Source organism: Streptomyces sp. PA03-6a, from assembly GCF_033792765.1.
Taxonomy (GTDB): Bacteria; Actinomycetota; Actinomycetes; order Streptomycetales; family Streptomycetaceae; genus Actinacidiphila.
This window is the reverse complement of record NZ_JARAVK010000062.1, coordinates 1-41,547: the sequence shown is the minus strand read 5'-3', so window position 1 is coordinate 41,547 and position 41,547 is coordinate 1. Positions and strand designations below refer to the sequence as shown.

Annotated in this window: 35 protein-coding genes and 1 pseudogene; 17 read left to right on the top strand and 19 right to left on the bottom strand. The window is 73.9% G+C overall.

The annotated features are described in order from the left end of the window. Positions 1 to 2,917 (bottom strand): ATP-dependent helicase (locus PV350_RS17280; RefSeq protein ID WP_500334662.1); only part of this gene is annotated, 2,917 nt, incomplete at its 3' end. A 117-nt stretch (positions 2,918 to 3,034) separates the two neighbouring features. On the opposite strand from PV350_RS17280, the gene PV350_RS17275 reads away from it, so the two are divergent. Together PV350_RS17275 and PV350_RS17270 are read left to right on the top strand one after the other, a co-directional pair. Beyond that, entirely contained in the window at positions 3,035 to 3,313 is a 279-nt protein-coding gene (locus tag PV350_RS17275) for a type II toxin-antitoxin system Phd/YefM family antitoxin (protein ID WP_499513831.1), read from the top strand. Continuing rightward, positions 3,310 to 3,717 (top strand): type II toxin-antitoxin system VapC family toxin, encoded by a 408-nt coding sequence (locus PV350_RS17270; RefSeq protein ID WP_500334660.1) that lies wholly within the window; start codon positions 3,310 to 3,312, stop codon positions 3,715 to 3,717. Before PV350_RS17275 ends, PV350_RS17270 begins: the two co-directional genes overlap by 4 nt. Before the next feature lie 10 nt (positions 3,718 to 3,727). Here the strand turns inward: PV350_RS17270 and PV350_RS17265 are convergent, their stop codons facing one another. Beyond that, positions 3,728 to 7,015: an ATP-dependent helicase gene (locus tag PV350_RS17265; RefSeq protein WP_499513829.1), complete on the bottom strand. Its 3,288-nt coding sequence runs from the start codon at positions 7,013 to 7,015 to the stop codon at positions 3,728 to 3,730. 234 nt (positions 7,016 to 7,249) lie between these two features. Beyond that, a complete protein-coding gene (locus PV350_RS17260) occupies positions 7,250 to 7,651 on the bottom strand; it encodes an MGMT family protein (protein ID WP_499513828.1) in 402 nt (133 codons plus the stop codon). Between the two features lie 341 nt (positions 7,652 to 7,992). On the opposite strand from PV350_RS17260, the gene PV350_RS17255 reads away from it, so the two are divergent. Together PV350_RS17255 and PV350_RS17250 are read left to right on the top strand one after the other, a co-directional pair. Beyond that, the gene (locus tag PV350_RS17255) at positions 7,993 to 10,743 is read left to right on the top strand and encodes a lysylphosphatidylglycerol synthase transmembrane domain-containing protein (RefSeq protein ID WP_500334664.1); all 2,751 of its coding nucleotides are present in this window, start codon (positions 7,993 to 7,995) and stop codon (positions 10,741 to 10,743) included. 52 nt (positions 10,744 to 10,795) lie between these two features. Then, a complete protein-coding gene (locus PV350_RS17250; RefSeq protein WP_500334658.1) occupies positions 10,796 to 11,422 on the top strand; it encodes an NIPSNAP family protein in 627 nt (208 codons plus the stop codon). Here PV350_RS17250 and PV350_RS17245 read toward each other — a convergent pair. Then, positions 11,395 to 12,474, bottom strand: coding sequence for an ATP-dependent DNA ligase (locus tag PV350_RS17245; protein ID WP_499513826.1), 1,080 nt, complete (start codon positions 12,472 to 12,474; stop codon positions 11,395 to 11,397). The genes PV350_RS17250 and PV350_RS17245 overlap by 28 nt on opposite strands. Before the next feature lie 76 nt (positions 12,475 to 12,550). Here PV350_RS17245 and ligD point away from each other — a divergent pair, with 76 nt between their 5' ends. From ligD to PV350_RS17220, 5 genes are all read left to right on the top strand, one after another. Further along, entirely contained in the window at positions 12,551 to 13,582 is a 1,032-nt protein-coding gene (gene ligD, locus PV350_RS17240; protein ID WP_500334656.1) for a non-homologous end-joining DNA ligase, read from the top strand. Between the two features lie 66 nt (positions 13,583 to 13,648). After that, positions 13,649 to 14,740, top strand: coding sequence for an Rv3169 family protein (locus tag PV350_RS17235; protein ID WP_500334654.1), 1,092 nt, complete (start codon positions 13,649 to 13,651; stop codon positions 14,738 to 14,740). Then, the gene (locus PV350_RS17230) at positions 14,737 to 15,804 is read left to right on the top strand and encodes a phosphotransferase family protein (protein WP_499513823.1); all 1,068 of its coding nucleotides are present in this window, start codon (positions 14,737 to 14,739) and stop codon (positions 15,802 to 15,804) included. Before PV350_RS17235 ends, PV350_RS17230 begins: the two co-directional genes overlap by 4 nt. 282 nt (positions 15,805 to 16,086) lie before the next feature. Further along, a complete protein-coding gene (locus PV350_RS17225; RefSeq protein WP_500334652.1) occupies positions 16,087 to 16,956 on the top strand; it encodes a glycerophosphodiester phosphodiesterase in 870 nt (289 codons plus the stop codon). 111 nt (positions 16,957 to 17,067) lie between these two features. Next, a complete protein-coding gene (locus PV350_RS17220; protein WP_500334650.1) occupies positions 17,068 to 18,255 on the top strand; it encodes an acyltransferase family protein in 1,188 nt (395 codons plus the stop codon). 92 nt (positions 18,256 to 18,347) lie between these two features. Here the strand turns inward: PV350_RS17220 and moeZ are convergent, their stop codons facing one another. The 5 genes from moeZ to pelF form a co-directional block, all read right to left on the bottom strand. Continuing rightward, on the bottom strand, positions 18,348 to 19,526 hold the full coding sequence (moeZ, locus tag PV350_RS17215; RefSeq protein WP_499513820.1) for an adenylyltransferase/sulfurtransferase MoeZ: 1,179 nt from the start codon (positions 19,524 to 19,526) through the stop codon (positions 18,348 to 18,350). 105 nt (positions 19,527 to 19,631) lie between these two features. Next, positions 19,632 to 20,393, bottom strand: a complete 762-nt coding sequence (locus tag PV350_RS17210; RefSeq protein WP_499513819.1) for a spherulation-specific family 4 protein — start codon at positions 20,391 to 20,393, stop codon at positions 19,632 to 19,634. Beyond that, on the bottom strand, positions 20,381 to 21,301 hold the full coding sequence (locus PV350_RS17205) for an NAD-dependent epimerase/dehydratase family protein (protein WP_499513818.1): 921 nt from the start codon (positions 21,299 to 21,301) through the stop codon (positions 20,381 to 20,383). The genes PV350_RS17210 and PV350_RS17205 overlap by 13 nt, the downstream gene beginning before the upstream one ends. A 118-nt stretch (positions 21,302 to 21,419) precedes the next feature. Next, positions 21,420 to 22,181 (bottom strand): hypothetical protein, encoded by a 762-nt coding sequence (locus PV350_RS17200; protein ID WP_500334647.1) that lies wholly within the window; start codon positions 22,179 to 22,181, stop codon positions 21,420 to 21,422. After that, entirely contained in the window at positions 22,178 to 23,842 is a 1,665-nt protein-coding gene (gene pelF, locus PV350_RS17195; protein WP_499513816.1) for a GT4 family glycosyltransferase PelF, read from the bottom strand. The genes PV350_RS17200 and pelF overlap by 4 nt, the downstream gene beginning before the upstream one ends. Before the next feature lie 306 nt (positions 23,843 to 24,148). Here pelF and thrS point away from each other — a divergent pair, with 306 nt between their 5' ends. Then, positions 24,149 to 25,435 carry a threonine--tRNA ligase gene (gene thrS / locus PV350_RS17190; protein WP_500334645.1) on the top strand — a complete coding sequence of 429 codons (1,287 nt, stop codon included), beginning with the start codon at positions 24,149 to 24,151 and terminating at the stop codon, positions 25,433 to 25,435. Between the two features lie 63 nt (positions 25,436 to 25,498). Here thrS and PV350_RS17185 read toward each other — a convergent pair whose 3' ends face one another. The 7 genes and pseudogenes from PV350_RS17185 to PV350_RS17155 form a co-directional block, all read right to left on the bottom strand. After that, the gene (locus tag PV350_RS17185; RefSeq protein WP_500334643.1) at positions 25,499 to 27,118 is read right to left on the bottom strand and encodes a dipeptide ABC transporter ATP-binding protein; all 1,620 of its coding nucleotides are present in this window, start codon (positions 27,116 to 27,118) and stop codon (positions 25,499 to 25,501) included. Continuing rightward, positions 27,115 to 28,113, bottom strand: coding sequence for an ABC transporter permease (locus PV350_RS17180; RefSeq protein WP_499513813.1), 999 nt, complete (start codon positions 28,111 to 28,113; stop codon positions 27,115 to 27,117). The genes PV350_RS17185 and PV350_RS17180 overlap by 4 nt, the downstream gene beginning before the upstream one ends. After that, positions 28,110 to 29,036: pseudogene (locus PV350_RS17175) on the bottom strand (ABC transporter permease); the annotation flags it as partial. The pseudogene PV350_RS17175 and the gene PV350_RS17180, both read right to left, overlap by 4 nt. 22 nt (positions 29,037 to 29,058) lie before the next feature. After that, positions 29,059 to 30,771 carry an ABC transporter substrate-binding protein gene (locus PV350_RS17170; RefSeq protein ID WP_499513812.1) on the bottom strand — a complete coding sequence of 571 codons (1,713 nt, stop codon included), beginning with the start codon at positions 30,769 to 30,771 and terminating at the stop codon, positions 29,059 to 29,061. Between the two features lie 160 nt (positions 30,772 to 30,931). Further along, on the bottom strand, positions 30,932 to 31,048 hold the full coding sequence (locus PV350_RS17165; protein WP_499513811.1) for an Ms4533A family Cys-rich leader peptide: 117 nt from the start codon (positions 31,046 to 31,048) through the stop codon (positions 30,932 to 30,934). 40 nt (positions 31,049 to 31,088) lie between these two features. After that, a complete protein-coding gene (locus PV350_RS17160; protein ID WP_500334641.1) occupies positions 31,089 to 32,480 on the bottom strand; it encodes a DUF3152 domain-containing protein in 1,392 nt (463 codons plus the stop codon). 4 nt (positions 32,481 to 32,484) lie between these two features. Continuing rightward, a complete protein-coding gene (locus tag PV350_RS17155; protein ID WP_499513809.1) occupies positions 32,485 to 33,453 on the bottom strand; it encodes an alpha/beta fold hydrolase in 969 nt (322 codons plus the stop codon). A gap of 186 nt (positions 33,454 to 33,639) precedes the next feature. On the opposite strand from PV350_RS17155, the gene PV350_RS17150 reads away from it, so the two are divergent. From PV350_RS17150 to PV350_RS17135, 4 genes are all read left to right on the top strand, one after another. Further along, entirely contained in the window at positions 33,640 to 33,858 is a 219-nt protein-coding gene (locus PV350_RS17150; RefSeq protein ID WP_499513808.1) for a hypothetical protein, read from the top strand. A 100-nt stretch (positions 33,859 to 33,958) separates the two neighbouring features. Then, positions 33,959 to 34,594, top strand: coding sequence for a TetR/AcrR family transcriptional regulator (locus PV350_RS17145; protein ID WP_499513807.1), 636 nt, complete (start codon positions 33,959 to 33,961; stop codon positions 34,592 to 34,594). A 135-nt stretch (positions 34,595 to 34,729) separates the two neighbouring features. Further along, the gene (locus PV350_RS17140; RefSeq protein WP_499513806.1) at positions 34,730 to 34,960 is read left to right on the top strand and encodes a DUF3107 domain-containing protein; all 231 of its coding nucleotides are present in this window, start codon (positions 34,730 to 34,732) and stop codon (positions 34,958 to 34,960) included. Positions 34,961 to 35,275: 315 nt separating this feature from the next. Then, positions 35,276 to 35,551 (top strand): hypothetical protein, encoded by a 276-nt coding sequence (locus tag PV350_RS17135; protein WP_499513805.1) that lies wholly within the window; start codon positions 35,276 to 35,278, stop codon positions 35,549 to 35,551. Positions 35,552 to 35,604: 53 nt separating this feature from the next. Here PV350_RS17135 and PV350_RS17130 read toward each other — a convergent pair whose 3' ends face one another. Beyond that, complete coding sequence (locus tag PV350_RS17130; protein WP_499513804.1) at positions 35,605 to 36,339, bottom strand: ferritin-like fold-containing protein; 735 nt, start codon at positions 36,337 to 36,339, stop codon at positions 35,605 to 35,607. A 485-nt stretch (positions 36,340 to 36,824) separates the two neighbouring features. On the opposite strand from PV350_RS17130, the gene PV350_RS17125 reads away from it, so the two are divergent. Next, on the top strand, positions 36,825 to 38,510 hold the full coding sequence (locus tag PV350_RS17125; protein WP_500334638.1) for a DEAD/DEAH box helicase: 1,686 nt from the start codon (positions 36,825 to 36,827) through the stop codon (positions 38,508 to 38,510). Between the two features lie 127 nt (positions 38,511 to 38,637). Beyond that, the gene (locus tag PV350_RS17120; RefSeq protein WP_500334636.1) at positions 38,638 to 39,519 is read left to right on the top strand and encodes an alpha/beta fold hydrolase; all 882 of its coding nucleotides are present in this window, start codon (positions 38,638 to 38,640) and stop codon (positions 39,517 to 39,519) included. Here the strand turns inward: PV350_RS17120 and PV350_RS17115 are convergent. After that, positions 39,516 to 40,424 carry an NYN domain-containing protein gene (locus PV350_RS17115; RefSeq protein ID WP_431960347.1) on the bottom strand — a complete coding sequence of 303 codons (909 nt, stop codon included), beginning with the start codon at positions 40,422 to 40,424 and terminating at the stop codon, positions 39,516 to 39,518. The two genes, PV350_RS17120 and PV350_RS17115, sit on opposite strands and share 4 nt — an antisense overlap. 231 nt (positions 40,425 to 40,655) lie before the next feature. Here PV350_RS17115 and PV350_RS17110 point away from each other — a divergent pair, with 231 nt between their 5' ends. After that, the gene (locus PV350_RS17110; RefSeq protein ID WP_086020735.1) at positions 40,656 to 40,796 is read left to right on the top strand and encodes a DUF8834 family protein; all 141 of its coding nucleotides are present in this window, start codon (positions 40,656 to 40,658) and stop codon (positions 40,794 to 40,796) included. A 107-nt stretch (positions 40,797 to 40,903) separates the two neighbouring features. Here the strand turns inward: PV350_RS17110 and PV350_RS17105 are convergent, their stop codons facing one another. Further along, positions 40,904 to 41,518, bottom strand: a complete 615-nt coding sequence (locus PV350_RS17105) for a MarC family protein (RefSeq protein ID WP_499513801.1) — start codon at positions 41,516 to 41,518, stop codon at positions 40,904 to 40,906. Positions 41,519 to 41,547: the final 29 nt, after the last annotated feature.

Here is a 41,547-nt window from a genome sequence, read left to right as displayed (position 1 = left end):
GTGGTGGGCGGGGCATGGGGCGGGCCAGTTCGCGGGCGAAGCCGTCGGGGTCGGCGGCCAGCCGCAGCAGCGCGGAGGCGGTGAGCGTGGTGGGCAGGGGGACGTCGCGGACGGCCGCGCGCGAGCGGAGCAGCTCCTCGGTGAGCGCGTCGAGGTCCCGGTCCCAGGAGGCGACGGCACGGGCCTCCTCGGGGAGCAGCGCCTCACCGCCGCCGAACCCGGACGCGGCCGCGGGTACCGAGGCGGTCCCGGGTACGGAGGCCCGCACGGGCCCGTGCGGGCCGGGCTGCCCGGGGATGGCGGGCGGCCGGTCGTCGGACCAGTCCTCCCAGTCGCCGGCGTCCTCCTCGCCGTACGGGTCGTCGTACGCGTCGTACGGCGGCTCCTCATCGTCCTCGGGGGGCGGCGGCCAGTCGGGGTCGGGAGGGGCGGCCACCGGGTACGCGGCCGGCGTCCGCAGGTGATCCAGCACCTTGCGCGCGGCCTCGCGACGGCGGGCCAGGGCGGCCGGGTCCAGGGGCAGCGGCCACGGCGTCTCGGCCGTACGGGCCAGGGCCGGGTTGACGGCGTCGGGCGCGGGCTCCTCCGCCCAGTGCTCGACCTCGCCGTGGCCGGCCTCGCAGTGCGCGCGCAGGGCGTCGAGGAAGGCGGACGGGCCGAAGGGCCGCTTCTGGCTGGGCCCCCACCAGTGGCCGGAGCCGAGCAGCAGGGAGCGCGTCCGGGTGAAGGTGACGTAGCCGAGCCGGAGCTCCTCGACCCGGTTGTGTTCGGCCATGGCCGCCTTGAAGGCGGCCAGGCCCGCCCGGGACCACTCCTCGACGTCGGGGAGGGTGGCGGCGTCACCGCGCAGCGCGTGCGGCAGCGCCTTGGCGTTGAAGTGCCACAGCTCGCGGCCCCGCTCGCTCGGGAAGCCCTTGCGCACCAGCCCGGGGACGGCGACGACGTCCCACTCCAGCCCCTTGGACTTGTGCGCGGTGAGCACCTTCACCGTGTTCTCGCCGCCGGGCAGCGAGCTGTCCAGGCCCTTCTCGTACTGGGCGGCGGTGCGCAGGAAGCCCAGGAAGGCCAGCAGCGTGGCCTCGCCGTCCAGCGAGGCGAAGCCGGCCGCCACGTCCAGGAAGGCGTGCAGGGTCTCCCGGCGGCGGGCGGCCAGCGCGTGCGGGGACGCGGAGAGCTCGACCTCCAGGCCGGTGACGGCGAGCACCCGGTGCAGTACGTCCATGAGCGGGTCGGCCAGCGACCGGCGCAGCTCGCGTATCTCGGTGGCCAGGCGCGCGAAGCGCACCCGCGCCTCGGCCGAGAAGGGCAGGTGGTCGTCGGGCTCTCCGTCGACGAAGGTCTCCAGGGCGTCGGCGAGCGAGATCACCTCGGCCGGGTCGACGCCTTCCACGGCGGCCGCCAGGCGGTCCGCGGTGTCGCCGCGGCCCGGTACGAGCAGCCGGGCCCGCCGTCCCAGCAGCGCCAGGTCGCGCGGCCCGATCCGCCAGCGCGGCCCGGTCAGCAGCCGGACGAGGGCGGCGTTGGCCGTCGGGTCCTGCAGCACCTCGCAGACGGCGACCAGGTCGGCGACCTCCGGCAGGTGCAGCAGCCCGGACAGGCCGACCACCTCCACCGGCACGTCCCGGGCGACGAGCGCCGCGTGGATGTCGGCGAAGTGAGCGGCGGCCCGGCACAGCACCGCGATCTCGCCGGGCGCGGTGCCCGTGCGGACCAGGTGCGCGATGGAGTCGGCGATCCAGGCGATCTCCGCTTCCTGGGTGGGCAGCAGCGCGCAGCGCACGACACCGTCCCGTTCGGCACCGGGCGCGGGCCGCAGGGCCTCGACACCCTCGTGACGCTCGCGCAGCTCGGCGGCGAGGTCGTTGGCGAGGTCGAGCAGCCGGCCGCCGCTGCGCCGGTTCTCCGAGAGGGACTGGCGCCGGGCGGGCGTCCCGTCGGCGTGCGCGAAGTGGAGCGGGAAGTCGTCGAGGTTGGCCACCGAGGCGCCGCGCCAGCCGTAGATGGCCTGGCAGGGGTCGCCGACCGCGGTCACCGGATGCCCCGTGCCGTCGCCGAACAGGGCGGAGAGCAGCAGGCCCTGGGCGACGGAGGTGTCCTGGTACTCGTCGAGCAGCACCACGGCGTACTGCTCGCGCAGGATGCGGCCGACCTCGGGGCGGGTGCGGGCGAGCGTCGCCGACAGGGCGATCTGGTCGCCGAAGTCGAGCAGGTCGCGCTGCTTCTTCTCGGCGCGGTACGCGGCGGCGAGCCCGGTCAGGTCGATGCGGGCGCGCGCCGTCTCGGGGAGCCTGCGCAGATCCGCGTTGGTGAGCCGGACGCCGTCGAGGGCGGCGAGCCACTCCCGGTCGCGGGCGAGCAGCCGCTCGGGCGGCACCAGGTGCTCCGCGAGCTCGCCCTCCAGCGCCAGCAGATCGCTGACCAGGGTCGGGATGCCCTTGGTGAGCGCCGGGAAGGGACCGGGCGCGGCCCGCAGGACGCGCGCCGCCAGCTGGTAGCGCGTCGCGTCGGCGAGCAGCCGCGCGGTCGGCTCCAGCCCGATGCGCAGCCCGTGCTCCTTCAGGAGCTGTCCGGCGAAGGCGTGGTACGTGGAGATCTGCGGCTCGCCCGGCGCGTGGTCGGGGTCCGCCGGGTCCGGGTCGGTGACCCCGGCCCGGACGAGGGCCTTGCGCACGCGCTCCGAGAGCTCGCCGGCGGCCTTGTTGGTGAACGTCAGCCCCAGCACCTGCTCGGGGGCGACCTGCCCGGTGCCGACCAGCCACACCACGCGGGCCGCCATGACCGTGGTCTTCCCGGAACCGGCACCGGCCACGATCACCTGCGGGGCGAGCGGCGCGGTGATGCACGCCAGCTGCTCCGGGGTGAACGGGATGCCCAGCAGCTCCTTGAGCTGCTCGGGACCGGTGATGAGGGAGGACACGAAGGGGAGGTTATCGGGCACCACCGACAGCGGCCGCCGCCGCCCGTTCCCGCCGGATGCCACCCGGGCGCATTCCGCTCCACCGATGTAGAACATCGCGTTCTACGAGCTGGAAGCATGGAGCGCATCCCGGTACGCGAGCTGAACCAGAACACCAGTGCCGTGCTCGCGCGCGTCCAGCACGGCGAAGCGTTGGAGGTGACCGTGAGCGGAACCCCGGTGGCCCGTCTCGTGCCCATCTCGGGCAGCCAGTCCGTACTGGACCGCATGGTCGCCGAGGGACGCGCCACCCCACCCGCGGCCTCGGGGCCGGTCCCGGTGCTGCCTGCGCTCGGCGATCCGGGGATCGACACGGCGGCCGCGCTCGTCGACATGCGCGACGAGGAGCGCTGGTGATCTACCTGGACTCGGCGGCGATCGTGAAGCTGGTCCGCCGGGAGCAGGGCACCCGGGAGTTGGTCGCCTGGCTGAACGACCGCCCCAACGAGCCTTTGGTGTCGTCGTCGCTCGTCGAGATGGAGGTCCCACGTGCTCTGCGCCGGTCGGCCCCGCAGGCACTCGCCGGCGTCCCCGGTGTGATCACCCGGCTCTACCGGTTCGAGATCGACGTAGCCGTCCGTGCCACGGCCTGCGCCTACGGTGATCCACTGCTCCGCCCGCTCGACTCGATCCACCTCGCGCCGGCGCAGCTGCTCGCCGGCCAGGCAGGCGCGGATCCACTCGTGTTCGTCACGTACGACCAGCGCCTGCTGAAGGCCGCCCAGGACATCGGGCTGCGGGCCGAGGCCCCCGGCTGCTGAGACCCCCGCCTCACTCCACCACGTGCCGTCCCTCGGGGCGGCCGCTGCAGGAGGCCCGGAAGGCGCAGTTCTCGCAGTGCTGGCCGGTGGAGGGGGTGAAGCGCTCGTCGAGGACGCGGGCGGCCGCGCCGGCGAGCAGGGTGTCGGCCCAGTCGCCGCTCAGCGCCTCCTGGTGCTGGACGGTGGGCTGGGTGTCGCCGCCGTCGCGGCGGGCGGCGCCGAGGCGGAGCTGGACGAGCTCGGCGCCGCCGGGGGCGGGCCGGGTGCCGTGGAAGAGCTCGTCGACGGCGCCCTCGCGGACCGCGAGCTGGTAGACGGCGAGCTGCGGGTGGCCCTCGACCTCGGCGGCGGTGGGCTTGGCCTTGCCGGTCTTGAAGTCGACGACGTAGGCGTTGCCTTCGGCGTCGGTCTCGACGCGGTCCATGCTGCCGCGGATGCGGACGGCCACGTCCCCCGTCTCCAGGGTGACGTCGAAGCCGTGCTCGGAGGCGACGGCCTGGCGGCCGCGTTCCATGACGTGCCAGCGCAGGAAGCGCTCCAGGGCGGCCCGGGCGTTCTCCTTCTCCTGCTGGGACTTCCAGGGGGCGTCGAAGGCCAGGGCGTTCCACACCGAGTCCAGCCGCTCCATGAGCACGTCCAGGTCGGCCGGGGTGCTGCCGGAGGCGACCTCGTCGGCGAGGACGTGCAGGACGTTGCCGAAGCCCTGCGCCGCCGTGGAGGGCGGCTCGGCCTTCACCTCGCGGCCGAGGAACCACTGCAGGGCACAGGTGTTGGCCAGCTGGTCCAGCGCGCTGCCGGAGAGGGTGACCGGCTGGTCGCGGTCCCGCAGCGGGACCTCGGAGCGGGTCTGCTCGTACAGGCCCCACCAGCGTTCGGGGTGGGCGGCGGGCACCAGCGGCTGGCCCGCGTCCTCCAGGGCCGCCAGGCGCGCCAGGCGCCGGGCGGCGGCCTCGCGCAGGGCGGGGGAGGCGGCCGGGTCGACGGTCGTGGCGCGCAGCTCGGCGACGAGGGCCGCGACCGACAGCGGGCGGCGGGCCCGGTGGGTGACGTCGACGGGCTCGACGCCGAGTTCGGTGAGGAAGCGGGAGGGCTGGTCGCCGTCGTCGGCGGCGGCCTTCACGGCGGTCACGACGAGCCGCTCACGGGCACGGGTGGCCGCGACGTAGAACAACCGGCGCTCCTCGGCGAGCAGGGCGCCCGGGGTGAGCGGCTCCGCGAGGCCGTCGCGGCCGATGCGGTCGGCCTCCAGCAGCGAGCCGCGGCGGCGCAGGTCGGGCCAGAGCCCCTCCTGGACGCCGGCGACGACGACGAGCCGCCACTCCAGGCCCTTGGAGCGGTGCGCGGTCATCAGCCGTACGGCGTCGGGCCGGACGGCGCGCCGGGTCAGCACGTCGGCGGCGATGTCCTGGGCGGACAGCTCCTCCAGGAAGTTCAGCGCGCCACGGCCGCCGGTGCGCTCCTCGGCGCGGGCGGCGGTGTCGAAGAGCACGCACACCGCGTCCAGGTCCCGGTCGGCGTTGCGTCCGGCCGCGCCGCCGCGCGCCGCGGCCCGCTCCAGCCGGCCGGGCCAGGGGGTGCCGTCCCACAGCTCCCACAGCGCCTCCTCGGCGGTGCCGCCGCCGGCCAGCAGCTCGCGCCCCTTGCGCAGCAGCCCGCCGAGCCGCTGGGCGCCCCGTGCGTACGACGGGTCGTGCGCCACCAGCCGCTCGGGCTCCGCGAGCGCCTCGGCGATCAGCTCGTCCGACGGCCGCGGTACGACGACCCCGGCGGCCCGCTCCTCCTCGCGCAGGGCGCGGCCCAGGCGGCGCAGGTCGGCGGCGTCCATGCCGCCGAGCGGGGAGACCAGCAGGGTGAGCGCGTCCTCGACGCGCAGGCCCGGCTCCGCGGCGTCGGGCAGGGCGGCGTGCGCGCAGACCCGCAGGGCGAGCAGGAGGGGGGCGACGGCGGGCTCGTCGCGCAGCGGGAGGTCGTCCCCGTCGATCTCGACCGGCACCCCGGCGGAGGTCAGGGCCCGCCGCAGCACGGGCAGCGAGCGGGAACCCGCGCGCACCAGGACGGCCATGTCGGACCAGGGGACGCCGTCCTCGAGGTGGGCGCGGCGCAGCACGTCGGCGATGCCGTCGAGTTCGGCACCGGGCGTGGGGTAGGTGCGGACGGCGGCCGAGCCGCCGTCGCGGACCGGCGCGAGCTCGCGGTGGGCGCGGACGGCGGCGGCCGGGAGCCGGGTCAGCGGCATCCGCCGCGTCAGGAGCCGGGTGGCGGCCAGCAGGGCGGCACCGGAACGGCGGGAGGTGGTGAGGACGCGGACGCCGGCTGGGCGGCCGTCGGCGTGCCGGAAGGCCTCGGGGAAGCCGAGGATGCCGTTCACGTCGGCACCGCGGAAGGCGTAGATGGACTGGTCGGGGTCGCCGAAGGCCACCAGGTGGCGGCCGCCGCCCGCGAGCGCCTGCAGCAGCCGCACCTGCGCCGGGTCGGTGTCCTGGTACTCGTCGACGAAGACGGCCTCGTAGGCCCCGGCGAGGTGGCGGGCCACCTCGGGACGCCCGGCCAGGAGCACCGCGCGGTGCACCAGTTCGGCGTAGTCGATGACGCCCTGGAGGTCGAGGACGTCCAGGTACTCGGCGAGGAAGCCGGCCGCCGCCGACCAGTCGGGGCGGCCGGTGCGGCCGGCGGACGCGGCCAGGGCGCGCGGGCCGAGGCCGAGCTCGCGGGTGCGGGCCAGCACGGCCCGTACCTCGTCGGCGAAGCCGCGGGTCGTCAGCGCCGCGCGCAGCTCGTCCGGCCAGCGCACCCGGGTCCGTCCCCGCCGCTCCAGTTCGGCCTCGCCCGCCAGGAGCTCGCGCACCGCCAGGTCCTGTTCGGGGCCGGACAGCAGCCGCAGCGGGTCGGCGAACAGCTCGGGGTCCTGGTGGGCGCGGACCAGGGCGTAGCAGAACGAGTGGAAGGTGGTCGCCTGCGGTGCGGCCGCGCCGCCCATCCGGGCGGCCATGCGGTCCCGCAGTTCGCCCGCGGCCCTGCGGCTGAAGGTGAGGACGAGGATCCGTTCCGGATCGGTGCCGCGCCGCACGCGTTCGGCGACGGCCTCGACCAGGGTGGTGGTCTTCCCGGTGCCCGGACCGGCGAGCACCAGGAGCGGACCGCCCGCGTGCTCAACCACCGCGCGCTGTGCGGCGTCCAGTTCAGGGGGCGTCACCGGTTCCGGAGCGGTCCGTAGCAGTCGGTAGCCGCCGGAAGGCCCGACCGTCCCCCCGGAGCGCCGTGCGACGGCGTCCGTCTGGCGGGTGGAGGAGGAGGTCACGTGGTTCGCCGGTTCCGTGTGCGTGCGGGTGCGTGTGCGGCGGCCTGTGCCGCCGGTGGCCGGGGGAGGCCGGGTGCCGACGGTACGCCACCGGCCGACGGGACCGCCGCGCGTCCCGTCCTTCCCGTACGGATGCGGGAGCGGCCGGGCGCGGGGCGCCGTACTCCGTCCGGACGGCCGATGGCATCAACCGGTCGCCGATGGCGGAAGCTGGATGGTGTGAGCGTCCGGTCGTCAGTCGTCCCCGCCGGGGCCGGGCACGGGGTCCGTGCCGTCCCAGCGGGCCCTGCGCATGTCGAGGCGGGGTATGTGGCCCTTCGCGGCCCGCGGGGCCTGGCGCAGCGGGGTGCCCTCCGCGCGGTAGTGCTCCAGGGCGCGCAGTTCGTGGCCCGGCAGCAGCCCGCCGTCCGCGCGCACCACGCGCCACCACGGCACGGCCCCGCCGTACAGCGCCATGACGTGGCCCACCTGCCGGGGACCGCCCTCCTCCAGCCACTCGGCGACGTCGCCGTAGGTCATGACCCGTCCGGGCGGGATCCGCTCGGCGACGTCCAGCACGCGCTCCGCGTACGCGGGCAGCTCCTGGACGTCGTCGTCCGGACCGTCGTCCGGGTCGTGTGCGGTGTCCTTGCTCATCCGTCACATGGTGCCCCACGGCACCGACAGTCGCGGCCGGCGCCCGCGCGTGCGGGGGCGCCCGGGACGGCGAATTGCCCCCTCCTGCGCCCATGCGCGCGCCGCTCGTGCCACCATCATCCGGGCGGTGACTGGTGATACGAGATCAAAAAGAGACAGCAGGAGAGCACGACGTGAGCGGGAACGGAGCCGCTCGCGCGGTCCCCGCTGCCTCCGAGGGCCCCGGGGACGGCGCTCCGGCGGCTCCGGACGAGCGCGCCGAGCAGGCCGTGTCCGCGTCCGGTGACGCCCCGCGCGGTGAGACCCGCGCCACATCGAAGGCCCCGGCCGGACAGCCGGCGGTGACGCCCGCGCGGTCCGGGGACGACGCCCAGGACGACACCCCCGGCACCGCCGAGGCCCCGGACACCGAGACCCCGGACGCCGAGACCCCGGACACCGAGACCCCGGACGCCGAGGCCCCCGGCACCGCCGACGGCCCCGGCGCCGAAGAGTCCGTCACCGGCACCACCCCGCACACCGACCCGGTGGCGCGGGACGAGCCGCTGCTGCCCGCGCGCGTGCACCGGCCCGTCGACCTCATGCGCTTCCTCTTCGGGCTCCTCGGCATCGCGATCGTGCTGATGATCGCGGGCTTCGCGCACGCGACGACCTCCGGCGTGGAGCAGGACATCGCCGAGGGCGCGACGCACGCGCCCGAGCCGCTGATCACGATCGCCGGGCTGCTGGCGACCGTGGCGGTGCTGATCGTGCCCGTGGCGTTCGCCGTGGAGCGGCTGATCAAGCGGGACGGGCTGCGCATCGCGGACGGCGTGCTGGCCGCGGTCCTGGCCCACGGGGTGTCGCTCGCCACCGACCTGTGGGTGTCGGACGCGGCGCCGGTGGCGATCCGGGACGCGCTGACCCGTGACGCGCCCGGCGGCGGGATCACCGACCCGGTCCACGGCTACCTGGCCCCGGTGATCGCCTACATGACGGCGGTCGGCATGGCCCGGCGGCCGCGCTGGCGGGTGGCGCTGTGGTTCGTGCTGGTCGTGGACTCCTTCGCGGTGCTGGTGGGCGGCTACACGACACCGTTCTCGATCATCGTGACCGTGCTCATCGGCTGGACCGTGGCGTACGGCACGCTCTACGGGGTCGGCTCGCCGAACGTCCGCCCGACCGGCCAGAACCTGCTCGCGGGCCTGCGCCGGGTGGGCTTCGCCCCGCTGACCGCGGTCCGCGCGGAGGACGAGTTCCCCGACGCGCCCGACTCCGACCGGGGCCGCCGCTACCTGGTGACCCTGGAGCAGGGCCCGCTGCTCGACGTCACGGTCGTGGACCGCGAGCAGCAGGCGCACGGCTTCTTCTACCGCATGTGGCGCCGGCTCCAGCTGCGCGGGATCACCCAGCGGCGCAGCCTGCAGTCGCTGCGCCAGGCGCTGGAGCAGGAGGCGCTGCTGGCCTACGCGGCCATCGCCGCCGGCGCCAACGCCCCGCGGCTGATCGCCACCTCCGAGCTGGGCCCGGACGCCGTGATGCTGGTGTACGAGCACATGGGCGGGCGCTCCCTGGACGCGCTGTCGGACGAGGAGATCACCGACGAGGTGCTGCACGGCGCCTGGGAGCAGGTGCGGGCGCTGCAGTCGCGCCGGATCGCGCACCGCAGGCTGGTCGGCGAGGCGCTGAAGATGGATCGCCACGGCGACGTCTTCCTGACCGACCTGCGCGGCGGGGAGATCGCGGCGGGCGACATCGTGCTGCGCATGGACGTGGCGCAGCTGCTCACCACCCTGGCGCTGCGCGTCGGCCCGGAGCGATCGGTGGCCTCGGCCGTGGCCGTGCTGGGCCCGGACGCCGTCGCCGACTCCCTGCCGCTGCTGCAGCCGATCGCGCTCAGCCGCACCACCCGGGCCACGCTGAAGCAGCTCGCCAGGGAGCGGGCGCAGCGTGAACGCGAGGCGGTGCTGGCCGCGTCCCGCGCCCGGCGGGCGGACGGGGTGACCGGTGACGCGGGTGAGGCAGCCGGCAAGGACGCGGGCAAGGAGACCAAGGCCGAGCGGCGGGCCGAGAAGAAGGCGATCGAGGACGCGCTGGACGGGGTCCGCGAGGAGGACCTGCTCACCCGGATCCGCCACCAGGTGCTGCTCATCCGTCCGCAGGCCCCGGTGGAGCCGGTACGGCTGGAGCGGGTGCGGCCGCGCACGCTGATCAGCATCATCGCGGGCGCCTTCGCCGCGTACTTCCTGCTCTCCCAGATCAGCAGCATCGACCCGGCGACGCTGCTGGCCGAGGCGAACTGGATCTGGGTCATCGTGGCCGTGCTGGCCTCCGCGCTCAGCTACGTCGCGGCGGCGATGGCGCTGTCCGGCTTCGTGCCGGAGAAGCTGTCCTTCGTCCGCACCACGCTGGCGCAGGTCGCCGGTTCCTTCGTGAAGCTGGTGGCCCCCGCGGCCATCGGCGGCGTGGCGCTCAACACGCGCTACCTGCAGAAGTCGGGCGTGCGCCCGGGCCTGGCGGTGGCGAGCGTGGGGGCCTCGCAGCTGGTCGGCCTCGGTTCGCACATCAGCCTGCTGCTGGTGTTCGGCTACATCACGGGCACCGAGAAGACGCCCTCCCTGTCGCCGTCCCGGACGGTGATGGCGGGCCTGCTGACGGCCGGCGTGCTCTTCCTGGTCGTCACCGCGGTGCCGCCGTTGCGGCGCTTCGTGTCCACGCGGGTGCGGGCGCTGTTCGCCGGGGTGGTGCCGCGCATGCTGGACGTGCTGCAGCAGCCGATGAAGCTCACCACGGGCATCGGCGGCACGCTGCTGCTGACCCTCGCCTTCGTGCTCTGCCTGGACGCCAGCATCCGCACCTTCCACGGCGAGGTGAACTTCGCGGCGGTCGCGGTGATCTTCCTGGCGGGCAACGCGCTGGGCTCCGCCGCCCCGACCCCGGGTGGCCTGGGCGCGGTCGAGGGCGCGCTGATCGCCGGTCTGACCACCATCGGCCACCTGGACTCGGCGACGGCCACCTCCGCGGTGCTGCTGTTCCGGGTGCTGACCTTCTGGCTGCCGGTGCTGCCCGGCTGGCTGGCGTTCACCCAGCTCACCAGGCGGCAGGCGCTGTGACGCGGGCCCACTGACAGGGGATGTCAGTGGGCCGCCCCTACGGTCCCCGGTCATGGACACCACGCACATCGTCGAGTTGCGGCAGTACACCCTGCGCCCCGGCGCCCGGGACACCCTGGTCGAGCTGTTCGAGCGCGAGTTCGTCACCGGTCAGGAGGCCGCCGGGATCCGGGTCGGCGGCCGGTTCCGCGACCTGGACGACCCGGACCGCTTCGTATGGATGCGGGCCTTCCCCGACATGGCGGCCAGGACCCGCGCCCTGCACGCCTTCTACGACGGCCCCGTCTGGCGGGCGCACCGCGAGGAGGCCAACGCGACCATGACCGCCTCCGACGACGTCCTGCTGCTGCGCGGCCCCGGTTACCGCGTGCCGGACGACGCCGGGCTGGTCGTCGCGACCGTCTGCCACCCCGCCGACCCGTCCGGCTTCGTGCCCCCGGACTCCGCCCGCGCCGTGCACCGCACCGAGCACGCGGCCAACGGTTTCCCGGCGCTGCCCGTGCGCACCGGCGAGGACGTCGTGGTCTGGTTCGCCGCCTACGCGCAGGCCGGCGCACGCCCCGCGGAGCCCGCCCTGCCCGCCGGCCCGGAGCGGCGGTTGCTGCGGCCGCCGCAGCGGCTGCGGCTCGCCCCGGTGCGCGTTGCGGGGCCTCAGCGCAGGATGTCGCCGAGGTCGTAGCCGACCGGTTCCTCCAGCTGCGCATAGCTGCAGCCGGCGGGGTCGCGGTCGGGCCGCCAGCGGCGGAACCGGGCGGTGTGCCGGAATCGGTCGCCCTGCATGTGGTCGTACGCGACCTCCAGGACGCGCTCGGGCCGCAGCGGGACCCAGGACAGGTCCTTCCCCGCGCTCCAGCGGCTCTGGGCCCCGGGCATGCGGCCGCCGGGCTCTCCCCCTGGCTTCGCCGGGTGTGCCCCCGCCTCGGCCCAGTCGGCCCAGGGGTGGCCCTCGGCGGACTCCATGCGCAGCGGCTCCAGTTCGGCGACGAGTTCCTCGCGCCGGCGCATCGCGAAGGAGGCGCAGACGCCGACGTGCTGGAGCCGGCCGGCGGCGTCGTGCAGGCCGAGCAGGAGGGAGCCGACGACGGGACCGGATTTGTGCCAGCGGAAGCCGGCCAGCACGCAGTCGGCGGTGCGCTCGTGCTTCACCTTGATCATGACGCGTTCGTCGGGGCGGTAGCCGACGTCCGGGGGCTTGGCGACGACGCCGTCCAGTCCCGCGCCCTCGTACTGCTCGAACCACCGCCGGGCCAGCTCGATGTCGGTGGTGGCGGGGGCGACGTGGACCGGTGGCCGTGCCGTGCCGAGCGCGTCGACCAGGGCCTGGCGGCGCCAGGTCTGCGGGTCCGCCATCAAGGAGCGGTCGCCGAGCGCCAGCAGGTCGAAGGCGACGAGGGAGGCGGGGGTGCGTTCGGCGAGCTGCCGCACACGGGAGTCGGCGGGGTGGATGCGCTCCAGCAGGGCGTCGAAGTCCAGCCGGCCCTCGCCGGCGATGACGATCTCCCCGTCGACGACGGCACGCGGCGGCAGTTGGGCGCGGACCGCCTCGACGACCTCCGGGAAGTAGCGGGTCAGGGACTTGCCGGTGCGGCTGCCGATCTCCACCTCGGCGCCGTCGCGGAAGACGATGGCGCGGAACCCGTCCCACTTGCCCTCGTACAGCATGCCGGGCGGGATCTCGGTGGCGGACTTGGCGAGCATCGGCTTCACGGGCGGCATCACCGGCAGGTCCATGCCGCGATTCTCCGCCCGACGGGCGCCGCCCGCCCGTCGGGCCTACCGTGTCGGGGACGGGAGAGGCGGTGACGGCATGGCAGAGGCGGTCGAGCTGACCGTCGGCGAGCGGACGGTCCGGATCTCGAACCCGGGGAAGGTGTACTTCCCGGAACCGGGCTTCACCAAGCTGGACGTGGCCCGCTACTACCTCACGGTCGGCGACGGCGTCCTGCGGGCGCTGCGCGACCGGCCGACGACGATGGAGCGATACCCGGACGGGGTCGAGGGCGAGTCGTTCTTCCAGAAGCGCGCGCCGAAGAACACCCCGGACTGGATCCCCACCGGCCGCATCCGCTTCCCCTCCGGCCGCCACGCCGACGAGATCTGCCCGACCGAGGTGGCCGCGGTCGTCTGGGGCGCCAACCTCGGCTGCCTCACCTTCCACCCGTGGCCGGTCCGGCGCGGCGACCTCGACCACCCGGACGAACTGCGCATCGACCTGGACCCGCAGCCGGGCACCGACTTCGCCGACGCGGTGCGCGTCGCCGGCGAACTGCGCGGGCTGCTGGAGGAGCTGGGCCTGCGCGGCTGGCCCAAGACCTCCGGCGGGCGGGGCCTGCACGTCTTCGTGCCCATCGAGCCCGAGTGGACGTTCACCGGGGTGCGGCGGGCCGCCATCGCCATCGCCCGCGAGATGGAGCGTCGGATGCCCGGGCAGGTCACCAGCGCGTGGTGGAAGGAGGAGCGCGGCGAGAAGATCTTCGTCGACTACAACCAGACCGCGCGCGACCGCACCATCGCCTCCGCCTACTCCGTACGGCCCAAGCCGTACGCCCCGGTCTCCGCGCCGCTGCGCTGGGAGGAGGTGCCGCAGGCGCACCCGCGGGACTTCGACCTGGTCACCATGCCCGCGCGCTACGCCGAGCTGGGCGACGTCCACGCCGGCATGGAGGAGCACGCCTTCCGGCTGGACGCCGTCCTGGAACTGGCCGAACGCGACGAGCACGACCGCGGGCTGGGTGACATGCCGTACCCGCCGGACCACCCCAAGATGCCCGGGGAGCCGCTGCGGGTGCAGCCGAGCCGGGCCAGGAGCAAGCCGGACGCCGCCGGGGGCGAGGACTGACGGCGCGGCAGGACGGCGCGGCACGACCCCTTCCCACCGCGACCGCGCTGACGCATCATCAGGCGCATGCCCGCGCCTCGACCCGTGCCCCTGGACGAGTACCCGGTCCATCAGATCGCCCGTTCCATGCGCCACGTCGCGACCGGTGACCGCAACGCCTACGACCGTTCGATCTTCCACTTCTTCGACCACGAGGGCCGGGCCCTGCTCGTCACCGGCCTCGGCGTCCACCCCAACCTCGGCGTCACCGACGCCTACACGACCCTGACGCGCGGAACCGGCATGCTCGCGGTGCGCGCCTCGGACGCGCTCGGCGAGGACCGCATGCGGCAGCAGGTCGGGCCGCTGCGCATCGACGTCCTGGAACCGCTCCGCAGGCTCCGGCTGACCTGCGACGACGAATTCCTCTCGTACGACCTGGAATGGGAGGCCGCGTTCCCGGCCGTCGAGGAGCCGCACCACGCCCAGTACCGGGGCGGCCGGCTCTTCCTGGAGGCCAGCCGCTTCGTCCAGGCCGGCACCTGCCACGGTGTGGTCCGCACCGGCGACGGCGAGGAGATCCACGTGGAGCGCGGCCGCTGGACGGCCACCCGGGACCGCAGCTGGGGTGTGCGCCCGGTGCCCGGCGAGGCGCCGGGACGGGCCGAGGAGGAGCACCGCCCGCAGGGTTTCCACTGGCTGTGGATACCGATCCGGTTCGACGACCGCTTCGTCATGGTGATCGCCCAGGAGGACGCCGACGGCTACCGCTCCCTGGACGAGGCCCTGCAGATCACCGAGCACGGCCCGGACCGGCAACTGGGCCGGGCCCAGGTCGGCATCACCTACCGGGAGGGCACCCGCACCCCGGTCTCCGCCGTCGTCCACCTCGACGGCGGGAAGATCGAGGCCGAGGTGCTGGTCTCCAGCCCGCTCGCCGTCGGGGCCGGCTACCCGCCCGCCCGCGACTGGCAGCACGGCGAGTGGAAGGGCCGCGGATGGCTCGACCGCCGTGCGTATGACCTGACGGATCCGGCGGTCATGGCGCCGGCCGCGTACGGAGTCACCGACCACGCCGCGCGTTTCGCCTGGGACGGCCGGGTCGGCTACGGCATCTTTGAGCACGGCAGCTTCGGCCGCCACACCCCCAGCGGCTTCACCGGTCAGGAGGCCATGTGACAACGGTGCGCACCACCACCCGCGATCCCCGACTGCTGCGCAGCCGCCTCGACGAGTGGCTGGCCGCGAAGCACCCCGGCGCCCACAGCCGCGCGGTGCACGCCCCCTCCGCGAACGGCCTGTCCAGCGAGACCGTCCTGTTCGACCTGGCCGTCCCCCATCCGGGGGGCACCGCACGCCAGCGCATCCGCCCCTGCGTGCTGCGGCTGGCCGGCGACCCCGACGCCTACACCGTCTTCCCGACGTACGACATGGCCGCGCAGTACCGCGTCATCCGGACGGTCGCCACGCGCACCCGCGTCCCCGTGCCCGAACTGCTGTGGCTGGAGCCCGACCCGGGGCCGCTCGGCGCGCCCTTCTTCGTCATGGAGCGCGTCCCGGGGCGCGTCCCGCCGGACGTCATGCCCTACACCTACGGCGGCAACTGGCTCTTCGACGCCTCCGAGGAGGACCGGGCGCGGCTGGAACGTTCGACGGTGCGCGTCCTCGCCGAACTCCACACCGTCCCCGGCGAGGGGACCCTGCGCGCGCACGTCGACGCCCAACGCGCCTACTACGAGTGGGTCGTGGACGGGCTGGCGCCCTCCCCCGTCATCGAGCGGGCCTTCGCGTGGCTGGAGAAGCACTGGCCCGCCGACCCCGGCCCGTCCGTGCTCAGCTGGGGCGACGCCCGGGTCGGCAACATCGTCTACGACGCCGACTTCGCCCCCGTCGCCGTCCTCGACTGGGAGATGGCCTCCGCCGGCCCCCGGGAACTGGATCTCGCCTGGCTGGTGTACCTGCACCGCTTCTTCCAGGACCTCACCGTCACCGCCGGCTTCCCCGGCATGCCGGACTTCCTCGGCCGCGACCGCGTCGCGGCGACCTACGCGGAGCTCACCGGGCACACCCCGCGCCACCTGGACTTCCACCTCCTGTACGCCGCGCTGCGGCACGCGGTCGTGATGCTGCGGATCGGTCACCGCCAGGTGCACTTCGGGGAGCGCGAGATGCCGGCCGACCCGGACGCGCTGATCCTGCACCGGGACACGCTGGAGGCGATGGTGGAGGGCCGCCACGGCTGATCCCGGGACCCGGCCCGGAACCTCACGCAGAACCTCACGTTCCGTGACGGCGGGGCCGTCCGGGGTGCCCGCAGCGGCGCCCCGGACGGCCCCGCGGCCCGTTGCTGGGCGGCCGCCACCCGGGTGGACCTCAGGACCTGCGGCCGGACGTCATCCGTGCCACCCTGGCGGGGGAACGGGATGACGATATTCACCCGTTTGTCATGTCGTGCACTGCCGTGTCCGGGTACGGGCTGCGACCCTCGGTCGGGGAGGGGACCCGCGCCGTCGTGAGGAGTACGCATGCACCAGCACCTCGCCCGTACCGCCACGGCCGTCGCCCTGCTGGGAGCCTCCGCGTTCGTCACCATGCCGGCCCACGCGGCCCCCGCGGACCCCTCCTCCCCCACGGTCTTCGCCCACCGGGGCGCGTCCACCGAGGCCCCCGAGAACACCCTGGCGGCCGTACGCCGGGCCAACGAGCAGAACATCAAGTGGATCGAGAACGACGTCCAGCGCACCAAGGACGGGGCCCTGGTGGTGATCCACGACACGACGCTGAACCGCACCACCGACGTCGAGCAGGTCTTCCCGGACCGCTCCCCCTGGCGCGTCGCCGACTTCACGCTCGCCGAGATCCGCCGGCTCGACGCCGGCAGCTGGTTCGCGCCCCGCTTCCGCGGCGAGCGCGTCCCCACCCTCCAGGAGTACCTGACCCTCCTCGACCGCGACCAGCAGGGCCTGCTGCTGGAGCTCAAGCAGCCCGAGCTCTACCCCGGCATCGAGAAGCAGACCGTCGACACCCTCGAGAAGGCCGGCTGGCTCGACCGGGCCCACCTCTCCGGCCGCCTGGTCATCCAGAGCTTCAGCGCCGACGCCCTGCGCCGCACCCACGCACTGCGCCCGGCCGTCGAGACCGGCTTCCTGGGCAGCCCGCCGGTCTCACAGCTGAAGGAGTACGCGGCCTTCGCCGACCAGATCAACCCGGACGAGAAGGACGTCACCTACGCCTACGTGCAGGCGGTCCACGGCACGAAGGGCCCCGACGGCAAGCCGCTGCGCGTGAACGCGTGGACGGTCGACGACCTCACCACCGCCGTCCGCATGGCGGCCCTCGGCGCCGACGGCATCATCACCAACCGCCCGGACGTCATCCGCAACGGCGTGCAGTGACCCGGACGGGGGCGTGCGCGGCCCGTTGAACCGCTCGGCCGAACGCGACGTACCAGTCACCGTGGGTGGCACCGGGTCGCCGACGTGGAGGGAAAGGGCCGAACGATCCCCTTGGACGCGAGCCGCCCCGTCAGCAGCGCCGGCACGGCGCACGGCCGGCAGGAAGTGCCGGGCCTCGAAGGTCTGCGCGGCCTGGCCGCACTGTACGTACTCCTGTTCCACTGCTGGCTGTACACGTTCCCGGGGTATCCCGACAGTTCCGCCCCCCGGTGGCTGGACGGGCTGATGTACGGCCGGCTCGCCGTCGTCTTCTTCCTGGTGCTGTCGGGGTTCTCGCTGGCCGTCTCCCCGGCGCGCGACGGCTGGCGGCTGGGCGGTGCCGCCCGTTTCCTGCGGCGCCGGGCCTGGCGCATCCTCCCCCCGTACTGGGCGGCGCTCGCGCTGAGCCTGGTCGTCGCCTTGTTCGTGGTGCCGGCCTCGCACTTCGGGCCGCCCACCGGCGCGACGGTCCTGGTGTACGGGCTGGTCGCCCAGGACGTGTTCACCGCGCCGACGCCGAACGGCACGTTCTGGTCGATCGGCGTGGAGGCGGAGCTCTACCTCCTCTTCCCGCTCCTGCTGTTCGTCCGGCGGCGGCTGGGGGCCGTGGTCCTGGTCGCGGGCGTGACGCTCCTGGTCGTCGCCCGGGGCCTGACGGCCGCGCACGCGACCCCGGTGGAGGGGGACAACTGGCTCACCCCGCACCTCGCCCCGGTGTTCGTCGCCGGCCTGGCGGGCGCGGGGATCGTCGTCGCGTCGGCCCGGGTCCGGCGCCTGCCGTGGCACTGGTTCGCCGTCCTGGCCGCCGTGCCGGTCGTGGCGCTCGCCGCCGTCAAGGGCCGGGTCTGGACGGTGGACCACTACTTCTGGGTGGACCTCGCCGTCGCGCCCGCCATGACGATGCTGATCGCCGCGGTCGCCACCGGAAGGCCCGCCCTCCTGCTACGGCTCCTGACCGCACGCCCCGTCCGGGTCCTCGGCGACTTCTCGTACAGCCTCTACCTCGTGCACCTGCCCGTCGTCATGACCGTCATCAGGCGCGTCGCCCCCGGGTTCGTCTCCCCCGGGCTGCCCACGTTCTGGTTCACCCTCGTAGTGGCGTTGCCCGTCTCGCTGCTGGTGGCGTGGCTGTTCGCCCGGATCTTCGAGCTGCCCTTCAAGCGGCACCGCTCCTGGAAGTCCCTGCTCGCGCCGGTCCGTTCGCGGACCAACGGGCCGGCCCGGCCAGGGCCGGCCGAGGCCGCGCCGGCAGGTCCGTGACGTCCGGCCCGTGACGTCCGACCCACGGGAACGGCGAAGGCCCGCGGCGTCCGAACCGGTCGGACGCCGCGGGCCTTCGCCTCACCTGTCGGTCAGTACACCGGCTTGTCGGGCTCGATCGTGTTGACCCAGCCGATGACGCCACCGCCGACGTGGACCGCGTCGGAGAAGCCCGCGGACTTCAGGACGGCGAGGACCTCGGCGGAGCGGACGCCGGTCTTGCAGTGCAGGACGATCTTCTTGTCCTGGGGGAGGTCCTGGAGGGCGTTGCCCATGAGGAACTCGTTCTTGGGGATCAGACGCGCACCCGGGATGGAGACGATCTCGTACTCGTTGGGCTCACGGACGTCGATGATGTCGATGTTCTCACCGTCGTCGATCCACTCCTTGAGCTGCTTGGGAGTGATCGTCGACCCCATCGCCGCCTCCTGCGCCTCCTCGGAGACGACGCCGCAGAAGGCCTCGTAGTCGATGAGCTCGGTGACGGTCGGGTTCTCGCCGCAGACCGCGCAGTCCGGGTCCTTGCGGACCTTGACCTGGCGGTACTGCATCTCCAGGGCGTCGTAGATCATCAGGCGGCCGACGAGCGGCTCGCCGGTGCCGGTGAGGACCTTGATGGCCTCGGTGACCTGGATGGAGCCGATGGACGCGCACAGCACGCCCAGGACACCGCCCTCGGCGCAGGAGGGCACCATGCCCGGCGGCGGGGGCTCGGGGTACAGGCAGCGGTAGCAGGGGCCGTGCTCGGACCAGAAGACCGACGCCTGGCCGTCGAAGCGGTAGATGGAGCCCCAGACATACGGCTTGTTCAGCAGCACGCACGCGTCGTTGACCAGGTAGCGGGTCGCGAAGTTGTCCGTGCCGTCGACGATCAGGTCGTACTGGCTGAAGATGTCCATCACGTTGTCGGCCTCGAGCCGCTCCTCGTGGAGGACCACGTTGACGTAGGGGTTGATGCCCTTGACGCTGTCGCGGGCGGACTCCGCCTTGGAACGGCCGATGTCCGCCTGGCTGTGGATGATCTGGCGCTGCAGGTTGGACTCGTCGACCTCGTCGAACTCCACGATGCCGAGCGTGCCCACCCCGGCGGCGGCCAGGTACATCAGGGCGGGCGAACCGAGACCGCCGGCGCCCACACAGAGCACCTTGGCGTTCTTCAGCCGCTTCTGCCCGTCCATCCCCACGTCGGGGATGATCAGGTGGCGGGAGTACCTGCGGACCTCGTCGACGGTGAGCTCGGCGGCCGGCTCGACCAGGGGTGGCAGCGACACGGGGACTCCGTTTGTCGATCGATCACTACGGTGGTTATTCCCGTAACACTGCCACGCCCTTCTTCATTCCGAGACCGCCGTCCCGAGGGGCGAGACCGATGTTGGTCACATGCTGGGCGGTGGCTGGCGGCGGAGCATGCGCGAGGCCTCGTCCCAGTAGCCCGGCAGGCCGTCCCAGGCCGCGTGGTCGGTGCGGTCGGTGAAGTAGACGGTCGCCGCGCCCTGCCAGCGGGCGATCCGCATGGCGTTCTCCAGGTGCGGGGCGGGGACGCCGTGCACCAGGTGGCAGAAGCGCTCCGGCGGGTACGCGGCCGTCCACTCCGGCGCTTCCGACCAGCGGTACTGCATCCACGGCCCGGCGAAGGTCACCAGTTGGTCGGCGGCTTCGGCGTAGCCCTCGTACGGATGGCAGCCGTGACCGAGCACGACGTGCCCGGTGCCGCCGCCCTCCACCGTCAGCAGCGCGCGCAGGGTGGTGATCACCCGGCGGCAGTCGGACAGCTCCGAACTCGTGGTCGGCGCACGGTCGAGGTAGAAGCCGTCGACCCGGTACCAGTCGAGGAAGCGGTGCGCGTCGGCGACCAGTTGGCCGAAGGGACGCGCCCCGTGCCGGGTGTCCAGGTACCCGAGCACCGGTACGGCCGCGTCGCGCAGCCGGGCGCACGCCTGCGTGTAGAGCGGGTCGATCCGGGCGCCCGGGCCCCGCGCCGCGTTGAGCACCACCCAGTGCATCGGCGCCTCGGGACGGGCCAGTTCGGCCCATTCGCCCGGGGCGACCAGCGGGTGCGCGTACGCGGGGACCCCGAAGCCCAGTCCGTCGCAGCGGTCGATCGGCCTGCGCAGGCCGCTCGGTGTCACACGCGGCATGCCGCCTCCATCCAGACGTCGGCGAGGGATTCCTCGAGGGCGATGCGCGGACGCCAGCCGAGGCGGTCGCGGGCGGTGCGGATGTCGGCCTGCTGCCAGGCGCCGCAGCCGTCCGGGTAGTGGGGGTGGCCGGTGCCGTTCGCCATCAGGTGCGGGTCCTCGACCTCGTGGAGGGCGCCCGCGTAGCCCGCGGCGTTGGCCAGGGCCGCGGCCACCTCGCGCAGCGGTACGGCCCGGCCCGTGCCGATGTTGACCAGGCCCTGGGCGGCGGAGAGCGAGGCCGCGTGCACGGCGCGGGCCACGTCGCGCACGTCCACGAAGTCCCGCTGCACGCCGAGTCCGGTCAGCTTCAGCTCGCCGTCGCCGGTCTGCATGGCCCGGCGCATCGCCTCCGCGAGCCGCCCGATCGGTGAGGCGGTGGGCGTCCCCGGGCCGACCGGGGTGAAGACCCGCAGCACGACGGCGTCGAGCCCGGAGCCGAGCACCAGTTCCGTCGCGGCGAGCTTGCTGACCCCGTACGGACCGCCCGGACGGGGCACGGCGTCCTCGGCCGTCGAGGAACCGGTGGGTGAGGGCCCGTACTCCGCGGCACAGCCCACCTGGACCAGCCGGGCGGAGGTGGCGCTGCGGCGCATCGCCTCGCACACGGAGGCGACCGCGATCGTGTTGTGCCGTGTGAGTTCGCGTGCCCCGCCGCGCGTGGCGCCCGCGCAGTTGACGACGACCCCGGGGTGGACGGCGTCCATGAAGCGCGCCAGCGCGCCGGGACTGCCGGACGACAGGTCGAAGCGCACGTCCGCGTCGTCGCTGCGGCCGAGGGCGGTCAGCTGCACGGCGGGGTCGGCCAGCAGCCGTTCGGCCACATGGCGGCCGACGAATCCGTTGGCGCCCAGGAGGAGGACTCTCATAGCGAGCGCCTCCGCTGCGCTCGCCGTGGTCGGGGGTGCGGGTGGGTCATCGTGAATGGCTCCTTGGCTTCTTCTACGGAACTGCGGGGTGTGCCGGGCCGCCCCGGCCGCCGGCCGCTCATCGCGGCGCCGCCGCGGCCGTGTGCGCCGACGCGCGCGAGAGCGTGGTCAGGGCGTGGGCCGCCAGCGCCAGGGCGGCGGCCGCGCAGGCCAGCACGGGGACGGCGGACGGCGGGAGGGGGGACCGGTTCAGCAGGGCCGCGGCCAGGGCCACGGCCTCGGTGGCGCAGGCGAGCCCGGTGCCGATGGCGGCCGGGTCGGGGTGGCCGTGCACCGCGAGCAGACGGGCGGTGAACAGCAACAGGGCGAGCGCCGCGGGCCCGGCGAGCGCGGCGGGGGTGAGCGGGGCACCCGCCACGGCCCGTGCGGCGCACAGCAGCACGAGCACGAAGGCGAGGAAGAGCGCGAGCGTGCCCGCCAGCAGCGGCCGCACGGCACCGCCGAACTCCTCCAGGCTGCGGCTGCGCAGCATGTGCCCGCGGGAGCGCACCGCGAAGCGGTGGGCGCACCAGGCGGCCGGCGCGAGGGACAGCGCGAGCGCGGTCAGCTCGGCGGCGTCCGCGGCGGGCGGGGCGGTGGCGCGGGGGACCCGGGCGTAGAGCTCCTCGGCGAGGGAGAAGACGTCGCGGTGCCGGAAGCCCGCCGCGACGCGGTCGGTGACGCCCTGCGCCTCCAGTCCGGCCACGATCTCCAGCGGGTCCACCGCCTCGGCGCACAGCTGGCGGTGACGGTGCATCAGGGCGCGGACGGGGTCGGCGGGGCCGCGTTTGCGGGGGCCGCCCCTGCGGGCGCCGGCTTCGGTCTCCTGCACGTGGCTCATGCGCGTTCCCGCCCCTCGGCTCCGGCGTACGCGGGCTCACGGGCGGCGAGCGCCCAGGCCGGCACGGCCGTCCAGTGGCCGGGGACACGGGATTCGGCGGGCCTGCCGAAGGGGACGGGGGTGCCGTCCGGATCGCGCAGCGGGGCCTGACGGCCGGGCGCGTGGGCGACCAGGTCGAGGTAGATCTCCCGGAACGCGGCCAGGTTCCGCTCGACGGTGAAGAGCTCCAGGGCGCGTTCGCGTGCGGCGGCGCCCAGCCGCTGCCGGCGCTCGGGGTCGCGCAGCAGGGCGACGCAGGCCTCGGCGAGCGCCTTCGGGTTGCGCGGGGGCACGACCAGGCCGGTCCCGCCGATGACCTCCCGTACGGCGCCGACGTCCGTGGAGACGGTGGCCCGGCCGCAGAACATGGCCTCGACCAGGGTGACCGGGAAGCCCTCGACGACGCTGGAGAGGACGACCACGTCCCCGGCCGCGTACGCGTCGGGGAGCGCCGGGGCGCCCGGCGAGCCGAGCTCCTCGAAGGTGACCGGGTTCTCGCCCGCGGTGACGGCGTCGGCCGCCTCGTCGGGGAAGAGCTGCGCCGCCAGGGAGCGGCACTGCTCCAGGTACGCGGGGTCGCCCTCGCCGGCGCGCACGACACGCAGCCGCGCCCCGGGTTCCTCCTTGCGCACCTCCCCGAAGGCGTGCAGCAGCCCTACCAGGTCCTTGCCGGGGTCGACCCGGCCGACCCACACCAGCGCCGGCTCGCCGCCCTCGGCGTCAGCCGGGGGCTCGGGCACGGGCCCCTGGTAGCCGGGGTAGACCGTACGCACGCGGTCCCGCTCGGCGCCGCAGTGCTCCTGCCAGCGGCGCGCGTGGGCGTTGCCGGGGGTGACCAGGGCGGCCCGGCGGTACGCCTCGCCCGCGAGGTGGCGGTGGAAGGCGGCGAGCAGGGCGCGTACGGGGGCGGACAGTCCCGCGGCACGGTGCAGCAGCAGGGTCTCGCGCAGCCGCACGCCGTACTCGGTCACCAGCAGCGGCGTGCCGAAGAACCGTTTGGCCAGGAGAGCGGGCAGAAGGGCGGTGCCGCCGGTCACGGCGTGGCAGAGGTCGGCGGTGGCCAGCGCGTCGCCGAACTCGTCGTACCAGGGCGCGGCCAGCGGCCGCAGCGCGCGCTCCAACTGGTCGGCCGCGAGCAGGAGATCGCCCACCCCCGCCTCTCCGACGAGGGGTCGCGCGCCGGGCGCCCGGCAGACCTCCTCCAGCACGCGCACCGCGTGCTCGGAGCGCAGCAGCGCCGGGACGCCACCGTCCTCGCGGGCGAGTTCGGCGAGGCCGTAGAGCGCGGAGGCGAAACGGTCCGCCACGCCATTGGCCCCGGCGTCGCCCGCCAGCACGCCGACGAGGTCGCGGTACTGCTCCAGCGCCTGCGCCCGCCGCCGGCGCGCCTTGCCCGGCACGCCCCCGGGCCCCGGCGGCGGCCCCCACAGCGGCAGCACGCGCACGTCCCGCACCTGCGGTGGCAGCGCCGGCAGCCCCGCCGTCCCGGCCCGTTCGTTCCTGCCGAGCGCGTACACCGCGAACTCGTGCCCGGGGAGACCGCGCACGAGCCGGTCGACCCAGGCGCCCCCCTCACCCCGGGCGTACGGATAACCACCCTCCGCGAGTAATGCGACACGCACGTCTGCCCCCTCTCCGCACCGGTCTGTTCAGGCGCGATGACCGTATTCCGGCGAAGTGGGGGCACGACGGACGGTTGTCCGCCATGCCACCGAAAGGGGTGAAGAGACGTAACTTTCCCCAGCGTTGTGCGTTGTGACCGGGTAGACGTTCACCGGGTGGTCCCCGGGCGAGCGGGGCGCGGTGCGATTCCCGCGCGGGCGCCGGCGGTGGCTGTTATCGTCACCGGTATGAAGCGCGCTGCCATGACGACCACGCCGGAGAGTGTCCCGGCGCGCTGACCCCTGTCATGAAGAAGCCCCGGGCGAGTGCCCGGGGCTTCCGCTTGCGGTCATTCGCCCGCCGTCCGCGAGGAGACCGCCATGCACGACCACCGCAGACTCGGCCGCGAGCTCGGCCTGTTCGACACCGACCCGCTGATCGGCGCAGGACTGCCCTACTGGCTGCCGGACGGCGCCGCCGTCCGGCACGCCCTGGAGGAGTACGTCCGCGAGGCCGAACGCCGGGCGGGCTACCGGCACGTGTACTCACCCGTGCTCGGCAAACGCGAGCTGTACGAGATCTCCGGGCACTGGGCGCACTACAGCGACGACATGTTCCCGCCGATGGACCTCGGCGGCGAGCAGGTCGTGCTGCGGCCGAGCCTCTGTCCCCACCACGCGCTGATCTACCGCTCGCGCCCGCGCAGCCACCGCGAACTGCCGCTGCGCATGGCCGAGCTGGGCGGCATGTACCGCTCCGAGCTGTCCGGCGTGCTCGGCGGGCTCACCCGCGTACGGGCCATCCAGCTCAACGACGCGCACATCTTCTGCACCCTCGACCAGGTCGCCGACGAGGCCGCCGCCGCCCTGGGGATGATCGGCCGGGCGTACCGCGCCCTGGGCATCACCCCCGCCCGTCACCGGCTCTCCCTCCCCGGGCCCGGCGGCAAGTACGTCGCCGAGCCCGAGCTGTGGGAACGCTCCACCGCCCTGCTGACCGAGGTCCTGGACCGCTCGGGGCTGCCCTACGAGGCGGCGGAGGGCGAGGCCGCGTTCTACGGGCCCAAGATCGACGTCCAGGTCGCCGACGGCGCGGGCCGCGAGGCCACCTTGTCCACCGTGCAGATCGACTTCCACCAGCCCCGGCAGTTCGGGCTGCACTACATCGGCGCGGACGGCGCGAAGCACCGTCCGGTCATGGTGCACCGCAGCGTCGTCGGCAGCGTGGAGCGGGCCGTGGCGCACCTGGTCGAGCAGCACGGCGGAGCGTTCCCCCCGTGGCTCGCGCCGACCCAGGTGGCCGTCCTGCCGGTGTCGGAGGCCGAGCTGCCCGAGGCCGAGGCGCTGGTGGGGCGGTGCCTCGACCTGGGCCTGCGCGCGGACCTGCGCGCACCGGACCGCGGCACCCTCGGGGCGCGCGTCCGGGAGGCCCGCCTCGTCCCCTACCAGGCCGTCATCGGCCCGAAGGAGGCCGCGGACGCGCACGTCGCCCTGCGGCTCCGCGATGGCCGCCGCCTTCCGCCGCTGCCCGCGCACGTGGTACTGGAACGCGTCCGTGCGGCCGTGGCCGCCCATGACGTGGAGCTGTGGCCCGGGCGAGAGGACCCCGCCTGACCCCCGCGCGGCACGGCGGACCGGGGCGCGCCCGTCCGACCGGGCCGGGCGCGCCCCGGCGCGTCAGGCGGTGGCCGCCAGGGCGTGGCGCCGGGCGGCGCGCCGGGCGGCGGACTCCTCCGGGTCGAGCACCGGGACCGCCGCCAGCAGCCCCTTGGTGTACTCGTGCTCCGGCGCCTCGTAGACCCGCCCGGCAGGCCCGTACTCCACGACCCGGCCCGCCCGCATGACCGCGACGTTGTCACTGACCTGACGCACCACGGCCAGGTCGTGGGCGATGAAGACCAGTGCGATTCCCAGCTCGCGCTGCAACTCGCCCAGCAGCCGGATGACCTGCGCCTGCGTCGTGACGTCGAGCGCCGACACCGGCTCGTCGCAGACGATCAGCCTCGGCTCGGGCGCCAGCGCCCGGGCGATGCCGACGCGCTGCCGCTGACCGCCGCTGAACTCGTGCGGATAGCGGTGGTACCAGTCGGGGTCGAGCCCGACCCGTTCCAGCAGTTCCCGCACGCGGGCGACGACCGCGGCGTCGTCGAGCACGCCGGCCGTCCGCAGCGGGTCCGCGATGGACTCGCCGATGCTGCGCCGCGGGTTGAGCGAGGACACCGGGTCCTGGAACACCATCTGCAGTCCCGGCGTGCCCGGGCCGGAGCGCGCGCCCGGGCGCCGCAGCTCGCCGCCCGTGGGCTCCAGGAGCCCCACGAGCATCCGCCCGAGCGTGGTCTTGCCGCTGCCGCTCTCGCCGACGACGCCGAGCGTCTCGCCCGCGCGCACGGTCAGCGAGACGCCGTCGACCGCCGCGACCCGGGAGCCGCGCCGGCCGAACTCCCGCCGCAAGCCGACGGCTTCGAGAAGGACCTCGCCCACGGCCGCGCCGCGCGGCTTCGCCGTCTCCACCCGCGGGACCGCGGCCACCAGGTCCCGCGTGTACGGCTGCTGCGGTGCGCCCAGCACGGTGCCGACCGGCCCGCGCTCCACGGCACGGCCGTCCTTCATCACCAGGACCTCGTCGACGCTCCCGGCCACCACGCCCAGGTCGTGGGTGACCAGCAGCAGCCCCATGCCGGTCTCCTGCCGCAGTTCGCCGAGCAGGTCGAGGATCTGCGCCTGCACGGTGACGTCGAGGGCCGTCGTGGGTTCGTCCGCGACGAGCAGCCGCGGCTCGCAGGCGAGCGCCATGGCGATGAGCGCCCGCTGGCGCATGCCGCCGCTGAACTCGTGCGGCCGGAAGCGGGCCCGCCTCGGTGCGTCGGCGATGCCGACCCGGTCGAGCACCTCGACCGCCCGCGCGCGGGCCGCCCTCCGGGAGGCCTTGGGGTGGTGGACCCGGTAGACCTCGGCGATCTGGTCGCCGATCGCGAAGTACGGGTCGAGCGAGGACAGCGGGTCCTGGAAGACCATCGCCGCGAGCCCGCCGCGCAGCCCGCGCAGTTCCTTCTCCCCAGCGGACAGGACGTCGACGCCGGCCACCCGCACCGAGCCGCCGATCCGCGCACCGCTGCCGCGGTGCAGTCCCAGCAGGGTGAAGGCGGTGGCGCTCTTGCCGCTGCCGGACTCGCCGACGACGCCGAGGGCGCCGCCCTGCTCCAGGGAGAAGGAGAGCCCGTCCACGGCCCGGACGGTGCCCGTGCCGGTGGGGAAGTCGACCGTGAGGTCCTCGACCTCGATCAGCCGTGACGTCATGCCAGCACCACCCGTCGGTCGGCCACCGCGTACAGGACGTCCGCGAGGGCGTTGGCGAGGACCACGAAGAAGCCGGTGACCAGCACCAGTCCGACCACGACCGGCAGGTCCTCGGTCTTCACCGAGTCCACCAGGCTCTTGCCGAGCCCGGGGATGCCGAAGAGCGACTCGGTGAGCACCGCGCCGCCGAACATCGTCCCCAGGTCCAGCGCGGTCAGTGCGATGACCGGTGGCAGGGCGCCGCGCAGCGCGTGCCGTCCGATGACGGAACGCTCGCGGACGCCGTAGGCGCGGAAGGTGCGCACATGGTCCTCGGCGAGCGTGTCCAGCATGGAACTGCGGGTCAGCCGGGCGTACTTGGCACTCTCCAGGATGGCCAGGGAGAGCCAGGGCAGCACCAGGTTCCACGCCCACTGCTCGGGGTCCTCGGTCAGCGGGACGTAGGACGGGAAGGGCAGCCAGCCCAGCACCGAGACGAACAGCAGCATCAGCAGGATGCCGATGATGAAGACGGGCACGGCGTTGCCTGCGAGGGTGAGCCCGGTCAGCAGCCGTTCGGTGAGCCCGCCGTGGCGCAGCGCCGAGAGCACCCCGGTGCCGACGCCGATGACCAGCCACAGCACCATCGCGCCCAGCGAGAGCGAGGCGGTGGCCGGCAGCCGCTGCGCGAGCAGGGAGGTCACCTGCTCGCCGCTCTGGTAGGAGAAGCCCAGGCAGGGTGCGCCGCAGTGCTCGGTGCCGACACCGGTGCTGATGTCGGTGCCGGCGAACAGGCCGTGAAGGAAGTGGGCGTACTGCGCGTAGGCCGGGTCGTCCAGGCCCAGCTGGGTGCGGACCTGGGCGACCTGCTCGGCGGAGCACTTCGGCCCGCAGGCCAGCCGTGCCGGGTCGCCGGGCAGGACGTAGAAGAGCGCGTAGACCGCGATGCTCAGTACGAGCAGGACCAGCAGGGCCGCCAGCAGCCGGCGCAGCGCGAACCGGGTGAGGAGGATCATGACCGCGCCTCCTTGCGCCTGCGGGCCAGGGACCGCAGGCGGCTGCCGGCGCGCGGGTCCAGGGCGGTGCGCACGCCGTCACCGAGGGCGGTGAAGGCGAGGACGGTGACGAAGATCAGGCCGGCGGGCAGCAGCACGTACGTCGGATCGGCCTGGTACCAGGTGGTCGCGGAGGAGAGCATCTGTCCCCAGGAGGGCGTGGGCGGCTTGACGCCGATGCCGAGGAAGGACAGTCCCGCTTCCGACGCGATGTTGGAGGGCACCAGCAGCGCGCTGTAGGTCACCACGGGCGCGGCCAGCGACGGCAGCAGTTCGCGGCGCGCGATCCGCCACCGGCCGGCGCCGCCGAGCCGGGCGGCGGCCACGTAGTCGAGGGACTTCAGGCTCAGGGTCTGGGCCCGGACGATGCGGGAGGTGCCGCCCCAGCCGAGCAGGCCGAGGACGAGGACCAGCAGCACCGGACGCGGGAAGCCGGCGGGGACGATCGCCAGCAGGGCGATGGAGAAGACCAGGGTGGGCAGCGCCAGCATGACGTCGGTGGTCCGGCTGAGCAGGTTGTCCAGGAAGCGGTTGCCGAGGCCGGCGGCGAGGCCGACCGCGACCCCGAGGACGACCTGCACGACGGTGGCGGCGAGGCCGATGCCGAGCGAGATCCGCGCGCCGTACACGAGCCGGGCGAACAGGTCGCGTCCGGTGCCGGGTTCGACGCCGAGCCAGTGGTCGGCGCTCACGCCGCCGAAGGAGCCGGTCGGCACGCCGCCGAGCGCGGAGTCGACGGCCGAGGCGTGGTACGCGTCCGGGTCCTGCCCCTCCAGGGCGGCGAGCAGCGGGGCGGCGAGGGCCACCAGGACGAGCAGGGCGATCACGGCGACCCCGGCGAGGGCGGCGCGCTGGGCGCGCAGCCGCCGCCAGAGCTGCCGGGCGCGGCGAGCACGTCGGTCGTGGTCACTTGACCGCGACCTGCGAGACGTCGAGGACGCCGGTCCAGTCGCTGATGACGACGTTCTTGACGTCCTTGCCGTACAGGCGCTTGTAGACCGGGTGGACCAGCGGCACGGTCAGCGCCTGCTCGCCGATCTTCTTGTCGAGGGCGCCCCAGCGGACGGCGGCGGCCTTGAGGTCGGTGAGCTTGTTGATCTCGTCGATCTCCTGGTTCACGGCCGGGTCGTCGAGCTGGGCGTTGTTGAAGTTGTAGCCGTCCTTGACGATCTGCCGGCCGTCGAAGATCGGGGCCAGGAAGGGGCCGCCGGACGGCCAGTCGGCGCCCCAGCCGGCGAGGAAGAAGCCCGGCTCGGTCTTGATGCCGTGGATCTTCTCGCTGTAGGCGCTGGACTCCAGGCCCTCCAGCTTGACGGTGATGCCGGCCTTCTTCAGGGCGTCCTGCAGGGCGGTCGCGACCTCCGGGCCCTGCTCGTCGCCGCCGCTGCTGTCGTGGGTCAGCGTGACGGTCAGGCCGTTCGGGTAACCGGCCTCCTTCAGCAGCTCCTTGGCCTTGGCGGCGGCACCGCTCTTGCCGGCCGGGAACGCGTCGTACGGGGTGTAGCCGAAGGACTCCTGCGCGGGCAGGAAGGTGGTGGCCGGCTCGGCGAGCGAGGAGCCGCCGAGGGCGTTGACGACGGTGCTGCGGTCGACCGCGTAGGAGATCGCCTGGCGCACCTTGGGGTTGTCGAACGGCTTCACCTTCGGGTTGAAGGAGATGTAGTCGGTGTAGCCGAAGTGCCCGGTGCCGACGCGGCCCGCCAGCTCCTCGTCGCCGGTGATCTTGGCGAGTTCGGCGGCGGTGAGGTTGGTGTCGGTGGTGACGGCGGCGGCGTCCTTGCCGGAACCGGAGGACAGCCGCTGGTTGATCACGGCGGCGTCGAGGCCGGAGCGGACGTCGATGCGGTCCGGGTAGGCCTTGCGCTCCTCGTCGGTCTTCGGGTCCCAGTGGGTGTTGCGCTCCAGGACGAGGTGCTCGCCGTCGTTCTCGTTGCCGACGACCTTGTACGGGCCGGAGGAGAACGGGTGGTTCTCGTACTTGGTGCCGGTGTCCTTGGCCTTCGGCACGGGGGCGAAGGAGGTCTGGGTGGCCAGGAACGGGAAGTCGCCCTCGGGCTTGTTCAGGTGGAAGACGATGGTCTTCGCGTCCGGGGTCTCGATGGAGGCCAGGCCGCCCTTGTCCTTGTACGGGCCCTGGTACTCCTTGCCGCCGACCAGCCAGTCGCGCAGGTAGGGGGCACCGCCGGACAGCTCGGCGGCGAAGGAGCGCTCGATGCCGTACTTGATGTCGGCGGTGGTGATCGCGCTGCCGTCCTCGTACTTCAGGCCGTCCTTGAGGTGGTACGTCCAGACGGTGGCGTCCTGGTTGGGCGTGCCGGTGTCGGTGGCCAGGTCCGGGACGACCTTCGCGCCGTCCGCGCCGTTCTCGCGGTTGCGGGTGGTCAGCGTGCGGAAGACCAGGCCGGGGACGTTGCCGCCGCCGGAGGTGTAGAGCCGCGCCGGGTCGAAGTCCTCCTGCGGGGACTGGTTGAGCACGTAGAGCGTGCCGCCCTTGGCCGGCTTGCCGTCGGCCGCCTTGGCCCCGCTGTCCTCCGGGCCGCAGGCGGCGGCGCCGCCGGTGATCGCCAGGACGACGGCTGCCGCTGCGAGGCGGCGAGGTGTGACGGACAGGTGAGACATCGAAGATCCCTTTCGCGGCTGCGAGGTGGAGAGGGCGGGGCTGGGGAAGGCCCGCAGGCAGCGGCGACGGCCTCATGAGGAGGCCGTGAAGGATCGATCAGATGTCGAGCACTGTGCCCACGGGCGGGAAGGTCCGGGGCGGGAGGGAAGAACGTGCCCTTTACGCGCCCGGCACCGTGGAGCACCGACACAGGATGTCGGCCACGCTGTGCCCGGCCACGCCGATGAGCGCCAGCTCGATGCTGGCGTCCTCGTCTGTGGCGGGGCTGTGCGGCATGCCGAAAACATTGAACGATTAATCGCCCGATGTCAAAAAGCTAGCCCCGGGGGTAGGGCCAGGCGTTGGGCTTGCAGGTCAGACCCCCGTAGGAGAGGAACTTCGTCTGCTGCATCATGACCGGGGCCAGGGCGCCCTGCTTGGGGCAGAGCACATGGTCGTAGCCGAGCCGGTGCCCGACCTCGTGGTTGATCAGCATCTCGCGGTAGGCGGGCATCCGGTCCGGGCCGTACGTCTGCGACCCCTGCGCCCAGCGGTACGCGTTGATCATCGTCCGGGGAGTTGATGCCGCATCACATGACACGTTGTCAACCGTCGTGTCCAGGCCGGACTTCGCACACCAGGTGGCCGTCGTGCCGGGACTCGCCAGGGTGATCACGATGTCGGCCGGGCCCGTTGAGACCCGCTCGAAGGTGCGGGACCCGGCGTGCGCCCAACTCCGCTTGTCGTTCAGCGTCTTGTAGACCGCGTCGGCGAAGAGCCGGCCGTCCAGCGGCAGCCCCTTCTCGACGTCCACCCGCACGCGCAGCAGGTCGCCCTTGCCGGGGGCCTTCTCGTGGCCGGCCACGGTCTGGAACTTCCCCGCCAGGCTCAGGTCCTGGTCGAGCGGGTAGCGCCGGACCATCGCCTGGTCGTAGCTGAGCGGGGCGGTGACCGCGGAGGGTGAGGTCGAGGGGGTCGCCCGGCCCTGGGAGCGGGACGCGGAGTCGTCGGTGCCCCGGCTGCCGCCCGGTGCCGCGGCGGCGGACGAGTGACGCTTGTCACCTCCGGCGGCCATCTGGCCCGCGACGACGACGGCCAGCACGGTCACGACCGCCGCGGCCGCGGCGCCGCTGAGCGCGCGAGTCCTGACGCCCTTCTTGGGCCGTTCGGGTTGTCCGTCGCCCTCCCCGGCCTCCGCGGCACCCTCCTCGGGTGCCCCGGGTCCCGTGGTGGCGGAGGGCGCGTCGAAGGCCGCGACGAAGTCCCGCCGCGGACCGGGGCCGCCACGGGCTCCCGCGCCGGGCGCCCGGCGCTGGCGCGGGAAGCCGGATATTCGGGGCGCGGTGAAGAGGTCCGCGTCGAGGGGGTCGTCGTCCTCCGGGTACTCCGTGCCGAGCGCGGTGTCCGCCAGCTCCGCGGGCCGGGTCCCGCGCGGCGTGCGCGGCGGGGCCCAGGAACCGGCCCGGCCCCAGGCCGAGTGCTCGCGGTGCTCGGGGTGGGAGTGGCCCGGGACGTCGTCGTGACCGTGCCCGCCGCCCCCGGGCCGGAAGCCGTCCCGGCCGCCCGGCACGGAACCACCGGGCGCCTGGCCCGGTCCGCCCGGCCGCTGCGGGGTCGTCGTCCCCGGGCCGGAACGCCGCCGGCGGCCGGTGCCCGAGTTGCCGCCGGCTATGCCCGGTACGTCGTCACGGCGGTCGTCACGGCCGCCCGGTGCGCTGTGCCTGCCCATGAAGTCAGTGATCCGTCCGCGCGTCCGTGGCGTCCAGCAGTTCGCGGAAGGCCCGCTCCACCGCATCGGGGTGCTCCATCATCGCGACGTGCCCGCTGTCGGGGAGCGTCAGCAACCGCGAGTCACGGAACGTCCGGGCGGCACGGTACGCCATCCGGGGGGCCACCAGCTTGTCCTTGCCCCCGTACACCAGCAGTGTCGGCGCGAGCACCCGCTCGGCCTGCCGCCACAGGCTGTGCTGGCCGCCGAGGGTGTAGGCGTCCACGATGCCGCGCGCCGAGCGGGTCAGCGCGTCCCAGAAGTACGGCAGCGCCAGCCGGCGCTCGTACTCCGTGGCGTGCTCGGTGAAGGACTCCTCGCTGACCTTCGACGGGTCGCCGTAACAGAGCCACAGCAGCTGCCGGGTGCGCCGCTCCACGGACCAGTCGCGGGTGGCGCGGGCCACCAGCGCGGTCGCGCCCGGCAGCCCCAGGAACGCGGTCGGCCAGGCGCCGTACTGGGGCGGCACCTCCGGCAGCGCGGGCGAGATCAGCGTCAGGGTGCGGACCAGGTCGGGCCGGGCCGCGGCGACCTTGGTGACGACCGCTCCCCCCAGCGAGTTGCCGAAGAGGTGCACGGGCCCGCGCCCGGAAGCCTCCAGCAGGCGCACGACGGCGCGCGCGTGCCCCCCGATCGAGTAGTTGCCGTCGTCCGGCGGCGGGGAGTGCCCGAAACCGGGCAGGTCCAGGGCCTCGCAGGACACCCGGTCCGCCAGCAGCCGCATCAGCGCCGACCAGTTGGAGGACGACCCGCCCAGGCCGTGCACGAAGAGCGCGGGCGGCAGCCCTTCGGCCTGCTCCGCCCGCGATCGTACGGTCAGCGTCCGGCCCGGCAGGGCCACGGTCCGCACCGTCTCCCCCTCCCCGGCTCTGGCTCCCGAAGGCGGTACGGGCACGGCGGCGAACGCGGCTTCGGGCGACTCCGTCGAGGACATGGGGCAATGTTACGAGGTGATCACGCGTGCGCTCGTGTGTTCGCCCTCACACGCGTCGTGGGGATTTTCCGCCCCTCCTGTCACTCTGCACACCCCGTCCCTGTCTCCTACGCTCGCAGAAGGGGAAAGAGGGGGACAGTGGGTAGCAGCGGGGGACGGCAGCGCACGACCAGACGGGAGGTGCCCGTGTCCGACGACATCGAGACCTTCGACGACGACGTCATCGACGACCTGGAGGACGCCGAGACCGACATCGAGGCGCCCGAGGCGGACATCGCCGAACAGCACCTCGAACTGCTGCAGCACCGCGATGTCCCGATCACCGAACGCCCCGACGACGCCGATCCGGCGGACGTGGCCGAGCAGCGCAGGGTGGTGGAACTCGACGAGGACGACTATCGCTGAGTTCCACTTGGTGAGAATGTGCGTTCGCACAGCGCATGCCCCCGCTACCGAAAAGTACGATGGCACCCGCAGCGCAGAACGACATCACATGGGAGGCGGCGTGACAGCCATCGAGCAGACTGAGGCGCGCCCTCGCGGCACACGCCTGCCGCGCCGGGCCCGGAGAAACCAGCTGCTGGGCGCAGCCCAGGAGGTGTTCGTCGCCCAGGGCTACCACGCCGCCGCGATGGACGACATCGCGGAGCGCGCGGGCGTCAGCAAGCCCGTGCTCTACCAGCACTTCCCCGGCAAGCTCGAGCTCTACCTGGCCCTGCTGGACCAGCACTGCGAGGCCCTGCTGGACGCGGTGCGCACCGCCCTGGCCTCCACCAGCGACAACAAGCAGCGCGTGGCGGCCACCATGGACGCCTACTTCGCGTACGTGGAGGACGAGGGCGGCGCCTTCCGCCTGGTCTTCGAGTCCGACCTCACCAACGAGCCGGCCGTCCGCGAGCGCGTGGACAAGGTCGCGCTGCAGTGCGCCGAGGCGATCAGCGAGGTCATCGCCGAGGACACGGGGCTGACCACCGAGCAGTCCATGCTGCTCGCCGTCGGCCTCGGCGGCGTCTCGCAGGTCGTGGCCCGTTACTGGCTCTCCAGCGGCAGCTCCATGCCCCGCGAGACCGCGGTGCAGTTGCTGACGTCGCTGGCCTGGCGCGGCATCGCGGGCTTCCCGCTGCACGGCGCCGAGCACTGACGCCTGCGCACGGCGGCTGTTCGCTCTGGGCGTGCCCGTCGGCCGGTGCCCTGGTGCCGGGCGCGGCTAATGTGTCCTGCGTACGGCGCGATTTCCAACCGCGCACACCGCAGACCGTTCGGAGGGACAAAAGCCGTGGAGGTCAAGATCGGCGTGCAGCACGCGCCGCGCGAGATCATCATCGAGAGCGCGCAGACGGCCGAGGAGGTCGAGAAGGCCGTCGCCGAGGCGCTCACGGGCACCGCCAAGCTGCTCAGCCTCACCGACGAGCACGGAAAGCGCGTGCTCGTGCCGGCCGAACGGCTGGCCTACGTGGAGATCGGTGAGCAGGCGGCGCGCCGGGTGGGCTTCGGCGCCCAGCTCTAGGCCGTGTCGCCAAAGGAGCGCCGGCCGCCCGGAGGGCGGGCCCAGCGGCGTCTGGTGCGGTGCATCGCAAGGCGGAGAGCCGTCCTCGTAGTGGGCTACTCGGACGATTCGACAACGCAGCGAGGTGCCGTGCCAGGCGCCGCTGGGCAGGCGGGACTCTGACGGCACGGCAGGGCGGAGCAGGTCAGAGCCTCGCCGCTCCCGCACCGGGACGACGCACGGCGGGTCACCCCCGAATGGGGTGACCCACCGTTTCGCTGTGCGGGCCCGCGGGGTAGGACCCGTGCGACCGAAGTCTCCGGGAGGGGCCGCACGATGATGTGGGAAGCGCTCGCGTTCGCCGCCGTCGGACTGTCCGTCGCGTACGCCGCGACCCGGATGCTCCCCCGGCGACGCCTTCCCGCGGCGACGCTGGTGCTCGCCACGGGAGCGGTCGCCGCCGTCCTCGGCGGTCTCATCACCCGCACCGTCCTCGGCTCGGACCGGTTCCTGATCAGCCTCGCCGTGTCGGTGGGGGTGGCGGCCGCCCTGCTCTCGCTGCTGGTGCGCCCGCCGCGGAGCGCCCGCCGGCCGGCGCCGCGCACGGCCTGAGCCGCACGGCCCCCGTACGGCTCCCCCCACGGCTCCCCTACGGCCCGGACCGCTCAGGCGGCCAGGCCCAGCGCCGCCATCCGCTTGGTGTGGGCCTCGGTGATCCGGGTGAACATCCGGCCGACCTCCGCGAGGTCGAAGCCGTCCGCGACCCCGCCGACCAGCATCGTGCTGAGCGCGTCCCGGTCCGCCACGACCCGCTGCGCCTGCGACAGCGCCTCGCCCATCAGCCGGCGCGCCCACAGCGCGAGCCGGCCGCCGACCCGCGGGTCGGCCTCGATGGCGGAGCGCACCTTCTCCACCGCGAAGGAGGCGTGGCCGGTGTCGTCCAGCACGGCCAGCACCAGCTCGCGGGTGTCGGCGTCGAGGCGGGCGGCGACCTCGCGGTAGAAGTCGGACGCGATGGAGTCGCCGACGTACGCCTTGACCAGGCCCTCCAGCCAGTCCGACGGCGCGGTCAGGCGGTGGAACTCGTCCAGTGCGGCGGCGAAGGGCTCCATCGCCGCGGTCGGGTCCGCCTCGACGGTGGTGAGCCGCGCGCGGAGCTGCTCGAAGTGGTGGAACTCGGCGGACGCCATCGCCGCGAGCTCAGCCTTGTCCTCCAGGGACGGCGCGAGCTTGGCGTCCTCCGCGAGCCGCTCGAAGGCGGCCAGCTCGCCGTACGCGAGTGCCCCGAGCAGGTCCACGACCGCCGCGCGGTACTGCGGGTCCGCGGACGCGGCGGCCCAGTCCTTGGCGGCGATGGTCGTCTCGGCGGGGGTGTCGGCGGGGGTGTCAGGCGTCTCCATGCTGCGCACAATAGCCAACCCCACCAGCGCGGCAACCATCCCGTGCGGGCCCGGCGCGCGCAAGCCGCGACGTGACCTGTCCCACGTACCCCGAAATCCATCCGCCGCAGGTGTGTGATTCCGGGGTACAGTGATATGGACCCGCCAGGTGACCCGGCGGGTCACGCATGAATGGATGCCCGGTCGGTGGCCCGATCGGCTCCTACCGACCGCCCTCCCCACGTGGGGAGGGGCCCGTATCGCGGCGCGCGCGAGGGCAGCGGTCCCGCGCACCTCGGCCACCCAGGGCCGTACGACACCTCGCGCGGTCAGCGCAGTTCCCTGCGCTCGACCCTCCCCTTTTCACACGCTCAGCGCCGCGTCCCAAACAGAAGAGGCAGAGCATCCTGACCACCATCACGACTTTCCGTGACCTGGGGATCCTCCCCGAGACCGCCGAGGCGCTCGAAGCCGTCGGCATCACCACCCCCTTCCCGATCCAGGAGATGACGCTCCCGGTCGCCCTCGCGGGCAACGACGTCATCGGCCAGGCCAAGACCGGCACCGGCAAGACCCTGGGCTTCGGCCTCCCGATCCTGGAGCGGGTCGTCGTCCCGGTCGACGTCGAGGCCGGGCGCGCCAAGCCCGAGGACGTCGTCGACGGTCCCCAGGCCCTGGTGATCGTCCCCACCCGCGAGCTGTGCACGCAGGTCACCAACGACCTGCTCACCGCCGGCAAGGTGCGCAATGTGCGCGTGCTGGCGATCTACGGCGGCCGCGCGTACGAGCCGCAGGTCGAGGCCCTGAAGAAGGGCGTCGAGGTGGTCGTCGGCACCCCGGGGCGTCTGCTGGACCTCGCCGGCCAGAAGAAGCTCAACCTGCGCAACGTCCGCGCCCTCGTCCTCGACGAGGCCGACGAGATGCTCGACCTGGGCTTCCTCCCCGACGTCGAGAAGATCATCGAGATGCTGCCGGTCAAGCGGCAGACCATGCTCTTCTCCGCGACGATGCCGGGCGCCGTGATCGGCCTGGCGCGCCGCTACATGTCGCAGCCCACGCACATCCGCGCCACCTCGCCGGACGACGAGGGCGCCACCGTCGCCAACATCACCCAGCACGTCTTCCGCGCCCACTCGCTGGACAAGCCGGAGCTCGTCTCCCGGGTTCTGCAGGCCGAGGGCCGCGGTCTGGCGATGATCTTCTGCCGTACCAAGCGCACCGCGGCCGACCTCGCGGAGCAGCTGGAGCAGCGCGGCTTCGCCTCGGGCGCCGTCCACGGCGACCTCGGCCAGGGCGCCCGCGAGCAGGCGCTGCGCGCCTTCCGCAACGGCAAGGTCGACGTCCTGGTCTGCACCGACGTCGCCGCCCGCGGCATCGACGTCGAGGGCGTCACCCACGTGATCAACTACCAGACGCCGGAGGACGAGAAGACCTACCTCCACCGCATCGGCCGCACCGGCCGTGCGGGCGCGTCCGGCACGGCGATCACGCTGGTCGACTGGGACGACATCCCGCGCTGGCAGCTGATCAACAAGGCGCTGGACCTGCCGTTCAACGCCCCGGAGGAGACGTACTCCACCTCCACCCACCTCTACGAGCTGCTCGGCATCCCCGAGGGCACCAAGGGCGTCCTGCCGCGGGCGGAGCGCACCCGGGCCGGCCTCGACGCGGAGGAGATCGAGGACCTCGGCGAGACCGGCGGCCGCGGGCGCGGCCGTGGTGGCCGCAAGTCCGGCCCGGCCGCCTCGGCCGAGGCGGAGGAGCGTCCGGCCCGCACCCGTACGCCGCGCCAGCGCCGCCGCACCCGCGGCGGACAGGCGCTCGACGGGGCGTCCGCCGAGGCGGAGGCGGCCGTCGAGACCGTCGAGGCCCCGGCCGCCGAGGCCGCGGCTCCGCGCCGCCGTCGCCGCACCCGTACGGGCACGGGCACCTCCGGCGCGTCGGGCACCTCGGGCACCTCGGGCACCTCGGGCACCGAGACCGTCGCGGCCGCCGCTCCGGTGGCCGAGGAGGTCCCGGCCCCCCGCCGTCGCCGTACGCGGTCCGGCGCCGCCGCCGGTGCCGAGACTCCGGCCGCCGCCGAGGCGGCGACCCCGGAAGCGGCTCCCGCGGAGGGCGAAGGCGCGGCCAAGACCGTCCGCCGCCGTCGCCGCACGCGGACGGCGAAGCCGGCCGACGAGGCCACCGGCTGACGCGACACCCGTACCCGGACGGCCGGGCGCCCCTCGTGGGCGCCCGGCCGTCGGCGTTCGCCCGCGCGGCGTCGGAGGTCGGGGCCCGCGTCGTGTGGGGGAAACCCGGCCGGGCTAGCCTCGGCGCATGAGCCGACCGCCGTTCCTGACGCTGCCCGAGAACGCCACCGCGTACCGCCTGGAGACGGCCCGCGGCCCCTTCGCCGTGCTGGACGCCGTCCCGCCGGCCGGCACGCCGCGGCGCGGCACCGCCCTGCTGGTGCCCGGGTTCACGGGCAGCAAGGAGGACTTCGTCGCGCTGCTCGAACCGCTCGCGGCCGCCGGCTACCGCACGGTCGCCGTGGACGGCCGGGGCCAGCACGAGTCCCCGGGCCCGCGGGACGAGGCGGCGTACGCACAGGCCGAGCTGGCCGCCGACGTCGTCGCGCAGACCGCGGCACTGGGCACCGCTCCCGGCGAGCCGGTGCACCTGCTGGGGCACTCGATGGGCGGCCTGGTCGTCCGCGCCGCCGTCCTGGCCGAGCACGGCGACGGCGCCGCCCTGCCCTGGGCGTCGCTCACCCTCATGAGCTCCGGCCCGGCCGCCATCGAACCCGCCCAGCAGGCCCGTACGAAGCTGCTGCTCGAGGCGCTGTCCGCGATGGACATGGAGGGCGTGTGGCGCGCGATGCGCGAGCTGGACGCCGAGGACCTCGAAGGCACGGCGAACGCCGAGGGCGCGGTCGAGGAGTTCCTGCACCGCCGCTGGCTGGCGACGGCGCCCGAGCAGTTGACGGCCACCGGCCGGCAGCTGCTCGACGAGCCGGACCGGGTGGCGGAACTCGCGGCCGTGCCCCTGCCGAAGCTGGTGCTCTCCGGCGCGGTGGACTACGCCTGGCCCGTGCCGTGGCTGGACGCGATGGCCGAGCGCCTGGGCGCCCGCCGCGTGGTGATCGAGGGGGCCGAGCACTCCCCCAACGCCGAGCAGCCGGCCCGCACTGCCGGCGCGCTGACCGGCTTCTGGGGTTAGAGCCGCGCCTGCAGGTGCTCCCAGAAGCCGTCGCGCAGCACGCGCCGCAGATCCGCATGGCCGCGCAGCGAGATGTTGAGCATGCCCTCGGCCTCGACGAGCAGTTCCTGGTCGTAGGCGGGCGGCAGGTACGGGTGGCCGGGCAGCAGCTCGGCCAGGGAGTCCCGGCCGCGCGTGGCCAGCCACTGCGAGGCGACCCGGGCCCCGACGAAGTGCACGTCCTCACGGGTCGGGATGGGCCCGGTGGGGATCGGCGCGTCGCCGTAGACGGGGGCCGTGCGCCGGGTGATGTACGGCTTGCAGAAGTCGAGGTCGAGGGTGCGCAGGCTGTCGACCTCCCACAGCAGGGGGTCGGCCTGGTTGCGGCCGTCGGCGGCCTCGATGCCCCACAGGTGGACACGGGCGCCGTAGCCCTGGGCGGCCTCGACCGCGGAGACCAGGTCCTCGTCGCCGCCGATCAGGACGGCGTCGCTGATGGCACGGTGCCGGGCCAGTGACTCCAGGTCGCTGCGGATCAGCGAGTCGACGCCCTTCTGCTGGCGGCTGGCGTTGAGGTTGCCGAGCCGCACCTTGACGTCGGGGAGCTCGGCGATGCGTTCCTGCTCGGCGGTGTGGATGCGGCGGCGGGCGCCGTCGTACCAGTAGACGCGCAGCAGCCGGCTGTCGGCGAAGAGGGTGCGGGCCCGGTCGATGAAGGCCTCGATGATGCCCTCGGCGTCGAGTTCGAAGGCCCTCCGGTCCTCGGTGCCCGCGACGAGGCGACCGGCCGCGGCGTACACGTACCCGGCGTCGACGAACACGGCGTGGGTCGCCGGGGTCGTGGCGACCTCGGCGAGCACCCGCTGCAGGAGCTCGTTCGTGCGCTCGATGCCGGCGGCGATGGCGGAAAGGGCGTCGTCGTTCATAGAGATCACATTGTCCGGCGGTTCCGTCCGCACACACAACCGGAACCAGGACCGCCGGTACCGGTGGCTACCCGCCGGTAGATGCGTGGGAAAAATTTTCTTTAGGACAGGGAAGGTTTTCGCGGGGGCAACTGTTGTTGATACATGAATGACCCAGGCAAGTAACGGCTGCGAAGCAGCCCCGTACTCCAATGGAGGAGTGCCCGGACGAAGGGAGAAGCCGTGAACACCATGCGCTTCGAGATCATGCGCCTCAACGACCAGGACGGTCGCGCCGTCGACTGCACGGTCGTGGACGCCGCCTCCGTCGACCAGATCGTCCAGCAGGCCGCCGCGATCGGCCAGCGCATCTACATCCGCCCGGCCCAGTAAGGCCCCGTCACCCCGGCGTGGCCGCACGGCCGGACGCCATGAACGCGAAGGGCCCCGTACACCACGGTACGGGGCCCTTGTCGCGTCCGGATGCCGCCGACGGTCCGTCAGCCCTCGCCGCGGATGAAGCCGAAGACCCCGTTGGCGATCTGCTGCACCGCGATCGCGGAGAGCAGCATGCCGGAGAGCCGGGTGACCAGCACCACACCGCCGTCCTTGATCAGACGGATGATCACCAGTGAGTAACGCATCGTCAGCCAGAGCACCACGTGCATCGCGACGATGGCGACCCACACCGACAGCTGCTGCCCGAACCCGTGCGCGCGCTGCACCGCGAGGATCACCGTCACGATCGCGCCCGGCCCGGCGAGCAGCGGCATGCCGAGCGGCACCAGCGCGACGTTGACGTCCTTGGTCTGGGTGGGCTCGTCCGCCTTGCCGGTGAGCAGGTCGAGGGCGATGAGCAGCAGGAGCAGACCGCCGGCGATCATCAGGGCCGGCACCGAGACGTGCAGGTAGTCCAGGATCTGCTGGCCGCAGATGCCGAAGACGGTGATGACGCCCAGCGCGACGGTGGCGGCCTGCCAGGCCATACGGCGCTGGACCTTGGCCGCGCGGCCGGAGGTGAGGGCGAGGAAGATCGGGGTGATCCCGGGCGGGTCCATGATCACGAAGAGCGTGACGAAGACCGACCCGAACAGGGTGAGGGAGAACAGATCCATGGGCCTTGCGAAGGGTTGCGGGGGTGGGT

Coding starts and splice junctions, on each gene's coding strand:
- PV350_RS17275 (WP_499513831.1), top strand. CDS start 3,035: ATGGAGCGCATCCCGGTACGCGAGCTGAACCAGAACACCAGTGCCGTG.
- PV350_RS17260 (WP_499513828.1), bottom strand. CDS start 7,651: ATGAGCAAGGACACCGCACACGACCCGGACGACGGTCCGGACGACGAC.
- PV350_RS17250 (WP_500334658.1), top strand. CDS start 10,796: ATGGACACCACGCACATCGTCGAGTTGCGGCAGTACACCCTGCGCCCC.
- PV350_RS17245 (WP_499513826.1), bottom strand. CDS start 12,474: ATGGACCTGCCGGTGATGCCGCCCGTGAAGCCGATGCTCGCCAAGTCC.
- ligD (WP_500334656.1), top strand. CDS start 12,551: ATGGCAGAGGCGGTCGAGCTGACCGTCGGCGAGCGGACGGTCCGGATC.
- PV350_RS17235 (WP_500334654.1), top strand. CDS start 13,649: ATGCCCGCGCCTCGACCCGTGCCCCTGGACGAGTACCCGGTCCATCAG.
- PV350_RS17225 (WP_500334652.1), top strand. CDS start 16,087: ATGCACCAGCACCTCGCCCGTACCGCCACGGCCGTCGCCCTGCTGGGA.
- PV350_RS17210 (WP_499513819.1), bottom strand. CDS start 20,393: ATGCCGCGTGTGACACCGAGCGGCCTGCGCAGGCCGATCGACCGCTGC.
- PV350_RS17205 (WP_499513818.1), bottom strand. CDS start 21,301: ATGAGAGTCCTCCTCCTGGGCGCCAACGGATTCGTCGGCCGCCATGTG.
- PV350_RS17200 (WP_500334647.1), bottom strand. CDS start 22,181: ATGAGCCACGTGCAGGAGACCGAAGCCGGCGCCCGCAGGGGCGGCCCC.
- PV350_RS17185 (WP_500334643.1), bottom strand. CDS start 27,118: ATGACGTCACGGCTGATCGAGGTCGAGGACCTCACGGTCGACTTCCCC.
- PV350_RS17180 (WP_499513813.1), bottom strand. CDS start 28,113: ATGATCCTCCTCACCCGGTTCGCGCTGCGCCGGCTGCTGGCGGCCCTG.
- PV350_RS17170 (WP_499513812.1), bottom strand. CDS start 30,771: ATGTCTCACCTGTCCGTCACACCTCGCCGCCTCGCAGCGGCAGCCGTC.
- PV350_RS17165 (WP_499513811.1), bottom strand. CDS start 31,048: ATGCCGCACAGCCCCGCCACAGACGAGGACGCCAGCATCGAGCTGGCG.
- PV350_RS17160 (WP_500334641.1), bottom strand. CDS start 32,480: ATGGGCAGGCACAGCGCACCGGGCGGCCGTGACGACCGCCGTGACGAC.
- PV350_RS17155 (WP_499513809.1), bottom strand. CDS start 33,453: ATGTCCTCGACGGAGTCGCCCGAAGCCGCGTTCGCCGCCGTGCCCGTA.
- PV350_RS17135 (WP_499513805.1), top strand. CDS start 35,276: ATGATGTGGGAAGCGCTCGCGTTCGCCGCCGTCGGACTGTCCGTCGCG.
- PV350_RS17130 (WP_499513804.1), bottom strand. CDS start 36,339: ATGGAGACGCCTGACACCCCCGCCGACACCCCCGCCGAGACGACCATC.
- PV350_RS17125 (WP_500334638.1), top strand. CDS start 36,825: ATGACGCTCCCGGTCGCCCTCGCGGGCAACGACGTCATCGGCCAGGCC.
- PV350_RS17120 (WP_500334636.1), top strand. CDS start 38,638: ATGAGCCGACCGCCGTTCCTGACGCTGCCCGAGAACGCCACCGCGTAC.
- PV350_RS17115 (WP_431960347.1), bottom strand. CDS start 40,424: ATGAACGACGACGCCCTTTCCGCCATCGCCGCCGGCATCGAGCGCACG.
- PV350_RS17110 (WP_086020735.1), top strand. CDS start 40,656: ATGCGCTTCGAGATCATGCGCCTCAACGACCAGGACGGTCGCGCCGTC.
- PV350_RS17105 (WP_499513801.1), bottom strand. CDS start 41,518: ATGGATCTGTTCTCCCTCACCCTGTTCGGGTCGGTCTTCGTCACGCTC.